The following is a 57671-nucleotide window of genomic DNA, read 5'->3' as shown; positions in this document are numbered from 1 at the left end:
TCCAGGCCTGCGTGACCTGCTGCCCGGCCGCGTAGGACCAGGTCAGCGTCCACCCGTTGATCGGGTCGCCGAGGTTCTTGACGGTGACGTTCGCGCCGAACCCGCCGGACCACTGCGAGGTCACCGAGTACTCGACCGAGCAGCCGGGCGCCGCCGCGGCCTGCGCGGACAGCGCGACCGTCGTCCCGGCCAGGGCCAACCCGATGACGGCGATGACGGACAGGTGAGTGCGAAGTCGGGTGGGATGCCGCATCCCGGACTCCTCTCCGTTGAGGTGGTGCGTTGTGCGAAAAGGGGCTGTTAGCGCTAACAACTGCGCGACCGGGACGACACAGACCCAGGACCGCCGGGTCGCGGTGGCCGTGGGCTCAGACGACGGCGCACTCCTGCCCGTTGAGGGTGAACGAGGTCGGTTCGCCGGTGTTGCCGGTGTGGTTGGCCTGGAAGCCGATGCTCACGTAGCCGTTGACGGGGGCGATGGTGGCGTTGTGGGCGACGTTCTTGGCGGTCACCGGGCCGCTGGTCGGGGAGTAGGTGGCGTTCCAGCCGCTGGTGATGGTCTGTCCACTCGGGAGCGTGAACGCGAGGCTCCAGCCGTTGACCGCCAGGCTGCCGGTGTTGGTGATGGTGATCGTCGTGGTGAGGCCGGTGTTCCAGGCGCTCACCGAGTACGCGACCCGGCAGCCCGTCCTGGTCGGCGGCGCCGTGGTGGTGGTGGTCGGCGACGTGCCGCTGTCGAGGCCGAAGAAGCGGATCACCTGTGCGGCGTCGACGGGCAGGTTGTGCGTGATGCCCTGCATGCTGATGGCCTCGACCTGCGCCATGCCGCCGGTGCTGCCGTAGCGGGTGCGGGTGTAGCCGGACTGCGGGGTGTCGGTGAACGTCGGCGTCTGGCTCAGGCCGTGCACGTTGGTCCACTGCTTGACCTGCTCGCCGAAGTTCGGGTAGCGCAGGGTGTCGTCGTTGGTGCCGTGCCAGATCTGCATCCGCGGTCGCGGCCCGGTGTAGCCGGGGTAGGCGGCGCGGACCAGGTCGCCCCACTCCTGCGGCGACTTGATGAGTTGGCCGCCGGAGCACTGGCTGTTCCACTCCGAGCCGTTGGTGGTGGCGAAGCAGGCGAACGGCACACCGGCGAACGAGGCGCCCGCTTTGAACACGTCCGGGTAGTCGCCGAGCAGGACGTTGGTCATCATCGCCCCGGACGAGGTGCCGGTGGCGAAGATGCGGCCCGCGTCGGCGTTGTGGCGCTGCTTCACGTAGTCGACCATCGCCATGATCCCGACCGGGTCGCTGCCGCCGCCGCGCCGCAGCGCCGCCGGCGAGGACACGTCCCAGCACTTGCTGCTGCGGGTCACCGACGGGTAGATCACGATGTAGCCGTACCGGTCGGCCAGCGACGCGTACTGGGTGCCGGAGTGGAACGCCGGACCCGAGCCGCCGCAGTAGTGGATCGCCACCAGGATCGGCGGCTTGGCCGCGACGCGGTCCGGCACGTACAGGTGCATGCGCAGGTTGGTGGGGTTGGTGCCGAAGTTCGTCACTTCGGTCAGGCTCGCCGCCGGTGCCGGTGCCGCGAACGTCAACGCCGCCGCGATCGCCATCACGACGGTCGCCGCGGCTGCGCCCAGCGTTCTGCTGTTCAGTCTCACGGGTGTCAGTCCTCCGGAACGAGGCATGGATGTGGTCGGCATCGGGGGACTCCCCGTGCCCTACTCGTGTTCCGGCGCTGAAACATTTAGGAGTATTGAGCGAAACAGTTCGGAAGACAAGGTCCAGAGGGACGCATGCCGTCTCAATAACGCCCCGTGACGCCCGAGGGCGTCAGGCTTGCGCGGGCGGTGCCGTGCTGCCGCGCACGACGAGGGTGGTGGCGAGTTCGATCCGGTTGTGGGTGGGGGAGTTCCCGGCGGCGAGGGTCAGGAGCATCCGGGCGGCCGTCGCGCCCATCTCGGCGAGCGGCTGCCGCACGGAGGTCATCGGCGGTGAGCACCAGCGGGTGTTGTCGATGTCGTCGAAGCCGACCACGCTGAGGTCCTGCGGGATGCGCAGGCCCAGCCGCCAGGCCGCCGCGTAGACGCCCAGCGCCTGGAGGTCGTTGCCGCACAGCACCGCGGTCGGCCGGTCCGGCAGGCTCAACAGCTCGACGCCGGCGTCCAGGCCGTGCTCGAAGCTGAACTCCACGGTGCGCACCAGCCGGTCGTCGAGCCGCGTGCCGGCGGCGTCCATCGCGGCCCGGCAGCCCTCCAACCGGGCTCGGGCGCTCAGGGATTCGGGAGGTCCGCCGATCACCGCGATCTTCCGGTGGCCGAGGTCGAGCAGGTGTCGGGCGGCCGTGATCCCGCCGCTCCAGTTCGTCGCGCCGACCGAAGGCGTGGCGTGCAGCGGTTCCCCGGACGGGTCCAGCGCCACCAGCGGGATCGCGCTGGCGGCCAGCAGCGCGTGCTGCTCCGGGGTGAACGCCGAGCACACCGCGATCACGCCGACCGGGTGCCGGGCCAGCAGCTGCTCGGCCCAGGTCCGGCCCGGCGCATGCTCCACCACCTCGGTGAACGCGACGGCCAGCTCGTGCCGGCGCGCCACCGGCTCCACGCCGCGCATGATCTCGATCGCCATGTGGCGTTCCAGCCCGTAGAACACGACTTCGAGGATGGCCGCGGGCGCGATGGCCTCCGGGCGGCGGTACCCGTGCTCGCGCAGCAGCGCCTCGACCCGTTGCCGGGTCTCCAGCGCCACGCCCGCCCGGCCGTTCAGGACCTTCGACACGGTCGGCTTGGACACCCCGGCGAGCTGTGCGATGGTCGCGACCGTCAGCTCTCCCCGTCGACGCCCCCGCCGCCGGCCGTCCGCGATGTCCGTCACGGTCCGCAGTCTACGGAAGCCGTCCGGCCGAATCGATCATGACCGCTCGGCACGTGGTTGTGCGCCGTTCGGCGTACCGAGGATCGCCGTTTCGTCGAAATAATTCGCCATTGTCAGCGAAACTTCTCGTACCGCCGCCCGGGTGAAGCATTCACCCGAGGAGGGGACTTGCGGGTAAACGTGTCAGGGGTTGGCCCGCATAGGGTATCTCGATGAAACTTGCGGCCAGGCCTTCGATATGGTCCGCGGTGCACGCCACGTATGCCGTGCTGGGGAAGGAGACGTCCGGTTGATCGGGCATCCCGACGAGCACGACTTGCGCCGGTGGGGGACCGCCGACGTGGACGCGCTGCGCGACGACCTCGACCAGGCCCTCCAGCCGGAGCCGGTGCCGAGTGCGTCCGACGTGTCGCAGTCCTCCCGGCCGCCCTCGGACGCCGAGCTGATCGAGGCCGTGCGCGGCGGGGCGATCCAGGCGTACGGGCTGTTGTTCGAGCGCCACGTCCGGGCCGCCCGGAACCTGGCGCGCCACCTGTCCAGGTCGAGCGCCGAGGCCGAGGACCTGGTCTCGGACGCGTTCGCCAAGGTCCTCGACACGCTGCGGGCCGGCGGCGGGCCGGACTCGGCGTTCCGCGCCTACCTGCTGACCGCGTTGCGGCACACCGCGTACGACAAGACGCGGAAGGACAAGAGGCTCAAGCTGGCCGACGACGTGGAGGCGGTGTCGGGGGTCGAGAAGGTCACCACCGTGCCCTTCCACGACCCGGCCGTGGCGACGCTGGAGCGGTCGCTGGCCAGCCGGGCGTTCGCCAGCCTGCCCGAACGGTGGCAGACGGTGTTGTGGCAGACCGAGATCGAGGGCCAGTCGGCCGCCGAGTTGGCGCCGCTGCTCGGGCTGACCGCCAACGGCGCGTCGGCGTTGGCCTACCGGGCGCGCGAAGGCCTCAAGACGGCCTACCTCCAGGCGCACCTGGCGAACAACCCCACGGACCGCTGCCGCGCCACCGTCGCCAAGCTGGGCGCGTGGACCCGCGGCGGCCTCACCCGGCGGGAGACGGCGCACGTCGAGGTGCACCTGGACGAGTGCGTCAGCTGCCGTGCGTTGGCCGCCGAACTGGCCGATGTCAACGGCACGCTGCGCGCGGTCATCGCGCCGCTGGTGCTGGGCACGAGCGTCACCGGCTACCTGGCCACGACCGCCGCCGGATCGGCGAAGGCGGGCACGGCCGTCGCGGGTGCGGTGGGCGCGGGTGCGGTGGGCGCGGGTGCGGCGACGAACTCCGTCACGGCCACATCGCAGTGGCTCGGCGTCGCGGCGTCGACCACGGCAGTGGTGGTCGCCGTCGTGTGGGGTCTGAACACCGAACAGCAGGCGGTCGTGCCGACGGTCGACGCCCAGCCGCCCACGGTGCGGCTCGACCAGCAGGCGCCCGGGTCGACTTCGGAGACGCAGTCCACGTCCACCACGCCGTCCGGCACGACGTCGTCGACCACCACGGGACCCGCGAACGACCCCTCCGAACCGGTTCCGACGGGAGCGCCCACGACCAGCGGCCCCGACGAGCCCCCGGTCGAGCCGCTGGTGCCCGACGAATTCGCCATGGGCACCGGCGGGCCGCCCGTCGACATGCCCGTCACCGTCCGCAACACCGGCTCGACCCCCGTTCCGACGCCGACACTCGTGCTGTCCCTGCCCGAAGGCGTCCAGGTGGTCGGCGCCGGCAACAACCTGCGGGGCGAGCCGCTGGTGTCGTTAGACGGCGAGCAGGACGAGACCGTCGGGTGCGATGCGGGCAAGGGCACGGTGACGTGCACGGCCAAGCAGGAGCTGGCGCCCGGCGGCACGGTGACGTTCGTCTTCCGGCTCCTCGCCGGCCCGAAAGCCGTCAGCGGCACGATCACCGGCACCATCACGGCCGGTTCCGGGCAACCCGTGGCGGTGGAAATCCCCCTCGTCGTCACGCCGAAGAAGTAGGCCGGCGTTCGTCACCTAGTCCGGGAGCCAGATCTCCTCCATGTGGGCCGTGGCGTTCTTGGTGTGGCGGACACGGAAGTGGGACATCTCGAGGGCCGCGCGGCCCCACGGGCTGTACGGCCACAGCAGGACACGGCCGAAGTGCTCCAAGGGAATGGCCGAGGGTTCCTCGTCCAGGTGGATGTATTCCTCGGCCAGGGCTTCACGACTGATGCCGACGGCGCGCGCGATGTCGTGGACGGAGCCGCGGAACTCGAAGTGGCCGTCCGTGGCGGGCCACCCCTCGGAGTACAGCTCCAGCCCACCGGGCAGGTGGATGGCGGTCTCGACGTGAGTCTCCCCGGCGTTCACGCTCGCGTCCCCGATGATCCGGGCCTCGGGGTGGCGCTCGGCCAGCGCGCTGGTCACGTCCAGCAGCGGGCACACGAGGCCGCGGTCGGCGAGGGCGTAGTCGGAGATGGCGATCACGTTGCCCCAACAGCCGACCCTGACCAACTCCAGGTCGGCTCGTGTCGCCGCGGACTCGGGGGAGGCGTCGGTGAGGGGAAGTTCTTCCAGGATGGCCTCGACGGTGGGGAAGGACTCGGCGAAGGCTCGGGCGCGTACCGGGTCGTGCGGGGCGAAATTCGCGGCGCTGGCGGGAGTGGGGCGGGAATAGGGCTGGAAAGGGGGAAAGACGAGGGTGATGGTGCCCTCGCCGTAGCCGTCGACCTCCTGGTCCGGCGGCGTCTCCCAGAAACCGTTGTCGATCATGCCCGTCACCGTAACGGCGCCCTCCGACACCACCGGTCCACTGTGGCTCGACAGCACGGGTTAATCCCGCTGTAGCCTGGGAAACCGGGGGACGGGTCACATTCCGGACGGAAGGGGTCGACGTGCCGGGACTTCGGCGATCGGCACTGATCGGGGCGCTGCTGGTGGCGCTCGGAGCGTGCACCGGAGGGCCGACCGGGACTCCCGCGACGACGTCCACGACGTCCAGCGCACCGCCGGTCGAACGCGTGTACGTGTCGTTGGGCGACTCGTACGCGACCGGCTACCGACCGGCGGAGGCCGGCACACCGGCGGGCGCCACCCGCGACGGCTTCGCCTACCTCGTCGCCGGGCAGTCGGACCTGCGGTTGATCAACCTGGCGTGCAGCGGCGCCACGTCCGCGCAGATGCGCGGCGCCCCCGGCTGCGCCCCCGGCAACCGTGCCCCCGACGCACCGGACCCGGCCGGCCGCACGCAACTCGACGCGGCCGTGCAGGCGCTGCGCGAGCACCAGGGGCGAGTGGGCCTGGTGACGGTGGTGATCGGCGGCAACGACCTGGCGCCGTGCGCACAGGCGCAGGACGCGTTGGCGTGCGCGTCCCGTGCCGTGGCCGACGTCCGGGCGAACCTGGCCGCCACCCTGCCCGCCCTGCGCGAAGCCGCAGGCGATGCCCCGATCGTGGGATTGACTTACCCGGACGTGTTCCTCGGCGCGTGGGTGTCCCCGGTGTTCCCGGACGGTCAGAGCCTCGCGCGCCTGTCGGTGCCGCTGTTCCGGGACTTCTTCAACACCGCCCTCAAAGCCGAGTACGACAAGATCGGGGCGACGTTCGTCGACGTCACCGCCACCACCGGGGGCTACGGCCCGTTGACCGAGGTGACCCAAGATCCCACGTACGGCCCGATCCCGACACCCGTGGCGAAGGTGTGCGCGCTGACGTACTTCTGCGGCCAGACCGACGTCCACCCCACGGCCGCCGGCCACGAGGCGATCGCCTCCGCCGTCCTGACGGCCACGGGCCGCTGATCCCAGGCGTCCGCACCACGGGATGACGAGGATCCGACCTCCCATGCCCAAGCGCGTGATCAGAAGTGCGCTGCGGCGGTTCGTGCGCTGTCCGGCGTGACCTTGACGTGGGTCCGACAATGGGGTGAACCGGGGAGGTCGCGATGACGCAGCCCACGTTCCCACTCGGCACCAGCAGGCCGCCGCTCGCGCTGGACGACCTCCCGGAGCCCGAAGAGGTCTTCAACGTCCGCAGGCTCGGGCCGCGCCAGGTGGTGCAGTTCGTCATCGGGCCGAGCCTGATCGCGTTGGGCATCTCCATCGGCAGCGGCGAGTGGCTGTTGGGGCCGCAGGCGGTCGGGCAGTACGGGTTCATCGGTGTCGGCTGGGTCATCCTCGTTTCGGCCGTGCTGCAGACCTTCTACAACGTGGAGATCTCCCGGTACGTCGTGGCGACCGGCGAGGTGCCAGTAGTGGGCTGGGGCCGGGTGCCGCCGGGGTGGAAGTTCTGGGTGCCGTTCTCGCTGCTGATCTTCTACTTCGCGTTCGTCTTCGGCGGCTGGGCGGCCGGCGCGGGCCAAGGGCTGTTCGCGCTCATCACCGGCAGGGTGCACCAACCGGGCGAGGTCGAGTGGGTGCGGCTGCTGGCGATCGCGCTGCTCCTCGTGGTCTTCCTGATCACCCTGACCGCCCGCAAGATCTCCCGCGCGCTGGAGCTGTCGAACTGGGTCATGGTCGGCTCACTGCTCGTAGTGCTGCTGGTGGTCGACCTCGTGGTGGTGCCGTTCGACGTGTGGTGGGAGGCGATCCGCAGCCTGGTCACACCCTCCGCACCGCCCGCCGGGATCACCGCGACCCAACTGGGAGCGTTGGCCGGGTTCACCGCGCTGGCGTCGGGCCTGAACTGGTACGCCATGAACCACTACCGCGACAAGGGCTACGGCATGGGCCACCGCGTCGGGTTCCTGTCCGGTTTGCGCGGCGGACGGCAGGAAGTGCGGCCGGTCGGCGTGACGTTCCGCGACACACCGGAGAACGCGAGCCGTTGGCGGCGCTGGTACCGGTTGCTGCTGGTCGACCTGTGGCTGGTGTTCTTCGGTGGTGCGATGGTCGGCATCCTGCTGCCGACGATCCTGATGGCGCACGTGGTGGCGACGTCCGGCCAGAAGCCGACGGCGGCCAACGTGCCCACGTTCGCCGCCGAGCAGTTGGGCGCGCAGTACGGCAGCGGCATGTTCTACCTGATGCTGGTGGTCGGGGTGCTGATCCTGTTCTCCACCCAGCTCGGGATCTTCGAGGCACTGGTCCGCAATTTCACCGACGCCGTGCACGCCACCAGCCCGAAGCTGCGCAAGCGAATCGAAGGCGACCCACGCCGGTTCTACTACCCGTTCATGCTCCTGGTGCTGGCGATCATCGCCGGAGCACTGCACCTGGCGCTGCCCGTGGAGCTGGTCCAGATCTCGGCCAACATGTCGAACCTGGGCGCGCTCATCTTCCCGTTCGCGCTGATGTACCTGAACTCGAAGCTACCCCGCCCGGCCCGCCCCCGCCCGTGGCACTACGTGCTGCTGGTGCTGAACGTCCTGTTCTTCGGGTTCTTCTTCGTCAACTTCGCCTACGAGTTCATCACCGGCACCGCCCTGATCCGCTTCTGACGCACCGCGCCCCACCGCAATCCGCCGCCAGCCGGCATGGCCACCAATCCCACCCGACCCACACCGACCCGGCGGTGGCCGACGAGGCTCGATTTGACATGGGTTCGGGTGCCATAGGCTGGTCGGAGCCGGCAGGCTTGGCGGGCGCTCTTCCCTGCCATGCCTGCCGGCTGCGGCCTGCCTCCGGTGCCCGTAAGGGCCCCATGTCAAATCGAGCCGGACCCAACCCGTGGCGTGCACCAAACCCAAGTCGCACACCACAACCCCAACAGATCACCCGATCACGGGACGGGCGCCGCAGCAGCTCGGGCCACGGCCTCGTTCCGGTCCACCGGAAGCATCACCCCCGCCCGCACGGCTCGATCCGCAGCCGCCGTAAAGCGGGCCACGTAGGTGGCGTGGTCCGGGTACAGAGCCGCGATGCGGGCCGGCGTGAACGGAGTGGTCCGCCCCAACAGCATGCACGCGGCGGCGACGTTGCCACCGCTGTTGTTGGGCCCGTACGTCGCCACCGGCACGTCGAGGTCCGGCAGTCGCACGCCGCCGAGCGCGTTGTTGTCCTGGTCGCGCACGACGATGACGCCGAACAACACCCGGATCGGCTCGGCGGTCGGCGGAGCCGCACCACCCCGTGCCCACCGGATCAGGTGATCGTAGGCGGCGTTCTGCGCGTAGCGGAACGTCATCGAGTTGATCGGGTCGTCGCACACGGTCGGTGCCCCGTCGTTGACCGCCTTGTCCCGGGCGTTGGCCGCGTTGTACAGGTCGACGCCGTACTTGTCGGCGTGAGCCGTGCCCGCCACCTCCCACGTGCGGACGCGCGCGGTGTCCTGGCGCACCGAGGACGAGGCGACGATGTCCGTCTCAGCCTGGAGCGTGAAGACAGGAACCGACAGGTCCTCGCGGATCCGGGTGGTGATCGTGAGCGCTGAGTCGGAGTTGATCGGGGCCGCACCGCCCGCCCGGCCGTGCAGCATGATCCCGTCGTAGACGCCGTGCGACGGCTGGATCGCGTTCGCGTACGTCGTCAGCCGGAACGCCGACTGGGAGTGCCCGGTGGCCAGCACGGTCCTCGGGGTCTGTCCGCCGAGCAGCGCGGGCGTGGTCCGGATCGCTTGTGCCGCTTGGGACATGATGTCGTAGGACGCCGAGTCGTCGGGGATCGACACCCCCGCGTACCGCGCGGGGTCGATTTTCGTCAACGTCTGCGCGCCCACCTGCTGGACGGTGAGGCCGACGTAGACGATGCCCTGCCGCGCGAAGTACTCGTAGGACTGGGAGAAGTCCACCGGGATGTCGACACCGAAGCTCACGTTCAGCCACTCGACCACGACGGTTCCGCTGAACGCGGCCATGTTGTTCGGGCGGACCACCACCATCCTGGTGGTGTAGTCGACCCCGGTCCCGTCCACGACCGCGCGCCACCGGCCGTTGTCGGTCCAGAGCCCTTCCGCCCGGTAGGTACTGGCGGTGCCGGACAGCATGTACTCCTGCTCGAGGTAGCCGCGCGCGGCGAGGTCGAGCACGCCGTGGGAGCCGCTGGCCGGGAATCCCCGGCCCGCCGTGGACGGGATCTCACGCACCTGCGGGGTCGGGACGGCGGCGGTCGGTGCCGAGGAGGCGGTCGGCACCGGGAGCACGAGTGCGGCGACCGTCGACACCGCCGCTGCCACGACAGCGGCGGATCGTCGGAATATCTGGGTCATCGTCTGCCTTCTCTCAAAGGTTTTCCGGAGTGCTCACGACACGGGGCCGGAGACGCCCGTAGACGCCCCGCAGACGGCCCCGGCCCCGCGCGTGGTCGGACCGGTCGGCTTGCTCGGATCGGTCGGCTTGCTCAGACCGGGCAGGTGTGGCGGTATTCGTTGATGTTCGAGTCCGGCGACGGGGGCGGGCACAGGAATTGGCTGTAGCGGGTGTCGTCGTCCAGGAACCGCTTCAGCCACGACACCGCGTACTTGGTGACGGTCGGCGTGTAGGAATTGGTGGTGAAGTGGTTGCCGTTGTTCAGCTCCAGGTACGCCTTCTCCGCCGACCGCAGGCCCTGGTAGAAGGGCTCCGAGTGACTGCCGGGCGAGGCGACGCTGTCACCCTCGGCGCCGATGACGAGTGTCGCGGCCTGCACCTGCGGGAAGTTCTTGGTGTTGTGCCACGCCGCCAGCGGGATCGCCGCCCGCAGCGACGGGCGCTCGTTCGCCGCCTCCAGCGTGCCGCCGCCGCCCATCGAGTGGCCCATCACGCCGAGCCGGTTGCGGTCGACCCGGTCGCGCACCGACGACGAGTTCACCAGGTAGTCCAGCGCAGCGAGCAGCTGGTCGGCGCGGGCGTCGGGGAAGTCGAGCCCGCCCTCGGCCTCCAGGGTGAACACCACGAACCCGTGTGAGGACAACGTGGTGCCGTACCACGACATGGTGGACTCACTCTCGGTGAATCCGGGGATGACCGCCACCGCGCTGAACGTGCCCTCGCTGGTGGTGGTGGGGTAGTAGATGGTGCCCCGGTTGAAGCCCGTACCCGACGAGACGGTCGTTCGGGAGGTGGCGTACGGGCCGCGTTGGGCCTGCACGGACTGCGATGTCGGATCCGGCCCGTGTTGTACGAACGCGGTGGGATCGGCCGACGCCTGCGGTGAGATGAACAACGCGGTCGCGGTGACGACCGCGGCGGCCATCGAGAATGGCCGCGAGAATTTCTTGAGACGCACGGGAATCAAACTCCTTCGACACTGAAAGATGGACTCCGTGAATTGGGCACTAGCGGTTCGGTGTGGTGCCGTGAATAGCCTCGGATAAAACCTGCTGTCAGTTGACAACATTGGTCCGCGCGGTTGTCGCGCTATTGACTGCTTTGTCCCGGGAAACCGCGTCGCAGCCTGTCCGCGCGCAACGAGAGTTGGATTCGCAGCCGGAACTGCGGGTCGTCCAGCCGGTCGCCGAGGATCAGGTCGAGCTGCCGCAGCCGGTACCGGGCGGTCTGCGCGTGGATGCCGAGCGCCGTGGCCACCTCGGTCGCGGTGCGGTGCCTGGACGCCAGGAGGGCCTCCAGCGTCTCCGTGAGCCGGGCCGCCTTGCCGCGCGGCAGCCCGGCGAACAGGTCCGCCGCCTGGCCTGCCAGGTGCGCGACCGAGACGCTGTCGTGGCACCGCTGCACGAGCAGTTCCGCGTCGAGAGGAGCGTCCGGGGCCCACGGGCCGCGGGGCACGTCCTGCCACCGTGCACCAGGCGTTGTCCCGTTCCCAATCCCGTTCCCGTTCCCGTTCCCATTGCCGTTCACGTTGCCGTTCCGGGAGGTGCGCATGGCTGCTCCTCAGGGCGTTCCGGCGTTGGCGTCCCGGCGACCGCAGTCGGGCGGGACGGCGGAACCGGGATCGAGGGCGTTGAGCACGAGACGGGTCGCCACCGCGCTGTAGGTGATGTCGACGTGGTCAGCGCGCTCGTGCGGGCAGACGTCCTGCAGCAACGTGTTGCGCACGTTGGGCCCGGCGGGCAGGAAACTCGACCGGTAGGGCGACACCACGATGTCCCTGTTCGTGATGATCACCGTGTAGTCGATCTCCGGGTACGTCATGCCGCCGGAATTCAGTTCGGCCATGAACCGAGAGCCCCTCTCCAACTCGACACAGGCCGGGCAACCGACGCCGAGCGCCCATGAGGTGAGCGGAATCGCGGTGATCAGGGTGAGCAGGCCGTGCACCGTCGTGCCGCGATTCGCGGGCGCCAGCCCTATGAGGGCGTCGACCTTCTCGCGACCACCCAGGTACTTGAGGTGGTACCGGGCCACCACACCACCCTGCGAGTGCCCGACGACGTCCACTTTGGACGCACCGGTCGCGGCCAGCACCCGGTCGACGAACACGGCGAACTGCCGCGCCGTCTCCGCGATCGGCCCGACGGCCTGCACCGGACTGCCGGGCCGGCCACCGACGTTCGGCGCGAACACGCAATAACCCTCGCCACGGAGCACCGGCGCCATCCGTGCCCACTCGTAGTAGGCGTTGGACCCGGTGCCGAGAACCAGCACGACCGGCCGGGGGTGACGCGGTGTGGTCCGGCAGGCCCAATCGTTGGCACCCGCCGGAGACGCCGTCGGATGCCACCACGAGTAGAACTGGGCTATGCGGATATCGGACTGCGGCGGCCCGGCCGGCGGGTCCGAGTCAGCGCTGGCGTAGCCGGGAGACGCGGCCTGACCAGCGAGCACGCCGACGACGAGCACGACGGCGGCCAGGCGCGACCGGACCGGGGTCATTGCGCCTCTCCCGGCCGAGGCACGGGTGTGTCGGCGAGCAGCGCGTTCAGGTGCGCGGCCAGTACTTCCACGTTCGGCGGGTCGATCATGGAGAGGTGGTCCCCCGGCACGGGGACGATGTCCAGCCGGTCCACGGTGTCCGACCACCCGAGGTCGTCGTCGTCCAACGTCCGCAGGTAGCGCGGGTCCAGCACGGTCGTCAGCGTTTCCCGCACGGTCGCCCGGTAGAACACCACCGAGCCGGGGAAGTGCTTGGGCTGGAAGCGCTCCGCCGTCCTGGCGTCCAAATAGGACGTCCGCTGGTGGTGCAGGGCGCCGGCGCTCATCCGCACGCCCGCCTCCGCCACGGCGGCGATGACCGCATCGATCTGACCGTGGTCGTCCAGGCCTGCCAGCTCCTCCCACGGCAGCTGCACCGTGACACCGTGCGTCCGCTGGATGTGCTCGACGTACCGGCCGAACCGGTGCCGGAGGACCTCGGTGGGCGGCACGTCGGGCGACGGCAGCGGCCGGACGGAGTCGATCATCACGACGACGTCCACCCGCTCGCCGGCCGCGTGGAGCTGACAGGCGATCTCGTGCGCCAGGCAACCGCCGAACGACCACCCGCCCAGCCGGTACGGCCCGGTCGGCTGGATCTCCCGGATCAGCTCGACGTACCGCGCCGCCTTGGCGGTCAGATCGGCCACGTCGTCCAGCCGCTCGTAGCCGTAACAGGGCTGGTCGTCGCCCAGGAGTTCGACCAACGGCTGGTAGACGCTCGTCGGCCCGCCCGCCGGGTGGAACAGGTGCAGCGGCGGGCGCCCACCCGACCAGCGCAGCACCCGGACCGGACCGTCGACCCCCTCGAACGCCGACCGCAGCTCGTCGGCCATGCCCTCCACGGTCGGCACCGCCATCAGCCGCCCGGTCGGCGCGTCCGCACCCAACCGCCGCCTGATCGCCGCGAGCAGCACCTCCGCGCGCTCCGCGTCACCACCGACGGCGAAGAAGTCCTCGGTGACGTCGATCCGCGAGCGGCCGAGCACCTCGGCCCACAACCCGGCCAGCCACCGCTCGGTCGGATCACGCGGCGCGACGAATCCGGTCTCCACCGGACCCGGCGAAGCGACGTCGTCGACCACGCCCAACTCCGTCGTGACGTGCCGCGCCACGTCATCGAGGGTTGCTCCCCGCAGTAGCAGCGGCATCGGCAGCTGCACGCCCAGGTCGTGCTCGACGGCGTTGCGGGCACGCATCGCCATCAGCGAGTCCAAGCCCAGGTCGGCCAGCGCGACGGTGGTGCTCAACTGGTCGTCGGCATAGCCCATGACCCGCCCGACCACCGTCCGCAACCTGCGCCGCACCAACACCGCCGCGTCCGGCACGTCCCGCAGCGCGTCCGGCCCCGGCCACTCGTCGTCCACTGTCGACGGTGTGGCCAGCACGGCGGAGAAGAACGGCCGCCTGCCCAACTCGGGGAACAGGTCGACAGCGGCCTGCCGGTCCATCCGGATGACACCCGTGTCCGGCCGGTCGGCGAGCAGGATCGCCTCCAGCGCCTGGATCCCCTCCGCCGGCGAGATCGGCCGCAACAGCGGGTTGTCCGAGTCACGAGCGAGACCGACCTGACCCCACGCCCCGAAGTCGATGGTCGTCGCGACCAGCCCTTGCGACCGCCGCCACGCGGTGAACGCGTCGAGCCAGGCGTTGGCCGCGGCGTAGGGAGTCTGGCCCGGTGACCCGAGCATGGCCGCGGCGGACGAGAAGTTCACCCACCAGTCCAGGTCGAGGCCGTCGGTCGCCTCGTGCAGCCGCCACGCGCCACGAGCCTTCGGCGCGAACGCCGCCCGCACGCTGTCCGCGTCCACCCGCTCGACCGGCACGTCCACCAGGGCACCCGCCGCGTGGACCACACCGCGCAGCCGCCGTTCCCCGGCCACGGCCGCCGCCACCACGCGTTCGGCCACACCCGGCTCGGCGATGTCACCGGTCACCACGACCACCTCGGTGCCGGTGGCCTGGATCTTCGCCAGCTCAGCCGCACTGTCGGCGGTCGCCCCGCGCCGGCCGTTGAGCACGACCCGGGTCGCGCCCAGCCCGGCCAACCACTGCGCCACCACCAGACCGAGCCCACCCAGACCACCGGTGATCAGGTAGGAGCCGGGCAGGACGACCGCTCCGGTCACGGGCGCGGAGATCGCGGTGGGCCGCAGCCGGGCCACGTGCCGGTCACGTCCGCGCCACCCCACCTCGTCGTCGGCCTGGTCGGCACGCAGTTCGGCCAGCAACGCCTCGGCGTCACCCGTCCGAGGCAGGTCGACCAGGGACGCGCGCAACCGGGGGTGTTCGAAGGCGAGCACGCGCACCAACGCCCGCAACGCGGCCTGACCGGGCGATCCCGGCTCACCGGACCCCACTGCCGACGCCTCACGGGTCGCGATCCACAGCCGCGGCGGGTCCTGCCTCGCGGCCAACTCGGCGGCGACCCGTGCCGCCACGACCACCTCCCGTTCGGCCGCCTCGACCATCCCCGGCCCGCCGATCGCGCCAGGCATGAGCACGACTCCTTGCACGGGTTGGTCGACACCGCGCAAGGAGCCGGCGACTCGCACCCGATCGCCTGCCGCGTCCGCTAGTGCGGCGAACCGCGCCACGAACGGGTCGTCGGGTTGGTCGGTGAGCAGAAGCCAGTCGTGGCTACCGGAAGACGACGGCGGCAGCGCCAGGCGTTCCCACTGCATCTCGAAGGCGAGCCCGGACAACGGCACGGGCACCGCCGCCCCGTCCACCACCCGCACCCGGACGTCGGTCGCCTCCACCAGGAGCACGTCGGCGTCGTCGTAGAGCCACACCGAGCCGACCAGTTCGTCGTCCCGGTCGTCCACCACGACAACCGCGGCCTCGCACCGCACACCCTGACGTGGGTCGCCGTGCACCCGGACCGAACCGATGCCCACCGGCAGGTAGGTGCGTCCGGCCCGCACGCCGAGCGGTTCGAACGCGGCGGCGGCCAGGACTTGGAGGCACGAGTCGAACAACGTCACCGGCAGGTGCGCCGAACGTTCCTCCTCCGTCACAGCGATCGCGCCAACCGCGAGACCATCACCGGCGACCACCGACCGGACACCCCGGAACGCCGGCCCGTAGTGCAACCCGCTCTCCGCCACCCGGTCGTACAGGGCCAACTCCGCCAGTCCGTCACACACGACCGGCGCACGCACCGCACCGGGCGAGGCCGGCACGACGGTCGCCGTGGCGTGCCGGGCCCACCGCCCACCGGCGGACTTGGAGTGGATCTCGACCCGCACACCGCCGCGCCGGTCGTCCTCGGCGACAGTGCTGAGGGCGACCTGGTCGTCCAGCGCGAGCAGCCCTTCGAACACGACATCGCTGACGGCCAGATCCCGCGCGGGCACCGCCAACACCTCGACCGCGGCGGCCAGGGCGATCTCGGTGTACGCCGCGCCGGGCAGCACCGGCACGTCGTGCACGCAGTGGTCGGACAACCACGGCAACGCCTTGAGCCCCACGTCGGCGTGCCACACGTGGGTGAGCCCACCCGGAACCTCGGCGTGGGCGCCGAGCAGTGGATGCCCCGTCGTGCCGACAGCCGTCGGAGTCGGCGCGAGCCAGTGCCGCACGTGCTGCCACGGCACCACCGGTACATCGGTGACCGCCGCGTCGGGCAGGGGAGCCGACCCGTCCACCGCGAGCAACGCCCGGTTCGCGTGGAACGTCGTCGTGTCGTCCTGGTCCCGCCGCAACGACCCGCACAGCAGCAGGTCCGCCAGACCCGCATCCCGCGCCGTCTCCTCGACCGAGGCCAACGCGATCGGGTGCGGCGAGACCTCCAGGAACCCGTCGTGACCGTCCCCGACGGCGGCGGCCACGGCCTGGGTGAAGCGGACCGGCCGGCGCATGTGGTGCGCCCAGTACTCGGCGTCGAAGGACGGCGGCTCTTCGGTGACCGTGCTGTAGCACGGGACTCCGCCGTCCTGTCGCCGCACGGACCGCAGCTCCGCCCGCAGTTCGGCGAGCACCTGGTCGACGGCGGCGGTGTGCGCACTGGTGCGCAGCGGCAGCACGGTCGCCAGGCGGCCCTGCGACTCGGCCCGCCGGATCAGGGTCTCGATTTGCGGGCGCGGTCCGGCCACCGTGTTGCGCCGGGGCGCGGCGTGGACCGCGATCGCGAGGTCGGGCAGGTCGTGCGTGAACGCGTCGATCTCGTTGGTGGTCAGTTCGACCGCCGCCATCGCACCCGAGTCCGCCGCGTCGATCCGGCCCATCAGTCGGGCGCGGGTGGCGGCCACCCGCACGCCGTCGGTCAGGCTCAGTGCCCCACCGACCACCACCGCGGCCACCTCGCCGGACGACTGCCCGATGACGGCTGCCGGCCGCACGCCGTAGGACCGCCACAGCGCGGCCAGGCCGACCTGCACACCGAACAACGCGATCTGACCCTGCTCGAAGTCCATCGCGTCGGGCGGGTCGACGAGGAGTCCCCGCAGGGACACGTCGGTGTGCTCGCGCAGCAGGTCGTCCACCTCGTCCACTGCGGCGGCGAACGCGGGCTCGTCGGCCAGCAGCCCGCGCGCCATGCCCGGTCTGCCGGAACCGAAACCGGAGAACACCCACACCAGCTTCCGGTCCGTGGCGCGCCGAACCGGTTGTGGGGGGACCACGCCCGGTGTGCGCTGCCCCATGGCCATGGCGCGCAGCCGGTCGGTGACCTCGGCGCGGTCACGGCCGACGACCGCGGCCCGCACGCGGTCGGCCCCACGTCGGCGGGCCAGGGTCGCCGCCACAGCGCCGAGAGGGGTGTCGTTGTCCCGCAACCAGTCCGCGACCACCTCGGCGTGCCGCCTGACCCGGTCGTCGGACATCCCGGACAGCACCACGGCGTGGACGGCGTCGTCGTCCGGCGTGGCACCTTCGAGCGCGGCGGCCTCCTCCAGCACCACGTGCGCATTGGTGCCGCCGAACCCGAACGACGAGACACCGGCCGTGACCCGACCTGCGTACCGGGGCCAGTCGACGGGTTCGGTGACCACGCGCAGCCCGGTGAAGTCGATGTGCGGGTTGGGTTCGGTGAAGTGCAGGCTGGGCGGGATCTCGCCGTGCCGGATGGCCAGCACGGTCTTGACCAGGCCGACCAGACCGGCGGCCGACTCGGTGTGCCCGATGTTGGACTTGACCGATCCGATCAGCAGCGGGCGGTCCGGGTCGCGGTCACGGCCCAGCACCTCGCCGAGCGCGCCCGCCTCGATCGGGTCGCCGAGCAGCGTGCCCGTGCCGTGCGCCTCGACGTAGTCCACCTGCGCCGGGTCCACGCCCGCGTCGCGGTAGGCCCGCCGGACGAGTTCGGCCTGGGCACGCGGGTTGGGCGCCATCAGACCGTTGGAGCGGCCGTCGGAGTTCACCGCGCTGCCCCGGATCACGGCCAGCACGCGGTCGCCGTCGCGTCGTGCGTCGGACAACCGCTTGAGCACCACGGCGGCGCAGCCCTCGGCGCGGGCGATACCGTCGGCCGAGGCGTCGAACGGCTTGCAGCGGCCGTCCGCCGACAACAGCCCGGCCCGGTGGAAGCCCACCGTGAGCGCGGGCGTCAGCAGCAGGTTCACCCCGGCCACCAACGCGGTGTCGCTCTCACCCGAACGCAGGCTCTGGCACGCCTGGTGAACCGCCACCAGCGACGACGAGCACGCGGTGTCCACCGCCATGCTGGGTCCGCGCAGGTCCAGCAGGTACGACACCCGGTTGGCCGCGATGCTCAGCGCGCCGCCGGTTGCGGTCCACGGGCTCATCCGGGCCGGGTCGACGGCGGACGCCGCGCCGTACTCGCCGGCCGAGATGCCGACGAACACGCCGGTTGCCGTGCCGCGCAACGAGTCCGCCGGGACGGCCGCGTGCTGTAGCGACTCCTGGACCACCTCCAGCACCAGCCGCTGCTGGGGGTCCATGCTCGCCGCCTCGTGCGGCGCGATGCCGAAGAACTCGGCGTCGAAACCCGTGATGTCGTCGAGGAAACCGCCCCACCGGGGCGCGCCGTCGGGCATCGCGTCCCAGCGTTCGAGCGGTGCCGCGCGCACCGCGTCGCGTCCGTCGCGCAGCAGGGACCAGAACTCGTCCGGGCCGTGCACACCGCCGGGGAGTCGGCAGCCCAGACCGATGACGGCGATCGCCTCGTCGGTGGCCGTGCGACCGGGCTCGGGTTCACCCCGTGCACCGCCCTCGGTCCGGTCGGACAGGTGGCGCGCGAGTTGGGCGACGGTCGGGTGTTGCCACAGCGCGCTGACCGGCAGGTCGAGGCCGGTGACCTCGCCGAGCGCGCCGGCCAGCACCACGGCGTCGCGGGACGACAGCCCCAGTTCGACGAGCGGGCGGTCGACGTCGAGGTCCTCGGGCGGGAGGCCGACGGTCTCGGCGATGTTGGCTGCCAACCAGTCTCTGAGGCCGGCTTCGGTCGACGGGGTGTGACCGCTCATGGGCACCTTCGGGGCGGTGAGCAGGGACGGGTGGAACGCGCGGGCAACGCGGGCGGCGGACACGGCCCGGCGGCTGGTGCGGCGTCCCACGAACCTGGTTCGCAGAACGGCGAATGTAACACTTGGAGCTTCTGTAATGAACGGAAACCTGATGATTGCGGCCCGCGCTCCTGTACGGCAATAGGCCGTTTGGGTGTGTAATCCCCTGTATCGGTCACTCAAAGCGCTCGTTGACACACTCTGAGGCGTAAATGTAGCGTCCTCGCGTTGTTACACATGAACGGTTTGTTCCGTTATGCGACGTGACGTGGCTTAGCTGCACGTCGCGTTCCGCCGCTCGCACTCCGCTTCTCACCTCATCGAGGAGGTTCGGATGACTGTCGCGATGTCACCCGGCCGGGTACCGGCGTCCGAAGTCGGCCGGGGCACGGTCACGGAGGCGGTCCTGCGCTGGGCGCGGGAGAAGCCCGACCGGCCGGCCTTCACCTTCGTGGACTACTCGGAGGACAACCGCGGTCGCGCCACCACGCTCACCTGGTCCGAAGTGGACAGTCGGGCCCGCGCCATCGCATCCGGCCTGCGCGCCCGCGCCGAACCCGGTGACCGCGCCGTTCTGCTGCTGCCGCAAGGACTCCACTACGTGACGGCGTTCTTCGGGTGCCTCTACGCCGGGGTGCTCGCGGTGCCGCTCTTCCCGGTCGACGGCGCCGGGCACCGCGATCGGATCGTCGGCGTGCTGGGCGACTGCGCGCCGAAGGCCCTGCTCACCACAACGGCACTGCTCGCGGCGACCCGGGAGGAGCTGGCCGGGCCGTTCGACGTCCTGGCGGTCGAGGACCTGGAGGCGCTGCCACCGACCGGAACCATCGCCGCGACGCAGGCCGACCAGCCCGCGTACCTCCAGTACACGTCGGGCTCCACCCGGCAACCCGCCGGTGTCGTCGTGACGCACCGGAACCTGATGGTCAACGCCCGGCAGGCCTTGCGCGCCTACGGCGTGGTGGACGAGGTGAGCCCGGTCAGCTGGCTGCCGCTGTTCCACGACATGGGTCTGGTGCTGGGCATGGGCTCGCCACTGGTGTTCGGGTCGGAAACCGTGTTCATGGACCCGCTCGCGTTCCTGTACAGCCCGATCCGCTGGCTCGAAGCGATGAGTGGCCGGCAGTCGGTGCTCAGCGCGGCGCCGAACTTCGCCTACGACCTGTGCGTGCGCCGCGTGCCCGAGGCCAAGCGGTCCACGCTGGACCTGACCGGCGTGCTCACGCTGGCCAACGGCAGTGAGCCGGTGCGCGCCGGCACCGTGGCCCGGTTCCAGGAGGCCTTCGCGCCGCACGGCCTGGGTGCGGACGTCCAGCGCCCGTCCTACGGCCTGGCAGAGGCCACCGTCTACGTCACCGCCGCCCGGCAGGCGCCGGTGACCACGGCCTTCGACCGGGCCGCGCTCGCCGCGGGCCGCGCCGTCGCCCCTGTCGACGGGCAGCCGAGCACCACACTGGTCGGCCACGGGGCACCCGTCGACCAGCACGTCCTGATCGTGGACTCGGCCACCGACGAGCCGCTGCCAGACGGACGGGTCGGCGAGATCCGGGTGTCCGGCCCCAACGTCTCACCCGGCTACTGGTCCGGCGGCGAACGGGACGTCGGCGTGTTCGGCACGACCGTCACCGACCCGCCGGCCGGGCTGCCGCGCGACGGCTGGCTGCGCACCGGCGACCTGGGCGTGCGGCACGAGGGGCAGTTCTACGTGGTCAGCCGGATCAAGGACACGATCATCATCGACGGCCGCAACCACTACCCGCAGGACATCGAGGCCACCGTGGAGTCGGTCGACTCCGCCCTGCGGGACGGCCACGTCGCTGCCTTCGCCGTCGACCGCGGCGACCAGGAGGTGCTGGTCGTCGTCGCGGAACGCAGCCCGCGCACCCCACGAGAGGACATCGACCTCGCACGGCTCGCCGCTCTGGTGCGGGCCGAGGTGTCCACGCACCACGACCTGCGCGTGCACGACGTCGTGCTGGCCGAACCGGGCACGGTGCCGCGCACGTCGAGCGGCAAGCTGTCCCGCTCCCTGTGCCGTGAGAGGTACCTCGAAGGCAGCTTCGCCGTGACCGCGTGACCGCGTGACCCGGCCTCGACCCCGTCAGGAGCCCGCAATGTCCCTCAGATCACCCCTCGCCGTGGCCGCCGCGTTGGTGGTGTCGGTCATCGTGCCCGCACCGCCCGCCGTCGCGGTCGTGGCCGACGACGGCGCGACCGTGGTGAAGCAGACCCGCCTGGACGACCGAACCTACGACCTCACCGTCAACTCGCCCGCCATCGGCGGCAACGTCCCCGTGCGGCTGCTGACGCCGCCCGGCTGGTCGCCGACCGCGACCCGCACCTGGCCGGTGCTGTTCCTGCTCCAGGGGTGCGGCGACGACTACACCTCGTGGACCAGGGAAACCGATGTCGAGCAGCTGAGCGCGTCCAGCGACGTGCTGATCGTCATGCCCGACGGCGGCCGGGCAGGCTGGTACTCGGACTGGTGGAACGGCGGTCGCGGCGGCACGCCCGCGTGGGAGACGTTCCACATGACCGAACTGGTCCAGCTGCTCGAACGCGGCTACCGCGCCGGCAGCAGCAGGGCGATCGCCGGTCTGTCCGCCGGCGGCACGGGCGCGTTCAAGTACGCGGCCAAGCGACCGGGGTACTTCAAGGCGGCGGCGTCGTACAGCGGCGTGCTGTCCACCCAGTTCGTCGGTGTGCCGGCGTACGTGACGGCGACCGTGCTGCGCGAAGGCCTGTCCGCGAGCGCGCTGTGGGGCGACGACCGCTTCCAGGAGCAGGTCTGGCGGGCGAACAACCCGAAGGAACTCGCCGCCGGGCTGCGCGGGACGTCGTTGTACATGTCCTACGGCAACGGGTTCACCGGCCCGCTCGACCCAGGTTTCGACTACGACGCCAATGAGCGGATCGTCGGCGCCACCTCGCCCGACTTCGTGCTCAGGATGCGCCTGCTGAACATCCCGATCACCGTCAACGCGTACGGCGACGGCACCCACACCTGGCCGTACTGGCAGCGCGAACTGCGCCGCTCCTGGCCGCAGTTGATGACCGCGCTCGGCCTGCCCGGCTGACGTGGACCCCGGCGTGGATCCCGGTGGTGTGGACGCCGGTGGTGTGGCCGGGGGAGCGGACCCGGTGGCGCGGCGACCGTTGCCGACGGTGCTCGTCGCCGGGTTCGCCGGGTTCGTCACCGCGCTGGACAACAGCATCCTGATGGTGGCGTTGCCGACGATCGGCGCGGACCTGCGGCTGTCCACGACGGGCCTGCAGTGGGTCGTGGTGAGCTACATGCTCGTCTTCGCCGGTCTGCTGATCACGGCGGGCGCGCTGGGCGACCGGTTCGGCCCACGGCGGGTGCTGCTGATCGGCCTGGCCGCGTTCGCCGTCACCTCACTGGGGTGTGGCACCGCCGGGTCGGGTGTGGCGTTGGCGCTGTGGCGGGCGGGGCAGGGCGCCGCGGCGGCGCTGCTCGTGCCGACCGGACTCGCGTTGCTGCGCACCGACCTGCACCCGCGACACCGTCCACTCGGCATCGCGGTGTGGACGGCGGCGCTGGCTGCCGCGCTGGCGATCGGTCCGGCGTTGGGCGGTGCGTTGTCCCAGTTCGCGCACTGGCGGTGGATCTTCCTGGGCGCGGTGCCGTGCTGCCTGGTCACGCTCGTGCTGGCGGCCGTGACGCTGCGGCCGGGCGGACCGGGCACACCGGGTGGACCGGGCGCGAGGACGCGGCTGACCGTGCTCGGGACCACGGCCCTGTCGGTGGCGATGTTCGCCTTCATGGCCCTCCTGCTCGACACCGGCCCGCCCGTGCTCGTCGTGGTGGCGGTGGCGGCGTCGCTGGTGTTCGTCGTCCACGAGAGGCGGACCGCGCACCCGCTGCTGCCGCGTGCCGTGATCGGGCGGCGGGTGTTCGTGGTCGGCGCACTGGCCCAGGCGTTGTGGAGCATCGCGATCACCGGGCTGCTGTTCGTCAGCCCGCCGTACCTGGAACGGGTCCTCGGGCTCACGCCGGCGGGCAGCGGCCTGTTCTTCGTGCCGATCGCGCTGGCGGTGGTGGTGGGCACGCCGGTCGTGGCCCCGCTGGTGCGGCGGATCGGCTCGTGGCACGTCGCGGGCCTCGGACTGGCACTGGTCGCGGTGGCGCTGTTCGCCATCGTCGGACTCGCGGACCGCGCGCACGCCGGGGGACTGCTCGCCTGCCTGGCGTTGGCCGGGTTCGGCTCGGCGCTCACCACCCCGTTGACCACGGCGGTGCTGGACTCGGTGGAGGACCGGTTCGCCGGGGTGGCCTCCGGAGCCGTCACCGCCGCCCGCGAGCTGGCGGGCGCGCTGGGCGTCGCCGCCGTCGGCAGCACGTACGCCGTCACCGCCGCTGCCTCCGACGGAGAACCGAAGTCAATCGCCGACGGTTACGCGGCCGGTGTGCTGGTAGCCGCGCTCGCGGTGGCCGTGGCGTTCCTGCTCGCGCTGTCCGCCGGCGCGGGCAAGATCACCCGACGGCCCTCGCGCCGGGCTGTGCGACCATGACATCCATGTCTCCTGTGGGCGGGTCGGACGCCCGCGGTCCGACGAAGCTGCAGCAGGACCTCGCCGCGCTGAAGAAGCGCACCCGACCCACGCCCGTGGACGCCCTCCGCCAGGCCAAGCGCAACTTCCTGCGCCAACAGCGCATCGACATGAGCGTGCTGGCCGAGCAGCTGGAGATCAGCCGCGTCACCCTCTACCGGTGGGTCGGCTCGCGCGACCAGCTGCTGGTCGAGGTGACGTGGTCGCTGACGGAGTTCGTGATCGGCGAGCTGAACCGGGAGGTCCGGGAGACGGGCTCGGAACGGGTGGTCCGGATCGCCACGGGGTTCCTCGAGCAGGTCCTCGACAACCCCGGCATGAAGCACTGGATCGCCACCGAGGGTGAACTGGCGATGCGCCTGCTGACCAGGCACGACACCGGCTTCCAGCCCCGCCTGATCGAGGCGTTCCGGCAGATCCTCCAGGAGGAGACCGATGCCGGCCGGATGGCCCTGCCCGCCGACCTGCACGAGGTCGCGTACGTCATCGTCCGGATCATCGAGTCGTACACGTACCTCAACATCATCGCCGGCCAGGAACCGAACATCGAGAAAGCCGAGGGCGTCCTGCGCCTGCTCCTGCGCTGACGCCGACCGCCTCGGCCGACTGCCTCAGCCGGGCGCCTTCGCCAGGTAGACGGTGCTGGTGGCGTCGCGTTGTTGCAGTGCGTTGTGGAAGCGGACGACCTCGGCACGGGCCTGGGCGAAGTGGTCGGCGAGCGCCGCGGTGTACTCGTCGTCCGGCGGTTCGTTGGACCAGAGGGCGAAGACGCCGCCGGTGTGGAGGCGGTCGGCCAGCCGTCGGAGGCCTTCGGCCTGGTAGAAGTCGGCGTTGTCCGGGTGCAGCAGGTGGCGCGGCGAGTGGTCGATGTCGACGATGATCGCGTGGAACCGGCGGCCGGGTTCGTCCGGGTCGAGCCCTTCGGCGGAGCGCGAGAGTGCGAAGAAGTCGCCGTGGAGCAGTCGGCAGCGCGGGTCGGCGGCCAACGCCTGACCGCCCGGCAGCAGCCCCTGGCGGTGCCATTCGATGACCTCGCCGAGCGCGTCGATGACGAGCATCGACCGCACGTTCGGGTTCTCCAGCACGGTCCGCGCGGTGTAGCCGAGGCCCAGGCCGCCCACGACCACGTCCAGCGGCGCCGGCATGTCCGCCAGGGCCAGGTGCGCCATCTCCACCTCGGAGACGGTGAACAGGCTCGACATCAGGAACTCGTCGTTGAGCTTGATCTCGTGCACCTCCCGGTCGAAGACCGGGTCCCAGCGGCGGCGCAGGACGAGTTCACCCAGAGGCGTCTGACGCCAGTCGAGTTCCTGGAAACGCGCGCTCATCGGGTTACCTCCGGGTCGGTCCTCGGCTGTCGTGGTCGGCTACCACAGTGGACCGCGGGCACGCGGCGAGCGCAGGACGAGCGCACATGATCGCAGCAGGACGGCCGCGACGGGGGCGCACCCCGTCGCGGCCGTCCCACACCGGTCGGCTAGCGGCCGGCGTCGCCGCGCACGTGCCCCTCGGTCTCGGTCTTCGGGTCCTCCTGGACGAGCGCGGCGCCTTCGACGTCGAGGGCGGGCAGCCACCGCAGCCACTTGGGCAGCCACCAGGCCCGTTCGCCGAGCAGGGCCAACGCCGCCGGCACCAGGACCATGCGGACCACGAACGCGTCCGCGAGGATGCCGATGGCCAGGGCGAAGGCGATGGACTTCATCGCGAGCTGGCCCGCCGGGACGAACCCGGCGAAGACCGAGAACATGATCAGTGCCGCGGCGACGACGACCGGGGCGGCCTGGCGGAAGCCGGTCAGGATGGCGTCACGGGGCGCGGCGCCCCGGTGGTGGGCCTCGTGCATGCGGGAGACCAGGAAGATCTGGTAGTCCATGGCGAGGCCGAACAGGATGCCGATCACCAGGATCGAGGTGAGGCTGATCAGCGGTCCGGTGGTGTCGAGGTTGATCGCGTCGGCCAGCCAGCCCCACTGGAACACCGCGACGGTCGCGCCGAGCGAGGCCCCCACGGTCAGCAGGAAGCCGAGCACGCCGACCAGCGGCACCAGCAGCGACCGGAACACCAGCACGAGCAGGATCAGCGCCAGACCCACGACCAGCACGAGGTAGATCGGCAGCGCCTCGTCGAGGGCCACGGCCACGTCGACGCTGACCGCCGTGGCGCCGGTGACGGACGCGGTGACGCCGTCGAGACCGGCCAGGTAGTCGCGCATGTCGGTGACGAGCCGCTCGGTGGCCTCACTGGTGGGACCGGACTCGGGGATGACGGTGAGCAGGGCCGCGGTGCCGTCGGCGTCGGGGATGGCGCGGGCCACGAAGGCGACGTCGCCGAGCGCGCCGATCGGCCCCGAGGCCTCGGTGGCGGTCCGGACGGCGTTGTCGCCCTCGAACAGGACGATCAGCGGCCCGTTGAAGCCGGGGCCGAAGCCGTCGGTGAGCAGCTGCTCGGCCCGTTCCTGGGTGCTGTCCGCCTCGGGTGACTGGACCAGGGTGGTCTGCATGGACGCGAACGGCACCGCGACGACACCCAGGGCGATGATCGACAGCAGCAGCGCCGCCACCCGGCGCCGGGTGATCGTGCCGATCCAGCCCGCGTAGAAGCCCCGCTCCGGCGTGCCGGTCGCCTCGGTCGTCTCGGCCGGGTCCGCCGGGGCGGTGCGCTGCTTGCGCGGAAGGGCGCGGCGGCCGAGGAAACCGAGCACGGCGGGCACCAGCGTGACGGCGACGAGGACGGCCACCACGATGGTCACGGCCGCGGCGACACCCATCTGCGTCAGGAACGGGATGCCGACCACGATCAGCCCCACCAGGGCGATGACCACGGTGATGCCCGCGGTCACCACCGCCGACCCGGCGGTGCCCACGGCGATGCCGATGGCGGCCGGAACGTCCGCGCCGCGCCGCAGTTCCTGCCGGTAGCGGTTGATGATGAACAGGGCGTAGTCGATGCCGACGGCCAGGCCCAACATGCCGGCCAGCGCCGTGGTGGTGGACTGCAGTTCCATGAACCCGGTGGCGATGGTGATGCCCAGGACGCCGATGCCCACGCCGACGGCAGCGGTCAGCAGGTTCATCCCGGCCGTGACCAGCGACCCGTAGGTCAGCGCGAGGATCAACAGGGCGATGACGACGCCGAGCGCCTCGGTCACGCCGCCGATGTGCGGTGGCGTCTGGGTGGCCTCGCCCGTCACCTCGGCGGTCAACCCGCCCGCTCGGACGTTGTCGACGGCGCTGAGCAGCGCGGTCTGCTGCTCGGCGGTCACCTCACCCACGGCGGCGTTGTAGGTCACCGTGCTGTAGGCGGTGTTCTGCCCGGCGTTGACCGTCGGTGCGGCCGGGTCCAGCGGGTTGCTCGCCGAGGACACACCGGGCAGGGCGCCGAGTTCGGCCACCATCTTCCCGACGGCCTGGGCGTTCTCCGGCGTGGTCAGCGTCTGCCCCTCGGGGGCCCGCACCACCACGCGTGCGGTCGCACCACTACCGCCGAACTCCGACTGGATCTTCTCCAGCGCGGTGGAGGACTCCTGACCGGGGATCGAGAAGCTGTTCGACGTGGTGCCGGACAGCGTCACGGCACCCACACCCGAGCCGACCAGGACGACCAGCCACAGCAGGACAACCGCCAACCGGCGCCGATAGGCGGCCAAGCCGAGTCTCTGCAACAGAAGTGCCATCGGGGATCAGGCCTCCACCTGGTGGGAACTTGACGAAGAGGCGTCGGGCCGGGAATGGCCGAGCGCGTCGAAACAGGTCGCGATGATGTGCGGCCGCCACGTGGTCTTCTCGCCCTTGCGGTTGGCGGCCAGGCTCAGCACGGCCATCGCGCTCAGCGCGCCGACGACGCGCACGAACCGTTCCGGGTCGGAGCCGTCCAGGTCGATGGCGAACATCTCCGCGACGAAAACGGTCTGTTCATCGAACTGTTCATTGAACGTGGTGGCGGCATCGGGCGTGGTGAACGAGCTGAACGCCAGCGCCACCCACCCCGGCCGGTCCAGCGCGAGGTCGGTCACCAGTTCCAGCGCACGCCGATCCCGTTCCCGACCGGGCGGCAGGTGTTCCAACTGCTCCAGCACCGACCTGCCCCGGTCACGACCCGCCACCCGAGCTGCCTCGTAGAGGGCTTCCTTGCTCGGGTAGTGGTGCAGCAGACCGGCCTTGGACAGGCCGACGGCGTCGGCCAGGGACTTCAGCGACGTCTGGTCGAACCCGTGCTGGGCGAAGAGCGCGGCCGCCCGGTCGAGGATCTCGTCGTCGACCTGCTGCCGGAACCGTCGTGCCATGCCGCCGACCGTACGTCCTTACCGACCGATCCGGTAGGTAAACCGACCGAATCGGTCTGTGGTGCCGCTCGCACGTCGGAACGCAGGGAGTAGGACGCGATTTGGTGCCGCGAACCCGCGAACCCGTGAAACCCGGTGAACCGCGGTGAAACCGGGATGAACCTCTCGGCACGCACCCTTGGCGTCGTCGTGGCCACCAGCGCCACAGCGATGAGAGGAGGGACGTGACCACCAGCCAGTCCCAGTCGGCCGGCCGGTCCCGGTCGGCAATCGTGGCATCCGGGCTGCGCAAGTCGTTCGGCGACCACGGGGTGCTCGACGGCATCGACCTGGACGTCGCGGAGGGAACGGTCTTCGCGCTGCTCGGCCCCAACGGCGCGGGCAAGACCACCGCGGTGCGGATCCTGTCCACGTTGATCAGCGCGGACGGCGGTGAGGTGCGGGTCGCGGGCTGCGACCTCGCCACCGACCCGGACGGGATCCGTGCCGCGATCGGCGTCACCGGCCAGTTCTCGGCGGTCGACAACCTGCTCACCGGCGAGGAGAACCTGGTCCTCATGGCCGACCTGCACCACCTGGGTCGAGCCGAGGGCCGGCGGCGGGCGGCCGAACTGCTGACGCGATTCGACCTCGACGAGGCGGCCGGGAAGACGGCCGCCACGTACTCCGGCGGCATGCGGCGCCGGCTCGACCTCGCGATGACCCTGGTCGGAGACCCGCGCGTCATCTTCCTCGACGAGCCGACCACCGGCCTCGACCCGCGCAGCCGGCGCACGGTGTGGCAGATCATCCGCCGACTCGTGGCCGACGGCGTCACGATCTTCCTGACCACGCAGTACCTGGACGAGGCAGACGAACTCGCCGACCGGATCGCCGTCCTCGACCACGGCAGGCTCGTCGCTGTGGGGACGGCGGAAGAGCTCAAACGCCGCGTCCCCGGCGGGCACGTCCGACTGCAGTTCGCCGACACCACCGGGCTGGACGCCGCCGCCCGCACCCTCGACGGGGCCTCGCGGGACGACGACGCGCTCGCGTTGCAGGTCCCCGGCGACGGCAGCGTCCGGTCACTGAGGGCGCTGCTCGACCGGCTCGACGAAGCCTCGATCGAGGTCGACGGACTGTCGGTGCACACGCCCGATCTCGATGACGTCTTCTTCGCCCTCACCGGCCGCCCCACCAAAGAAATCACCGAGGAAGAAGCGGTCCGATGAGCACCCTGACGCACGCCGTGACCGATTCGGCGACGATGCTGCGGCGCAACGTCCGGCACACGCTGCGCTATCCCGCGACGATGATCACCTCGTTGGGTGTGCCGGTCCTCCTGCTGTTGCTGTTCGTCGGCGTCTTCGGCGGCGCGTTGAACGCCGGCTTCGGGGACAGGTCACCCGGCGCCTACATCGACTACGTCGTGCCCGGCATCCTCCTGATGACCGTGGGGTACGGATCCGCGATGACGGCGATGGCCGTGAACAGGGACATGACCGAAGGGATCATCGCCCGGTTCCGCACGATGGCGATCTCCCGTGCGTCCGTGCTGACCGGACACGTCGTGGGTGCCACGGCCCGGACGCTGGTCAGCATCGTCCTGGTCATCGGGGTGGCGCTGCTGATGGGTTTCCGCCCGGCCGCCGATCCGGTCGGATGGCTCGCGGCGTTCGGCGTCGTCACGCTGCTCGTGCTCGCGCTGACCTGGCTCGCGGTGGCGGTCGGCCTGGCGGCCAAGACCGCCGAGGGCACGACCGGGTTCACCCTCCTCGTCCAGGTCCTGCCGTTCGTCAGCAGCGCGTTCGTCCCGCCGGACTCGATGTCGGGAGCGGTGCGCTGGTTCGCCGAGCACGAGCCGTTCACCCCGATCATCGACACGTTGCGGGGCCTGATGATGGGCACTCCGGTCGGCAACAGCGGCATCATCGCCGTCGCCTGGTGCGTGGGCCTCGCGTCGGCCGGCTACCTCTGGGCGCGAGCGCTGTTCAGGAGGGACCCGGTCCGGTGAGCTGATCACGCGTCCGCAGAGCCGTCAACGCGGCGGGTCGCAGCTCGTCGCGACCGAGGTCGGCGTACGACGACACCGCGTCGTCGTACGCCGACCTGTCGGCTTGCTCGGCGGTGTTCCCGGCTCGCGCGGCGGACATGGTCGGCTGGAATCCCCGCAGGTAACCGAAGCGCTCCGCCAGGGCGATCATCCGCACGCCCGACCTCGTGGCACGCGCGTCACCGGTGCGTTCACCCCGTTCCAGGTCCACCATCGCCACGGCCAGCAGGAGCGCGCCGCAGACCGGGAGGTCCACGAAGGATTCCGGTGAGCGCGCGAGGGAATCCGTGATCATCCGCGACAGCGCGTGCGGCAGCTCGCCGGCGATCTCCTCGACGAGGTGGAGCCGGCCGTGGTGCGCGTGGGCGATCACGGTCACGGCCCGGACCTCCAAGGCCCACAACGCCGGGCTGGGCAGACCGCCGCCGGAGACCGGGCTCCCGGTGTCCCTCAGCCGGTCGGCGGCCCGGCGCCACAAGCGCAGGCCCGCGTCGACGTCACCGCGAGCGAGCAGGATCTCCGCACGCACGCCGACGTCGAACATCAACGCGCCGGCCGCTTCGTCCCAGCCACCCCGCACGGCCTGCTCCAGCCAGTGCTCCGCCTCGTCGACGGCGCCGCACCCCAGGTTGGCCAGCACCAGTGCCCACCGCAACCGGGTCGCGCTGGCCCACGCCCCGAGTTCCTCCACCACCGACAGAGCCACGCCCAGGTGACGTCGTGCCTCGTCGGCCCGGTCGATCTGGAGGCACAGCTCGCCGATCCGGGAGTGGGCGAAGGCCCGCATCGACGGGATTCCCCGGTTCTCGAACGCCGCGAGCATCCGCCTGGCCGCCTTCAGCGCGCTGTCCAGGTCGTTGTCGCTCTCGAAGAAGTAGCCGGCCGCGGCGTTGGCCATGCCGGCCGTCAGCGGGTCGTCGCTGTCGCACAGCGCGTGCAGTGCCGAGAGGTCCGATCCGCCGGCCACCGCGCGCAGCACGATCCCGGTCGCCCTGATCAGGGTGTCCGGCGGGGCGGGCGGAAGCCGACGCAGCGCGACCAGGGCACGCACCGGGTGCGGCTCCTGCACGAGGAAGCCGCTCACCGCGCACAGCACCGCGGCCGTTCTGGTGGCCTCGACGAGAGCGGGCTCGGGCCGGAACCGCGACAGGACCGAAGCGGGCTCCCCGGCCAGCGTCGCCATGCGGGTGAGGTTCGACTCGGTGATCCACAGACCGCCCAGCACGGCGGACGTCGCCGCGACGATCGGGCCGTCGCCCCGGTCGAGTCCGTGGCGCAGTGCCTGCACGAAGTTGTCCTGTTCGGCCCTGATCCGCTCCACGGCGGAGACGAGTTCCGTGCCGAAGACCGACTCGTGGTGTGCCACCCCGAAGTCCCGTGCCCACGCGAGGAAACGGCCGCTCACCCGGTCGCTCTCACCGGCTTCCTCGCGACGTGCCGTGCTGAACTCACGCACGGTCTCCAACATCCGGAAGCGTGTGCCCGACGCCGTGTCGGTGACCTTGAGCAACGACTGGTCGACCAGCTGCTCCACGACCGGCAGGACGTCGTCGTGGCCGAGCAGGTGACGCGCGGCGTCGGCGGTGAATCCGCCGGGGAAGATCGACAGCGCCCGCATCGCGGCCTGCCCGGCGGGTTCGAGGAGGTTCCAGCTCCAGTCGATGACGGCGTGGAGCGTGCGGTGTCGCGGCGGTGCGTCCCGCGCGGCGCCGCGCAGCAAGGCGAACCGGTCGTCCAGGTGACGGGAGATCTCGGCGACGGACATGACCCGGACGCGCGCCGCCGCCAGTTCCACGGCGAGCGGCAGCCCGTCCAGGTGGCCGCACAACTCCGACACCGCGTCGGCGGGCAGGTCCACATCAGGGCGGGCCGCCCGCGCACGCCGGGTGAACAACTCGACCGCCGTCGGCAGGCTCAACTCCGGCAGCAGGTACACCGATTCCGACGTGAGGCCGAGCGGGGCGCGACTGGTGGTGAGCACGCGCAGGTCCTCGCTCGTCGACACCACGGCCCGCACCAGCTCGGCAACGCCGTCGACGACGTGCTCGCAGTTGTCCAGCACCAACAACGCGGGACCAGGACCGAGGGCGTTGACGATGCCGGTGAGGACGTCGGTCGGGATGGCGAGACGGCCGACCGGACCGCGCCCGGCCTCCCCGACGCCGAGTGCCGACGCGACCTCGCCGACCACGTCGTCATCACTCCCGACCCCGGCCAACGCGACCAGGTGCACGACACGTTGCTCCGCCCGGCGGCTCACGGCGTGCGCGAGACGGGTCTTGCCCAGGCCACCGGCGCCCACGATCGACGTGACCCGCGACGTGCGCAGCAGGTTCGCCACCGCCGCGATGTCGTCGTCGCGGCCGAGCAGCGGGTTGGGCTCGTGCGGCACACCGTGCCGGACCACCGGCACATCGCCTTGCAACAGCTGTCGATGCACGCCCTGGAGCGCGGAACCGGGATCGCTGCCCAGCTCGTCGCGCAACGCACGCCGGTATGCGTCGTACCTGGCCAGAGCTGCCGGCGTGCCCACCGTCGCCGCCTCGCAGCGCAGCAGCTCCACCAGGACCTCCTCGTCCCGTGGACGCTCCTGGACGAGTTCGGTGAGCGGCTCGACCGCCTCGGCACGGCGACCGAGCCGCGACAGGGCCAACGCGCGGGCACGCACCAGCGATCGATACGTCGACGCCCGTGCCGCACGCAACGCGGACAACGGGTCGGTGAGGCCGTCGTCTTCGCTCGCCGCACCCTCCCACAGCGCGAGACCGGCCTCGGCGTGCGCGAGCGCCGCCGCGTGGTCGCCGGTGCGGGAATGCCGCGCACTGGCCGACGCGCTGAGCAGCACGGCCGACGTGTCGACCTCGTCCTCGCGCAGGGCGAGGCGGTAACCCGTGGGCGTGCCGGCGATGACGTCGGAACCCAACTGCGCTCGGGCGTGGGAGACGAGGACCTGCAGTGCCTTGGCCGGGTGCTCGGGCCGTGCGTCCGGCCAGAGCGCTTCCACCAACCGAGCGGTGCCGCAGCCCACGCGCAGGTCATCGGCCAGGAGCGCGAGGAGGTTGCGCAGCTGGGGCCGGGTGATCTCCTGGTCGCGATAGGACACGCCCGACAGCAGAACCAGCACAACGGTCACCGGAGCAGGTTAGTCAGCCACCCCACGGGCCCTGTCGTGGTCGTGGCCCACGATCACGGTCCCGCCGTTGTCGCCGGTCCTCGACCAACTACGGCGAAAGGCCGAGCCCGCGCCTGCCGATGTCGTTGAGCTCGTGCGGCTGGAAGCGGTTCGGCCAGGTGCGTTCGTAGTGTTCCTCGGGGAAGTCGCTCGGGCTGGAACCGGTGCGGAAGGCTTCCCGGACGCTCGCGGCGTACCGCTCGTTGCGGGGGCACCAGGGCGCCGCCGGGATGTACATGACGTTGCCCCAGCCCTGTTGGTCCGCCACCGACGCCACGCTGTGGATCATGTCGCAGTGCCACCAGACGGAGTCCCCGGCTCGCACGTCCGGGATGCCGCTGAGCGCGTCGAGGAGCGGCGAGTGCCACTTGTGGTCGGCGGGGAAGACCTGGTTCACGGTCACGCCGCACATGTCGTCGTCGGGCACGTCGGCCAGCAGCGGGCGCAGCATCAGGTAGGCCATCGCGGCGGGGATCGGCACGGTGTGGAGAACGCCTTGGTCGTGCCGCATGTCCGACAGCGCGGTCCAGCCCTGGAACGTGCGGAAGGCCGAGCACATCGTGGTGCCGGGGTACTGCGGTCCGTCGGTGCGGTAGGCCGCGTCCCACGGGTCGTACCGCTCGACGCTGCCGTCGAACAGGTGGCGGAACGCCCGCTGGTACGCCTCGGTCATCCACAGGTCGAGCGTGCCGGGGTCCAGGTGGGTGCCGAGACCGGCGGAGTCGGCGCCCGGCGGCCGACGGCGGATCCGGTCCGGGTACAGCGAGTCCCGGCTCGGGTCGAACCACCGCACACCCTCGGACTCGTGCTTCCACATGCTGTTGAGGAACGTCTGCACCCGGGCCATCCGGTCGCTCTGCCGAGCCTGCATCTGGGCCGGTGACCAGTAGATGGGGTAGATCTCGGGCTTGGAGCCGACACTGCCGAAGAAATCGTCGCCGGGACCTCGGTAGGTGTCGAAGAAGTTGTTGCTCTCGACGTACTCGACGATGTCGCGGTCCCAACCCAGCGCCTGTTCCCGCTCGAAGTGCCCGCGCACGACGAGGCAGCCGCGCCGGCGCAGCAGCGCCCGCGCCTCGTCCGACACCGTGCCGGCCGCGATGTCCGAGTAGTCGATGACGGGCCAGATCCCCTCACCGCGCGCCCGTGCGGCGGTGATCTCGTCGACCTCGGCCTCGATCAGCCTCTCCACGACGGCGAAGACCTCCTCCACGGTGCGGCCCGAGGCGGCGATCCGGGCCCGCAGCGCGGCCTTGATCTGCCTGATCGCGTCCGGGAGGTCCGCCGGTGCGCGCTCCCAGTGCGGCAGTCCGGACAACGGCGCGGTGTCGAGCGCGGGTTGCGGTGACACGATGGCGCTCCTTCTAGTTAGCTGTCCTTACTTGAAGGCTTGGGGCGACTGTAGGGTGTCGCCGCCTTTCTGGGCAAGACTCCTGACTAGAATTGGCCGGTGGACCCCGCCAAGCCCTCGTTGGAGCTGCTGCGCTCGCTGACGGACGAGCACGTCCTGCGTGCGCTCATGCAGCACCGACGGCTGACCCGGGCTGAACTGGCCACCGAGACCGGCATCTCGAAGCCGACGGTGGGGGAGAGCGTGCGCCGGCTGACCGAGGCCGGTCTGGTGGTGGACACCGGCGAACGGACGCCGGGTGGTCGCGGCCGTGGCCGGGTCGGCTCGTACTACGCCTTGGCCGACGTGGGTGTCGCCCTGGCCGTCGCCATCGCGCCGGAAGGCATCGTCGCCGAGTGCGTCGACGCCCACGGTGACACGGTGTCGCGGGCGGAGGTGAAGATCGGCGAGCCGGCCCGGCCCGAGGAGGTCGCCGCCGCGCTCCGGACCGCCGTTACCACGGCCCGGCGTGGCACCGCCCGTCTCGCGGTCGTGAGCGCCGCCGACCCGGTGGACCGCGTCACCGGCCGGATGGTCCAGCTGCCCGACGCGCCGTTCCTGCTCGGCGAGCTCGACACCGTCGAGGTCCTGGCGCCCCACGTCGACGGACCGGTCACCGTGGACAACGACGTGAACTGGGCGGCGCGGGCCGAACGGGACGTCCACAAAGGACAGTGGGACGATTTCGCCTACGTCTTCCTCGGCGCGGGCATGGGCTGCGCGATCGTCAGCGACGGCGAGATCAGGCGCGGGCACGGCGGTCTCACCGGTGAGATCGCGCACCTCGTCACGGTGGGACCACGGGGTAAGGCGATCCGCCTCATCGAGGTGTTCGACGAACTCGGCCTGCGGCTGCCCGGGTCCACGGCGATCGACGTCGACCGCCTGCTGGCCGCCGTCACCGGGCCGAGGGCCGCGGCCACCCGGGACGCGCTGGGCAAGGCCGTCAGCGGGGTGCTCGCCGCGGTCGTCGCGCTCGCCGACCCGGAAACCATCGTCATCGGCGGACCGTGGGGTGGTCACCCCGTCGTCCTCGACACCATCGCCGAGGCATTCGCGGGCCTGCCCCGGCACGTGCTCGTCCGGGCCGCTGAACTAACCGTGGAACCGTCCCTGGCCGGCGCACGACTCGACGCGCTCAACCGCCTGCGCTCGGCCGTCATAGCCAGGTGAGGTGGGGAGCGAGCGAGGCTCGCTCCCCACCGGCCCGTGCCTACGACGTGGGGTTGGCGTGCAGCCAGTCGAGGACGTGCTGGGCGTGGCGGTCGGGTGGGAAGACCGGGTAGAAGACGTGCTCGACCCGGTGATCGCGGAGGACGAGCGTGATCCGCTTGTACAGACGGAGATCGCCGACGGTGAAGGTGGGCAGGGCGAGCTGCCGCGCGAGCAGCATGTCGCTGTCGGAGATCAGCGGGAACGGCAGGCGCAGCCTGGTGACGGCTTCGGCCTGGTAGTCCGTGTCCTGGCTGGACAGTCCGCAGACCTGCGCGCCGGCGGCGGCCAACTCCGCGTGGTGGTCCCGGAACCCGCAGGACTCGGGCGTGCAGCCCCGAGCACCGGGGATCTGGTCCCACCCGTCCGGCGACGGCACGCCGGGCCGTGCGGTCATCGGGTAGACGTACAGCACCGCGCGTGGCTGCCCGAGCGCGGCGAGGTCGACCTCGCGCCCGTCGGTGGTCGGCAGTGCCAGTGCGGGTACGGCACTGCCCGGCAGGTGGTCGGCGGCGCCGTCGTCGGATGGCACCGGCAGGCCGTCGGGTAGTTGTTCCGGGTTCACCGGGTGCCGCCGTTCAGGGTCCAGTCGGCGTTCGCGCCACACACGATCACGCAGGGATTGTCGCCCGGAACCTGTCCGGCCAGCCAAGCGGCGAACGCGGTCGCGCCGGCGGGCTCCACCGCGAGCCGGAAGTCCTCCCACAACCGGTGGGTGGCGGCGATGATCTGTGCGTCGTCGACGAGCGCCAGTCGCAGGGACGTCGTCCGGAGTGTCGCGTACGGGACCTGCCCGATGCGGCTGGCGCCCAACGCGGACGCCGCGACCGAATCGACCGGGCTGTCGACCGGTTCACCGGCGGCGACCGCCGCGTGCAGGCCGGCGCACCCCTGTGGCTCCACACCGACGACTGCGCGGGCCCCGACCCCGAGGCTCACCCCGGCGATCAGCCCACCGCCGCCGACCGCCACCGCGACGGTGTCGCAGCCCGGCGCCTGCTCGGCGATTTCCAGACCCACGGTGCCCTGTCCGGCCACCACGTCCACGTCGTCGTAGGCGTGCAGGTAGCGCAGGCCGTTCTGCTCGGCGTAGGCGCGCGCGGCTTGTTCGGCTTCGGCGTACCGCCGACCGTGCCGGACCAGCGTCGCGCCGGTCGCGGCGATCCGCCGTTCCTTGTCCGGCGGCACCGTCCGGGGCACGTAGATGGTGGCTCGGACACCGAGCACCCGTGCCGCGGTGGCCACGCCCAGCCCGTGGTTGCCGCCGGACGCGGTCACCACCTGGTCGGTCTCCGGTCGGCTCAGCAGCGCGTTGAGCGCACCGCGGATCTTGAACGTGCCGGTGAGTTGCAGGTGCTCCAGCTTCAGCGTCACCCGGCGGCCGGCGACCTCGGCCTCCAGCACCGGCGTACGCCGGACGTGCGGTGCGATCCGCTCGCCGGCCCGCCTGACGTCGTCCACGGTCGGCAGTGCGGCCGCGATTTCCGCATGTTCAATCACGTCGCTCACTCTGCACGCCCGACGGCCGTAAGCTGAAGCGGAATCTGCTGGGGAGGGTTAAGGAACGCTAATGGCTCTGGACATCGAGCGGCTGCGGGTCCTGGTCGAGGTCGCCCACAGCGGCTCGATCGCCGCCGCGGCCAAGCGCATGGGCTTCACCGCCTCTGCCCTGTCCCAGCAGCTCGCCAAGTTGGAACGGGAGGTCGGCGAGCGCCTGGTCGACCGCGGCCCCGGCGGGGTGCGGCCGACACCGCTCGGTGAGGTGCTGGTCAGCCACGGCGAACGCGTCCTCGGCGCGGTCCACGAAGCCGAGGACGCCATCCGCGACGCCCGGCGGCTACCCCGCGAACACCTGTCCGTCGGCACGTTCGCGAGCGCGGGCCAGGCCCTGGTGCCCGCCGCGCTGGCCACGTTCCGCCGCGCCCACCCGCAGGTGCGCCTCTCCCTGCTGGACATCGAGCCGCCCGACGGGTACGGGCTCGTCACCTCCGGGAACCTCGACCTGCTGATCACGCATCGCTACCCCGACGTGCCACCGGCCTCCGCCGCCGGCGTGCACCGCGCCCGCCTGATGACCGACCCGCTGCGGCTGGTGCTGCCCGCCGGTCACCGCCACGCCGCCGCCGGCAGGCTGCCGCTGGCCGCGCTCACCGCCGACGAGTGGATCTCCGGCGCACCCGGCGTGCCCAACCGGATCACGCTGGACGGGGCCGCCCGGCGGGCCGGCGTCGAGCTGCACGTGGCGTACGAGACCCGGGACTACGCGGTCACCCTCGCCCTGGTCGGCGCCGGTTTGGGCGTCGCCCTCGTGCCGGACACCACACTGCGCTCCGCCGAACACGGCGCCTACCTCGTCCGCGACCTCGACCAGCCGATGGCCCGGGAGATCTGCCTCGTGCACCGGCCGCGACCACGCACCCCGATCTCGGACATGGTCACGTACCTGCACGACGCGGCATCTCTGTGACACGCAACGACTTTCATGACGCCCGCCGTCGGTTTGCCGCGCGGTAGGCCGACGGGGAGGTTTCGTAGTGGTCGAGGAAGGCCTGGCGCAGGGTTTCGGTCGAGCCGAAACCGCACCGGCGCGCGACCGCGGTGAGCGGCAGTTCCGTGGTGGCCAGCAGGTTGGCGGCGGCCTCGGTCCGCACCGCGCGCACGTACCGGCTCGGCGTCGTGCCGAGGTGGGTGTCGAACAGCCTGGTCAGCTGTCGGGTGCTCAGACCCGCCCGGCCGGCCAGCGCCGCCGCGCCGAGATCGGCGTCCAGCCGGCTCACGATGTGGCTGATCAGGTCCCTCACCACGCCGTGGTCGGGCAGCGGCGCGGTGAGGAACATGCTCACCTGCGCCTGGTTCCCGGGGCGTTGCAGATAGGTGACCAGCGTCCTGGCGACTTCACGGGCGAGCGACGCCCCTTCGTCCTCCTCGACGAACGCCAGGGTGAGGTCCAGAGCGCTCGTCACGCCCGCGGACGTGTAGACGTTGCCGTCCTTGACGAACAGCGGCGCGGGATCGACCGTCACGTCGGGGTAGCGGGCGGCGAGCCGGGCCGCGTACCTCCAGTGCGTGGTGGCCCGCCTGCCCGCCAGCAGCCCGGCCGCGGCCAGGACGGTGGCGCCGGTGCACACCGAGGCGACCCGTCGGCTCACGCCGGCCAGCCTGCGCAGGTGCGTGGTCAACCGGCGGTCGGCCGACGCCGCCTCGTGGCCGATGCCGCCCGCGACGATCAACGTGTCCAGCGGCCCGTCGACCTGGTCGAGCCGTAGCCCGGCGACCACGGTCAGGCCGGACTCGCAGCGCACGCCGCGACCGTCGAGGCTGGCCAGGGCGATCTCGTACGGGCGCCGCGCGCCGAGGCGGTTCGCCGCGTCGAGGACGTCCGACGGGCAGGCGATGTCGAGCAGCTCGGCGTCCGGGTAGCCCACGATCACCACTCGTCTCGGTGGCTCCCGCATGATCGCGAGGCTAGCAGCGCGCCTGGCGGGATGACGTGGTTCGCAGGATTCCGGACACGACGCCCACAGCGTGACCGGGCGCCCGGTTGATTGGCGACCATGACCGACACGATCGCGTTCGTGCTCTACCCCGGTATCACCGCACTCGACCTCGTCGGGCCGCTCCAGGTGCTCTCCGCCCTCGGCCAGGCCGGGCTCGGGCACGAGGTCGTGGTGGTGGCCGACCGGCTGGAGCCGATGGGGACCGACACCCCGTTGGCGCTCACCGCGAGCCACACGTTCGCCGACGTCCCCTCGCCGCACGCGCTGGTCGTGCCCGGTGGCGACGTGGCCACGATCCGGGCGATGACCGACGAGCGGCTGTTGGCGTAAGTGGTCCGCGCGACTGGTGGGCCGCGCATGACGGCCACGCCGGCCCGGGCGCCGACCCGCCACTACCGGCTGCTCGCCGGGCTGTACGTGGGCCAGTGGCTGGCGCCGAGCTTCCTGCGCAGCGGTGCGGTGCTGCTGGTCTACGACCTGGCGGGGTGGACGGCCGCGGTGCTCACGCTCGCCGTGGCGACCGCGGTACCGGCGGTGCAGGTGGCACGCCTCCGCGAGCCTCGTGCCTCGGACGACGGCGGTCAGATCGGTGCGCAGGCCGGTGTGGCCGCGCTGGATCCCGGTCTCGCCGATGGGTCTCGCGCTCGTCCGGCAGGACGGGGCGGTCGGCCGCGGCAGGCCACGGCCGGGTTCGGTGTGCTGGTGAACGTGTTCCGCCGGCCCGGCGTGGCCAGGTGGGCGTTGGTGGTGATGCCGCTGACGTGGGCGGGCATCGGCGGGTACTTCGCGTTGCTCGGGGTGTCGATCGCACTTCTCGGTGTCGGTGTGGTGGCGACGGCGCTGTTGTTCGGCTCAGCCGTCCCGAGTGGCCGGGCCGCGGCAGTCGATTGAGGACGGATAAAGTGGCCGATCACATCCCCGATCAGGTTGCGGCGGGCCACGGTGAGCAGACTGGTCGGCGTGCGGCGAACGCGTGGGTGGCGGCATCCCGCCCGGCTCGTCGTCCTGGCGTTCCTCGCCGCCACGGTGTTGCTGATGTTGCCCGTGGCGACCGGGACCGGCCGGCCCGCCGGGGTGTTGACGTGCTGATCGTCGCCGGCCGCACCGCCGAAGTGGAACGCGTCGCGGACCTCGCCTGACCTGACCGGCCAGTCCACCTCCCGGTGGTGTGCTCCCGGGTTGCGGACGTCAAGGGCTCGACGGTGCCTTGAGTGCGAGTTCGGCCAGGAAGTCCCGGCCTTTCTCGGCGTTGCGGGGTTCGCAGAGCACGTCGTAGCGGCCGGCGACCAGCTGGGTGGTCGAGGCGAAGCCACGCCGGCCCCTCACCGAGGCGTAGCTCGCGGCGGCGAACGCCGTGCCGAAGCTGACGCCGGTGACCAGGCCGGTCAGGATCGCCAGCGGCAGCGGTGCGGTGCCGAGCAGGCCGAGCAGCAGGCCGACGAACAGTCCGAACCAGATGCCGGACGCCGCCCCGCCGGCCAGGACGCGGCCCCAGGTCAGCCGGGCGGTGACCCGTTCGACGACCATCGGCCCGACGCCGACGATCGTGACGTCGTGCACGGGGAAGTCCTTGTCCGCCAGGTAGTCCACGGCGCGTTGGGCCTCGGTGTAGGTGGCGTAGGAGCCGATGGGCCATCCCGTGGGCGGGGTCGGCACGTTTGTCGGCCCGCCGGGCAGGAGCGGGTTGGTGTTCATGGGGTCTCACCTCCAAGTGGTTGCGCGAACTCGTGCCGACACGCCCTGACCGCGAGCCCCGGCCTGCCGGTCGGGGCAGGCCGGGGCTCGCGCGTCGGTCACCCGAACGGTGAGGGGGTCACTTGCCGCTGATGGCGATGCGCCGCGGCTTGGCCGCCTCGCTCTTGGGCACCCGGACGGACAGCACGCCGTCGGCCAGGTTCGCCTCGACCTTGTCGGCGTCCACGTCGTGCGGCAGCGTCACCCGGTAGGAGAACTGGCCGGTGCGGCGCGTGCGGCTCCGGAACAGGCCCTGCCGCTCCTTCTCCTTGAGCTCACCGGTGATGGCCAGCTCACTGCCGATGAGGTCGATGTTGATGTCCTCGCGCTTGACGCCGGGCAGCTCCACCTCGACCAGGTACGCGTCATCGGTCTCGGCGACATCGGCCAACGGCGACCACGCCCGAACGCCCTCGTCCAGTCGTCCGGTCACCGAGTCCATCCAGCGGCCCATCTCGCGGTAGAGGTCCTCGAACTCCCGGAACGGGTCCCACCGGCCGGGCGGACCGGACGATCGCACGGCTGGCAGTGTCATGACTCCACCTCCTGGAACGATCAACCAACGCCATCGCGTGCGAGTCGCGCGTCGCGACGCGCGCTCGACCTGTATGACGAACTTGCGCCGCCAATTGTTCCCCTACTTGAGTAGGGTCGGCTCAACTTTGTGAACGCTCACATCCGGCCCACGCCTGACAATACTCCATTCGGGTTAACTTCTTCACGGTTGGAACAGGTCCCCGGAACGGCACGTTGAGGGTGGTGCCAGTTGTGAGGACGTGATCACGTGAGGGAAGGAGGAGAACGGCCATGCTGATGCGGACCGATCCGTTCCAGCTACTGGACCGGCTGACGCAGCAGTGGTTCCGCAACGACCTGTCGGGGTCGAGGGCCATGCCGATGGACGCCTACCGCAGCGGCGACGAGTTCGTGGTGCAGTTCGACCTGCCCGGCGTGAGCACCGAGTCCATCGACGTCGACGTGCAGGACAACGTGCTCACGGTGAAGGCGCAGCGCAGGCAGACCGCCGACGACAAGGTCGAGACCGTGCTCAACGAGCGCCCGACCGGGAGCTTCAGTCGGCAACTGTTCCTGGGTGACAACCTCGACACCGATGACATCAAGGCCGACTACGCGGCCGGTGTGCTGACCCTGCGCATCCCGGTGGCCGAGCGAGCGAAGCCGCGCAAGATCGCCATCAACGCGGGCGCGGAGGAACGCCGGGCGATCAAGACCTGATCCGGCAACCGCCGCGCGGGAGTGTCCGGCGCCCACCTCGACGCCGTGTCGACGACACGGCCATCACCGCCCACGTGTCGGCGCCCGTGGCGGGTTCGGGCCGTCCGGCGTCTTGACGACGCACTGGCGCGGGTGGGGCCGGACCGGGGCCGGCGGTCGTGTCCGGTTTCCGGCCGGAGACGGCCGCCGGCCCTCGTGTGTCGATGCGGTGGGGCACGGGTGGAGCACCTGATCGAGCCGGCCCTGATCGAGCGCAGGGGAATCGAGCGCAGGGGAGGTTGTGATGGCCAAGGCAGTCGGTATCGACCTGGGGACCACCAACTCGGTGATCGCCATCACCGAAGGCGGCAAGCCGACCGTGATCCCCAACAGCGAGGGCGCGCGCACGACCCCGTCAGTGGTCGCGTTCACCGACCAGGGTGAACGGCTGGTGGGTCAGCTCGCGCGGCGTCAGGCGATCCTGAACTCGAAGGCCACGATCGCGTCGGCCAAGCGGTTCATCGGTCGCCGTTTCGAGGAAGTGAGCAACGAGAAGGACACCGTGTCCTACGACGTGGTGTCCGGGCCGCAGGGGGCGGCGCGGTTCCGGATCCGGGACCGGGAGCACGCACCGGAGGAGATCTCCGCGGCGGTGCTGCGCAAGCTGGTCGACGACGCGTCGAAGTTCCTGGGCGAGAAGGTGACCGAGGCCGTGGTCACGGTGCCCGCCTACTTCAACGACGCCCAGCGGCAGGCCACCAAGGACGCCGGGAAGATCGCCGGGCTGAACGTGCTGCGGATCATCAACGAGCCCACCGCGGCGGCACTCGCCTACGGGTTGGACAAGAAGAAGAACGAGACCGTCCTGGTGTTCGACCTGGGCGGCGGCACGTTCGACGTGAGCCTGCTCGACGTCGGTGACGGCGTCGTGGAGGTCCGTGCCACGGCCGGCGACACCCACCTGGGCGGTGACGACTTCGACCGGCGGATCGTCGAGCACCTGGCCGACGAGTTCCGCAAGGACTACGGCATCGACCTGCGCAAGGACCCGCAGGCGTTGCAGCGGCTGTTCGAGGCGGCGGAGAAGGCCAAGGTCGAGCTGTCGTCGGTCACCCAGACGACGATCAACCTGCCGTTCATCACCGCGGACGCGGGCGGCCCGAAGCACCTGAACACGACGTTGATGCGCTCGACGTTCGAGCAGCTCACCGCGGACCTGGTGGAGCGGTGCATGGGCCCGGTGAAGCAGGCGATGGCCGACGCCAAGGTGACCGCGAACGACATCGACGAGGTCATCCTGGTGGGCGGTTCCACCCGGATCCCGGCGGTGCAGAGCCTGGTGCGGCGGTTGACCGGCGGCAAGGACCCGAACATGACGGTCAACCCGGACGAGGTCGTGGCGCTGGGCGCGGCGCTGCAGGCGGCGGTGATCAAGGGCGAGGTGTCCGACGTCCTGCTGCTGGACGTCACGCCGCTGTCGCTGGGCGTGGAGACCCTCGGTGGCGTGATGACGAAGGTGATCGAGCGCAACACCACGATCCCCGCGCGGCGCAGCGAGGTGTTCTCCACCGCGGAGGACAACCAGGGCGCCGTCGACGTGGTGGTGCTCCAGGGCGAGCGCGAACGTGCGGCGGACAACCGGGTGCTCGGGCGGTTCCGGTTGGAGAACATCCGTCCGGCGCGGCGCGGTGAGCCGCAGATCGACGTGACGTTCGACATCGACGCCAACGGCATCCTCAACGTGTCCGCCAAGGACAAGGACACCGGCGCCGAGCAGCGCATCACCATCAGCGAGAGCTCCAACCTCGACCAGAGCGAGGTGGAGCGGATGGTCGCCGACGCGGAGCGGCACCGGGGCGAGGACGCCCGGATCCGCGAGCGGGTCGATGCCCGCAACACGCTGGACTCGGCCGCCTACCAGGTGGAGAAGCGCCTCGGTGAACTCGGCGACGCCGCACCGGCACACGAACGGGCGCGGGCCGAGATGCTGCTCGCCGACGCCCGCCAGGCGATCAAGGACGACAGCGTCGGGCTGGACCGGCTGCGGGAGCTGACCTCCGAGCTCCAGCAGCTCTACTACGGCCTCGACAGCGCGGGCGCGGCGTCGACCGGTGGGGCGTCCACCGGCGGCGAGGCCGGCGCCGGACGGGCCGGCGGCGACGACGTCATCGACGCCGAGTTCACGAGTGGCTGACGGAGGTTGCCATGGCCCAACAGGAAGGTTTCACACCCGGCCGCGGTGATCCGCAGCCGCCCTCGGACCAGGCCCGGCGCACCGCACCCTCCACCGCCGAGGTGGGGGGTGCGGACCGGGTGGCCGAGTTCGAGGCCGAGGTGGCGCGGCTGGAGGGCCGCTGGCGGCGTACCGCGGCGGAGTTGGACAACCTGCGCAAGCGGGTCGCCCGTGAGGCCGAGCGGCAGCGGTGGGAGGAGCGCAGCCGGGTCGCGGCGGCCTGGCTGCCCGTGGTGGACAACCTGGAGCTGGCGTTGCAGCACGCCGACGCCGATCCGACCTCGATCGTGCAAGGCGTGCGGGCGGTCCGGGACCAGGCGCTGACGGTGCTGGCCGGGTTGGGCTTCCCCCGGCGGGACGACGTGGGCGCGACGTTCGACCCGGCCAGGCACGAGGCCGTCTCCGCCACCGCGGACACCGAGGCCGAACCGGGCACGGTCGTGGCCGTGCTGCGGCCCGGCTACGGCGAGGACGAACGGCAGCTGCGTGCCGCGGCGGTCGTCGTGGCGGCACGACCCGAGCACGGCGGGCCCGCGGGCGACGGGTCGTCCGACGGGGAGAACGGGGGGTGATCCGCGGTGGCCGGTCGCGACTTCTACGAGGCACTCGGGGTGTCCCGTGATGCCGGCCAGGACGAGATCCAGCGCGCCTACCGCAAGCTCGCCCGCCGCTACCACCCCGACATGAACTCCGACCCGGGCGCGGAGGCGCGGTTCCGGGAGATCTCCGAGGCCTACCAGGTCTTGTCCGACCCCGAGCTGCGGCGCCGCTACGACACGTTCGGGCCGGACTTCCGGCAGGTCCCCGAGGGCGTCGACCCGGAGACGTGGCGCCGGGCAGGCGCGCGTGCCCGACGCGGCGCACCCACCGGGGCGGGACCGTTCGGCGACCAGGTCTGGGTCAGCACCGGACCGGGCTTCGAGACGGATTTCGACACGGGTTTCGGCTCACCGTTCGGCTTCGGCGTCGAGGACCTGTTCGGCGGGATGTTCGGCCAGGGCCCGCGCCGCACGGCCAGGCAGCCGGTGCGCGGCGCGGACCAGGAGGCCGAGCTGGAGCTGACCGTCGAGGAGGCCTACCGGGGCGGGCAGCGCTCGATCACCTTGTCCGGGCCGGACGGGCCGCGCACGCTCCAGGTCAACATCCCACGCGGCGTCACGGACGGTCAGCGGATCCGGCTGGCCGGCCAGGGCGGGCGCGGTGGCGGCGGCGCCGCGCCGGGCGACCTGTTCCTGGTGGTGCGGCTCGCACCGCACGACCGCTACCGGGTCGAGGGCCGTGACCTGCTGGTGGAGCTGCCGCTGGCGCCGTGGGAGGCGGCACTGGGCACCACCGTCGCGGTGGACACGCCGGGTGGTCAGGCCAAGGTCAAGGTGCCACCGGGGACGTCGAGCGGACGGCGGTTGCGGTTGCGCGGTCAGGGCCTGCCCGACCCGCGCGGTACGGCCGGTGACCTGTTCGCCGAGGCGCGGATCGTGGTGCCGGCCACGCTCAGCGAGACCGAGCGGCGGCTGTTCGCCGAACTGGCCGCCACCTCCGCGTTCGACCCGCGCACCACCACTTCGGCGAGGAGTCGGACATGACCTACGCCCTGATCCGCTACCACCACGACCAGCTCGGGTGGCTGGACCTGGAGTCGTTCGCCCACGCCGCGGGCGCCCATCCGGAACTGGTCACCCGCCTGGTCGCCCTCGGCCTGCTCGAACCCGACCGCGACCGGGCCGGTGCGTTGTGGTTCGGCCCGGCGCACCTGGTCCGGTTGGCCCGCATCCAACGGCTGCGCGCGGACTTCTCGGTCAACTACGCCGCCCTCGGCCTGGTCCTCGACCTGCTCGACCGGGTGGCCGACCTGGAACGCGCGGTGCGCCTCGGGTGACGACACCGGCGGCGAGGAACTCGAGATCGTTCGTGGAGGTTGATCGTGGACACCGAGCGTCTGACCCAGAAGTCCCAACAGGCTTTGCACGACGCGCAGACCAAGGCGTTGCGGTTCGGGCACACCGAGACCGACGGGGAACACCTGCTGCTCGCCCTGCTGGACGACCCCGAAGGGCTCGCGCCACGCCTGCTCGACCAGGCCGGTGTGGTTCCGGACGCGCTGCGCACGGCGTTGGAGGCGGAGCTCGGCCGTCGGCCGCGGGTCTCCGGTCCGGGCGCCGCGCCGGGCCAGGTGTTCCTCACCCGCCGCCTGGCCGACCTGCTGGACACCGCCGATCGGGAAGCCAAGCGCCTCAAGGACGAGTACGTCTCGGTCGAACACCTGGTGATCGCGCTGATCGAGGAAGGCTCGACCACGGCCGCGGGCAGGCTGCTGCACGAGCACGGCCTCACCCGTGACCGGTTCCTCCAGGTGTTGACCGCGATCCGCGGCCACCAGCGGGTCACCTCCGCCATGCCCGAGGTCGCCTACGAGGCGTTGGAGAAGTACGGCCGCGATCTGGTCGCCGACGCCGCCGCGGGCAAGCTGGACCCCGTCATCGGCCGTGACGGCGAGATCCGCCGGGTGGTCCAGATCCTGTCCCGCAAGACCAAGAACAACCCGGTGCTGATCGGTGATCCCGGTGTCGGCAAGACCGCGATCGTGGAAGGACTCGCGCAGCGCATCCACCGCGGCGACGTGCCGGAGGGGCTGCGCGACAAGACCGTCTTCGCGCTCGACATGGGATCGCTGGTCGCCAGCGCGAAGTACCGGGGTGAGTTCGAGGAGCGGCTGAAGGCCGTGCTGAACGAGGTGAAGGCGGCCGAGGGCCGGATCCTGCTGTTCGTGGACGAACTGCACACCGTGGTCGGCGCGGGCGCGGCCGAGGGCGCCGTGGACGCGGGCAACATGCTCAAGCCCATGCTGGCCCGCGGTGAGCTGCACATGATCGGCGCCACCACCGTGGACGAGTACCGCAAGCACGTCGAGAAGGACGCCGCGCTGGAACGGCGTTTCCAGCCGGTGCTGATCGACGAGCCGGACGAGGCCGACGCCGTCTCGATCCTGCGCGGCCTGCGGGAACGGCTGGAGATCTTCCACGGCGTGAAGATCCAGGACAGCGCGTTGGTCGCGGCGGTCGTGCTGAGCCACCGCTACATCTCCGACCGGTTCCTGCCGGACAAGGCGATCGACCTGGTGGACGAGGCCTGCGCGATGCTGCGCACCGAGATCGACTCCATGCCCGCCGAGCTGGACGAACTCACCCGGCGGGTGATGCGGCTGGAGATCGAGGAGGCCGCGTTGGCCAAGGAGACCGACGAGGTGAGCCGGACCAGGCTGGCCGAGTTGCGCAAGGAACTGGCCGATCTGCACGCCGAGGCCGACGCCATGCGCGCGCAGTGGGAGGCCGAGCGGTCCGCGCTGCACAAGGTGCAGGCGCTGCGGCAGGAGATCGAGCAGGTCCGGCTGCAGGCCGAGCGGGCCGAACGGGACTACGACCTCAACCGCGCCGCCGAACTGCGCCACGGCAGGCTGCCGGAACTGGAACGCCGGCTCGACGCCGAGGAGCAGCACCTGACGTCCAAGCAGGGTGGCCGGCGGCTGCTGCGCGAGGTGGTCACCGCCGACGAGATCGCGGCCATCGTGTCCCGCTGGACGGGCATCCCGGTGGCCCGGCTCCAGGAAGGCGAACGGGACAAGCTGCTGCGCCTGGACGACATCCTGCACGAGCGCGTGGTCGGCCAGGACGAAGCCGTGACGCTGGTCGCCGACGCCATCATCCGCGCCCGCTCCGGCATCAAGGACCCGCGCCGGCCGATCGGGTCGTTCGTCTTCCTCGGCCCCACCGGCGTCGGGAAGACCGAGCTGGCCAAGACGCTGGCGGCGGCGTTGTTCGACACCGAGGACAACATGGTCCGCCTCGACATGAGCGAGTACCAGGAACGCCACACCGTCAGCCGACTGGTCGGCGCACCGCCCGGCTACGTCGGGTTCGAGGAAGGCGGTCAGCTCACCGAGGCCGTGCGCCGCAAGCCGTACTCCGTGGTCCTGTTCGACGAGATCGAGAAGGCGCACGCGGACGTGTTCAACACGCTGCTCCAGGTCCTGGACGACGGGCGGCTGACCGATGCCCAGGGCCGCACGGTCGACTTCCGCAGCACCGTGGTCATCATGACCTCGAACATCGGATCCGAGTACCTGCTGGAAGGGGCGACCTCGGCGGGCGAGATCAAGCCCGAGGCGCGGGAGCGGGTGATGGCGGCGCTGCGCGGCCACTTCCGCCCCGAGTTCCTCAACCGGGTGGACGACATCGTGCTGTTCAAGCCGTTGACCGAGGCGGAGATCGAACGCATCGTGGAGTTGATGGCGCAGGAGCTGCGGGGTCGGCTCACCGAACGCCGGATGACCCTCGACCTCACCGACGAAGCACGGCACTTCATCGCCCGACAGGGGTTCGACCCGGTGTACGGGGCCCGCCCGCTGCGCCGGTACCTCGCCCGCGAGGTGGAGACCCGCATCGGCCGTGCCCTGCTCGGCGGCGACGTCCACGACGGCGCGACCATCCACCTCGGACTCGCCGACGGAACGCTGGCCGTCACCTACGACGATCCGGACCGCGGTCCGGGTGCGGATGCTCCTGACAGCACACCGACCTTTGCCGGCGCATGACGCATCACCACTGGAAGGAGCTGAACGACGATGCGTCGCTACTACAACGGACTGAAGACCGCGCTGCTGCTCGGTCTGCTCACGGCACTCATCCTCACCACCGGCTACTGGCTCGGCGGCGGTCCCGGACTCGTCCTCGCCACGGTGCTGTCCCTGGCGGTGAACGGGGCCGCCTACTTCTGGTCGGACAAGCTCGCGCTGCGGGCCATGGCCGCCCGACCGGTCACCGAAGTCCAAGCACCGCAGCTGTACGCGATGGTGCGCGAACTGGCCACCGCCGCCGGCCGGCCCATGCCGCGGCTGTACATCAGCCCGATCGCGCAGCCCAACGCCTTCGCCACCGGCCGCAACCCGGTCAACGCCGCGGTCTGCGTCACCGAGGGCATCCTGCGCCTGCTCACCCCACGCGAGCTGCGTGCGGTGCTCGGCCACGAACTGTCCCACGTGTACCACCGCGACATCCTCATCTCCAGCGTCGCCGCCGCGCTCGCCGGCATCATCACCTCGCTGGCCAACCTCGCGCTGTTCCTGCCGCTCGGGTCCGGTGACGACGAGGAGGCGCCCAACCCGTTGGCCGCGCTGCTCATGCTCATCCTCGGGCCGCTGGCCGCCGGCCTGATCCAGCTGGCCATCGGCCGCAGCCGCGAGTACCAGGCCGACGCCGACGGAGCACACCTGTCCGGCGACCCGTTCGCCCTGGCGAGCGCCCTGGACAAGATCGAGCACGGCGTCCGGCGCCTGCCGTTGCCCGCCGACGCGCCGCACGCGTCCCGGGCGCACCTCATGATCGCCAACCCGCTCACCGCCGGCGGCATGGCCGCGCTGTTCCGCACCCACCCGCCGACAGCCGACCGGATCCGCCGCCTGCGGCACTTGGCCGCCGACCGCCGCACCCACCTGCCGCGTCGTGTCCACAGCACACCGTTCCCCGACGTGACGGTGCCGACCCCGAGGTACTTCCGACGGCCATGACCAGGAAACGGAGGATCAGCGCGGCGGTGGCGGCGGCGGTCATCGCGCTGTCGGCGTGCACCGCGGAAGACGCCACCGCACCAACCGGAGGCGAACCGGTCGTCACCGCCCCGACCCCGGCCGGGGCGGACGCCGGTTTCGCCGACGTGGTCGAACGGATCGGGCCGAGCGTGGTCACCGTCCAGGCCGGTGAAGGCCTGGGCAACAGGTGACGATCACGCTGGCCCGCGGTGACGCAGACCAGCAGATCACCCTGACCATCGGCTCCCGAACCAGCTGAAGCCCGCCCGCCGGCGGCCCCGCTGGTGCGGAGCCGCCGGTGCGGTCGCCGCTCAACGACCGCCGAGGGCCGTGCGCCGTTCCATGACCCACGTCGCGATCTGCGTGCGCGAGGTGAACCCGAGCTTGGACAGGATGTGGTCCACGTGGGATTCGGCGGTGCGCTGGGAGATGACCAGCGCGGCGGCGATCTCGCGGTTCGTCCGTCCTGCCGCGATGAGGTCGGCGATCTCGGCCTCACGGCGGGTGAGCACGTCCGAGGTGGCCGCGGCGGCGGCGGTCTCGCGGCGTCGTTGTTCCGGCAGCGCCAGCGCCACCGCTTCCTCTGGCGAGCACGCGGCACCGGCGTTGTAGTGCCGGGCGAAGAGCTCGGGACCCAGCTGTGCGCGTACGTGAGTCTCGACCTCGTCGTGGGCGAACCGGTGCATCGGGTCGTGCGCGATGTTGGCGCCGCTGTGCCTCACCACCGACATCGCCGCGCCCAGCAGCGTCGCGGCCCGCTCCCACCGGTGGTTGGCCGCCTCGCACCAGGCGATGACCTCGACGCAGAGGGCCAGGCCGGTCTGGTCGTCGACCGGCTGCCGCAGCCGGATGCTCTCGTACAGCAGCGGCAGGGCGTCGTCGGTGTCGCCGCGCCGCCAGAGGAGCACGCCCTGGAGCCACAGCGCGTAGGACCTGGACCAGTCGGCCCCGTGCTGTTCGCAGAACGCGAGGCACCGCCGCACGCGTTCCTCGGCCTGCTCGTCGTCGCGGTGCAGGCTGATCAGGGCCAGCTGGAACATGCAGTCGAACGCGCAGTGGAAGTGACCGGGGCCCGCCCGCAGGTGCCATTCGAGAGCCTTCTCGAACAGCCGCTCGGACTCGTCGACGTCACCGTGCATGAACGCGGCCAGGCCCTGGCACTGCCAGATCTTCGGGTAGAAGATGTTGGTCCGGTCCAGCTGTTCGGCCAGCGCGCGGCACTCGGCGAGCATGCGCTCCGGCGCGCCCTCCTCACCGAGCAGGATCGCGAGGAAGCTGCGCACCCACAACGCCTTGGCGCGCACCGCGCTCGGCTCCTGGTCGGCCGCCAGCGCCCGGTCCAACCAGGTCAGGCCCTCGCGCAGGTACCCGGACGAGATCCAGTGGTAGGTCGGGCCCGCGACTTCCAGCGCGGTGCACCCCTCGTCCGCGTTGAGGCAGAACTCGATGGCGGACCGCAGGTTGGCGTGGTCGGCGCGCAACCGCAGCAGCCAGTCGACCTGCTGCGCGCCGAAGCACTCCGCCTCGTACCGCATCGACAGCCGCCGGTAGTGGTCGCGGTGGCGTTGGCGGACCTCGTGCTCGCGCCCGGACTCCGCCAGCTTCGCCAGGCCGTAGGACTGGATGGTCTCCAGCATCCGGAAGCGCGTGCGGTCGTCCTGCAGGTGCGTGAGGCGGTCGATGACGGACTTGTCCAGCAACGCGGCGACCAGGCTGACCACGTCCTCGCGCGGCACCTCGTCGTCGACGCACACGGCCTCGACCGCGTCGAGGTCGAATCCCCCGGTGAACACCGACAGCCGCGTCCACAGCGCGCGTTCCTGCGGGGAGCACAGCGAGAAGCTCCAGTCCACGGCGGCCTGGAGGGTCCGCTGGTTCGGACGTGAGCCGCGCCGTCCGCCCGACAGCAGCCGGAACCGGTCCGACAGCTGGGCGAGGATCTGCTCGGGCGTCAAGGCGGCCACCCACACCGCGGCCAGCTCGATCGCGAGCGGCAGCCCGTCCAGCTTCCGGCAGATGGCGACCACGGTGTCGCGGTTGGCGTCGGTCAGCTCGAAGCCGGGTGCGGTGGCACGTGCGCGCTCGACGAACAGCTGCACGGCTTCTTGGCGGCTCCCGCCCTCCGGTGTGACCGGGAGCGGGTCCACGTTCATGAGCTGCTCGCCGTCGACACCGAGCCGCTGCCTGCTGGTGTTGAGGACCTTCACCGAGGGCGCGACCGGCAGGATGGTGTCGAGCAGGTACGCGCAGGCGTCGGGCAGGTGCTCGCAGTTGTCCAGCACGAGCAGGAGCTGTTTGTCGGACAGGTGCTCGGCCAGGCGGGCGGTGGGGGAGGGGGACTCGTCGCGCAGCCCGACGGTCCCGGCGACGGTGCGCGGGAGCATCCCCGCGTCGGTGAGGTGTGCGAGTTCGACCAGCCACACGCCGTCGTGGAAGGCGCGGCGGAGGGAGGCGGCGATCTGCAGCGCGAGCCGCGTCTTGCCCACTCCTCCGGTGCCGGTCAAGGTGAGCACCCGGCTCGCGGACAACAGGCCCTTGGCCGCCGCGATCTCCTGGTGCCGCCCGATGAAGCTGGTCAAGGGCGCAGGGAGGTTGCCGAGCTGTCGTGTTCGATTATTGATGACGGTCATGGTGACGAACCTTCTCGGAACCGCATGGTGGTCCCGTCACGTTCAGTATGCGCTCCTGCTCGTGCCCTTGGTATCGTCGAACGGTTGCGAATGCGAATACACCGGGGCGTGGCCGGCCGTCCTCACGGCCGCCGAGCAGGTTGCGGTGACCGTCCCGAGTCGACGGTCTACACACCGTGCAACATTGTCTGCCATGACATTGCACTGCGCCGTGCTCGACGACTACCAGGGCGCCGCCCCGACCCACGCGGACTGGACGCCTCTCGCGGGACGGGTGGAAGTGCGCGTGCTGCGCGAACACCTGGCGGACCGGGACGAGCTCGTCGTCGCGATCGCGGACTGCGAGGTCGTCGTGGCCATGCGGGAGCGGACACCCTTCGACGCGGAACTCCTGCGCCGCCTGCCCCGGTTGCGGCTGCTGGTGACGACGGGCATGCGCAACGCGTCCATCGACCTCGCCGCAGCGGCTGCCGCGGGGGTGACCGTCTGCGGCACGGCCAGCAGTTCCACCCCGCCGGTGGAACTGACGTGGGCGCTGATCCTGGGGCTGGCCCGGCACCTGACGGTCGAGCACCGGGCACTGCGCGAGGGAGGCCCGTGGCAGTCCACAGTGGGCCACGACCTGCACGGCCGGACACTGGGGCTGCTCGGGCTCGGCAAGATCGGCAGCCGGGTGGCCCGCGTCGCCACGGCGTTCGACATGCGGGTGCTCGCCTGGAGCCCGCACCTCACCGCCGAACGCGCGGCCGCCGCGGGGCGGAACTGGCCGACAGCAAGGAGGACCTGCTGCGACGCGGTGACTTCGTGTCGATCCACCTTGTGCTCTCCGAGCGCACGCGTGGCCTGCTCGGGGAAGCGGAACTGCGCGCCATGCGGCCCCACGCCTACCTGGTCAACACCTCCCGCGCGGGGCTCGTCGACCGGACGGCTCTGCTCCGCGCCCTGAGGGAGGGCTGGATCGCCGGGGCCGGCCTCGACGTCTTCGACACCGAGCCGCTGCCCGCCGACGACCCCCTCCGCTCGCTGCCGAACGTGCTCGCCACACCGCACCTCGGCTACGTCACCGAGCAGAACTACCGCACGTACTACGGCGACGTCGTGGAGGACATCGCCGCCTTCGTCGACGGCGACCCGATTCGGCAGCTGCGAGCCGGTTGAGGTCGCATCCCCAGGTCGTCTCCCTCCATCAGGTCCCTCGATCAGGTTTATTCGTTTGCCGTGGTGAGTCCACTCCATTACTATAATGTGCGCGTTTATTTGAGCGCACGATCTCCGAATTTGATGGAGGATTCGAGACATGCGGCGACTCGTTGGTGTTGTCCGGCCCAGTGCCACTTCCCACACCTTCGAGGACCTTCATGGCGACTCAAACCCTCAACCTGGGCATCCTCGCGCACGTCGACGCGGGTAAGACCAGCCTCACCGAGCGGCTGCTGTTCGACAACGGCGCCATTCCGACGCTCGGCAGCGTCGACGGCGGCAACACCCAGACCGACGCCGGTGAACTGGAGCGGCAGCGGGGCATCACCATCCGCTCCGCCGTGGCGTCCTTCGCGCTCGGGGACCTGCAGGTCAACCTGGTGGACACGCCGGGGCACCCGGACTTCATCGCCGAGGTGGAGCGCGCGCTCTCCGTGCTCGACGGCGCCGTCCTGGTGATCTCGGCGGTCGAGGGCGTCCAGGCCCAGACCAGGGTGCTCATGCGGTCCCTCAAGCGCCTGCGCCTGCCCACGCTGATCTTCGTCAACAAGATCGACCGGATGGGCGCCCGCTACGACGACCTGCTGGCCGACATCCGCAGGAGGCTCACGCCCGCCGTCGTCCCGGTGGTGCGGGTCGACGGGCTCGGCACGCGTGGAGCGGCCGTGGCCCTCCGGTCGTTCGCCGACGCGACCTTCTCCACCGAGGTGGCCGAACTCCTCGCGGACAACGACGAGGAACTGCTGAGCCGATTCGTCTACGACACCATGCCCGCGCACGAGGGAATTCGCGAACAACTCGGGGAGCTGACGTCCGAAGGATTGGTGCACCCCGTCTTCTTCGGATCCGCGATGTCGGGCGCGGGCACCGGTGAACTCACCGAGGGCATTCGGGAATTCCTCGTGCGCCGCGGCCACCCGTCGTCCGACGACGGCACCCGCGGCACGGTCTTCGCCATCGAACGCACCGGCAAGGGGGAGAAGGTCGCGTATCTGCGGCTGTTCTCCGGAAAGCTGCACGAACGGCAGCGGGTGACGTTCCACCGGCGTGACGCCGGGGCCACCGAGGAGTACAGCGGGCGCATCGCCGGACTGGAGGTCGTCGGCGCGGGCGACAAGGGCGGCGGCGTGCGGTCCCGGCCCGGACCGCTCACCGCCGGCAACATCGGCAAGCTGCGCGGCCTGCCCCGGGTGCGCGTCGGCGACCGGGTAGGAGAGGAGGACGCGTCGCGACCGCGGGCGCACTTCTCCCCGCCGATCCTGGAGTCGCTCGTCCGGCCCGAGCAGCCGGGCCGGGAAGTCGAACTCCACGCCGCGCTGACCCGGCTCGCCGACGAGGACCCGCTCATCCGGACCCGCACGGTCGCCGGCGGCGCCACGTCGGTGCTGCTCTACGGAGCGGTGCAGAAAGAGGTGATCGCGGAACGGCTCAAGCGCGAGTTCGGTGTCGAGGCGGTCTTCGAACAGGTCCAGCCGGTGTACTTCGAACGACCGGCCGGCCGGGGCGAGGCGGTCCACGAGTTCGCGCCGCGCGGCCCCAACGAGTTCTGGCAGACGCTCGGCGTGCGCATCGAGCCCGCACCGCGCGGCACGGGGAACACCTTCACCCGCGAGGTGGAGTCGGGCGCGCTGCCCAGGGCCTACCACCGCGCGATCGAGGACGCCGCCGTGGCGACGCTCCAGCAGGGCCTGTACGGCTGGGAGGTGACCGACTGCGCGGTGACCATCACCCACATCGGCTACGAGCCGCCGATGACCGTGGCCGCGGCCTTCCGCAACCTGACACCCCTGATCCTGATGCGGGCGTTCAAGGCGGCGGGCAGCGCCGTCTACGAACCCAGCTACACCATCGAGGTGGAGGTGCCGGACGACGCCCTGAGCGGCGTGATCGGTTTCCTCGTGTCGCTGGGAGCCGACCTCGGGCAGGCGGCGGAGTCCGGATCGGGCTGGGTCGTGCCGGCCGAGATCGCCGCCAGATCGCTGCGGGACCTCGCCATCGCCCTGCCCGGCCTCACCCACGGCGAGGGGACGATCTGGTACGAACCCGGCAGCGACCGCCGGGTCCGCGGCACACCTCCCACCCGTGAGCGGTTCGACGGCAACCCGCTCGACCACGACGAGTACATGCGTTATCTGTCCAACAGGAACCTGGCGGCGAAGACGATGTCCTAATTGGACTTCGGTCGGACGTGGCTGCCGACGTGCGGTCAGGGCGGCGGTGGTTCGCCCGGCCGCACCAGGCCGTTCTGGTAGGCGATGACGACGAGTTGGGCGCGGTCGCGGACGCCGAGCTTGGTCATCGCGCGGTTGACGTGGGTCTTCACCGTCAGCGGTGAGAGGTGGAGGGATTCGGCGATCCGGTCGTTGGACAGACCGTGGGCGACGAGGACGACGACCTCGCGTTCGCGGTCCGTGAGGTGCTTGAGCGCGGTGGTGGTGGCCTGCGGTGGTGCGGCGGCCTCCGGTTGGTTGAGGACGTGGAGGACGAGCCCGCGGGTGGCTTTCGGCGAGAGCATCGCGTCGCCCGTGGCGACGACCCGCACGGCGTGGATCAGCTCGTCGGGACCGACGTTCTTGCCGAGGAACCCGCTGGCGCCGGCGCGCACGGCGAGCAGGACGTTCTCGTCGTTCTCGAACGTGGTCAGCACCAGGACCCGGACGCCTGCGAGGTCGTCGTCGGCGGCGATGCGGCGGGTGGCTTCGATGCCGTCGACCTCGGGCATGCGGATGTCCATGAGGATGACGTCGGCGCGGGTGGTGCGGGCCAGGAAGACGGCTTCGCGCCCGTTGACGGCCTCGCCGACGACTTCGATGTCCGGTTCGGAGTCGAGGATCATCTTGTAGCCGGCGCGGATGAGCGCCTGGTCGTCGGCGAGCAGCACGCGGATGGTCATGACACGGCCTTCAACGCCGGTGCGGGCAGTTCGGCGTGCACGGTGAACCGCCCGTTGGGGCCCACCTGGGCTTCTAGAGTGCCGCCCGCGGCGGCGGCGCGTTCTCTCATGCCGACGATGCCGTACCCGGATTGGGCGGGCGTGCGTTCCGCGGCGACGGTGTTGACGACGTCGATGGTGATGCCCTCGGGGGTGTAGGTGATGGTGAGGCCGGCCGTGCCGGTGCCGTACTTGTGGGCGTTGGTGAGCGCTTCCTGCATGATGCGGTACGCGGCGAGGTCCACCACGGCGGGCAGTTCCCTGGTCACGCCGATCTGCCTGCGTTCGACGGTGAGACCGGCGGCGGCCAGCGCGTCGACCATGTCGGCGAGGCGGGACAGCCCGCGCACCGGTTCGGTGGAGGAGTCGGGGTCGTCGTCGGACTGGCGCAGGACGCCGACGATCGAGGAGAGCTCGCTGAGCACCGTGTCGCAGGCGGTGCGGATGTGGGTGAGCGCACGGTTGGCCTGTTCCGGCTGCCGGTGCAGGACGTGGCTGGCGGCGCCGGCCTGCACGTTGATGACGGCGATGTGGTGGGCCACCACGTCGTGCAGTTCACGGGCGATGCGCAGCCGTTCCTGGATGACGCGGCGGCTGGCTTCCTCCTCGCGGGTCTGCTCGGCGCGGTGGGCGCGCTCCACGACCTCGGCGACCCAGGCGCGGCGGCTGCGCGCGGCGTCACCGACGGCGGTGGCCATGCCGATCCAGGCGACGATCCCGATGCTCTGGGGAGACCAAACGGACCCCGTGCTGCCGAATGCGTCCACCAGGTACATGACGACGGCGACCGCACCGGCGGTCGTCCACGCGACGCGGCGGCTGGTGCGCGAGGCCGTGGTGAAGGCTGCGATCACGACGGCGACGAGCAGGATGACCTGTCTGACGCCGGTGGTGGCGACGAGCACGGTCACGGCGGCGGCCGTGGCGACCAGCGTGTGCTGCGGCCACTTGCGCCGCAACGTGACCGCCAGCAGCACGACGAC

At 71.2% G+C, this 57671-nt stretch carries 44 protein-coding genes and 2 pseudogenes (2 of these 46 cut by a window edge); 24 read left to right on the top strand and 22 right to left on the bottom strand.

What is annotated here, in order from left to right:
* The 3 genes from FM051_RS26495 to FM051_RS26485 form a co-directional block, all read right to left on the bottom strand.
* Window positions 1-253, bottom strand: partial view of a glycoside hydrolase family 62 protein gene (locus FM051_RS26495; RefSeq protein ID WP_158847892.1) — the 5' end (the start) only. It extends 1202 nt beyond the left edge of the window; 253 of the gene's 1455 nt are visible here — the first part of the coding sequence; the start codon lies at window positions 251-253; its stop codon lies beyond the left edge, outside the window.
* Window positions 254-368: 115 nt separating this feature from the next.
* Window positions 369-1649, bottom strand: coding sequence for an extracellular catalytic domain type 1 short-chain-length polyhydroxyalkanoate depolymerase (locus tag FM051_RS26490; RefSeq protein ID WP_238412665.1), 1281 nt, complete (start codon window positions 1647-1649; stop codon window positions 369-371).
* Window positions 1650-1821: 172 nt separating this feature from the next.
* Window positions 1822-2859 carry a LacI family DNA-binding transcriptional regulator gene (locus FM051_RS26485; protein WP_238412664.1) on the bottom strand — a complete coding sequence of 346 codons (1038 nt, stop codon included), beginning with the start codon at window positions 2857-2859 and terminating at the stop codon, window positions 1822-1824.
* Between the two features lie 289 nt (window positions 2860-3148).
* Here FM051_RS26485 and FM051_RS26480 point away from each other — a divergent pair, with 289 nt between their 5' ends.
* Entirely contained in the window at window positions 3149-4834 is a 1686-nt protein-coding gene (locus FM051_RS26480; protein ID WP_158847891.1) for a sigma-70 family RNA polymerase sigma factor, read from the top strand.
* Window positions 4835-4849: 15 nt separating this feature from the next.
* On the opposite strand, the gene FM051_RS26475 is transcribed toward FM051_RS26480, so the two are convergent.
* Window positions 4850-5587 carry a DUF6333 family protein gene (locus tag FM051_RS26475; protein ID WP_158847889.1) on the bottom strand — a complete coding sequence of 246 codons (738 nt, stop codon included), beginning with the start codon at window positions 5585-5587 and terminating at the stop codon, window positions 4850-4852.
* A gap of 122 nt (window positions 5588-5709) precedes the next feature.
* Here FM051_RS26475 and FM051_RS26470 point away from each other — a divergent pair, with 122 nt between their 5' ends.
* The gene (locus FM051_RS26470; protein ID WP_158847887.1) at window positions 5710-6615 is read left to right on the top strand and encodes a GDSL-type esterase/lipase family protein; all 906 of its coding nucleotides are present in this window, start codon (window positions 5710-5712) and stop codon (window positions 6613-6615) included.
* Window positions 6616-6758: 143 nt separating this feature from the next.
* On the top strand, window positions 6759-8252 hold the full coding sequence (locus FM051_RS26465; RefSeq protein ID WP_158847885.1) for an Nramp family divalent metal transporter: 1494 nt from the start codon (window positions 6759-6761) through the stop codon (window positions 8250-8252).
* A 281-nt stretch (window positions 8253-8533) separates the two neighbouring features.
* Here FM051_RS26465 and FM051_RS26460 read toward each other — a convergent pair whose 3' ends face one another.
* The 5 genes from FM051_RS26460 to FM051_RS26440 form a co-directional block, all read right to left on the bottom strand.
* Window positions 8534-9958 carry an alpha/beta hydrolase domain-containing protein gene (locus FM051_RS26460; protein WP_238412663.1) on the bottom strand — a complete coding sequence of 475 codons (1425 nt, stop codon included), beginning with the start codon at window positions 9956-9958 and terminating at the stop codon, window positions 8534-8536.
* A 131-nt stretch (window positions 9959-10089) separates the two neighbouring features.
* Entirely contained in the window at window positions 10090-10956 is an 867-nt protein-coding gene (locus FM051_RS26455) for an alpha/beta hydrolase family protein (protein ID WP_238412662.1), read from the bottom strand.
* Between the two features lie 131 nt (window positions 10957-11087).
* Window positions 11088-11453 (bottom strand): helix-turn-helix domain-containing protein, encoded by a 366-nt coding sequence (locus tag FM051_RS26450; RefSeq protein ID WP_158847883.1) that lies wholly within the window; start codon window positions 11451-11453, stop codon window positions 11088-11090.
* 105 nt (window positions 11454-11558) lie between these two features.
* Window positions 11559-12500, bottom strand: coding sequence for an esterase/lipase family protein (locus tag FM051_RS26445; RefSeq protein WP_158847881.1), 942 nt, complete (start codon window positions 12498-12500; stop codon window positions 11559-11561).
* Entirely contained in the window at window positions 12497-18967 is a 6471-nt protein-coding gene (locus tag FM051_RS26440; protein ID WP_158847879.1) for a type I polyketide synthase, read from the bottom strand. The genes FM051_RS26445 and FM051_RS26440 overlap by 4 nt, the downstream gene beginning before the upstream one ends.
* Before the next feature lie 373 nt (window positions 18968-19340).
* On the opposite strand from FM051_RS26440, the gene FM051_RS26435 reads away from it, so the two are divergent.
* The 4 genes from FM051_RS26435 to FM051_RS26420 are packed head-to-tail and all read left to right on the top strand — an operon-like array spanning window position 19341 to window position 24165.
* Window positions 19341-21083 (top strand): fatty acyl-AMP ligase, encoded by a 1743-nt coding sequence (locus tag FM051_RS26435; protein ID WP_238412661.1) that lies wholly within the window; start codon window positions 19341-19343, stop codon window positions 21081-21083.
* Between the two features lie 37 nt (window positions 21084-21120).
* Complete coding sequence (locus tag FM051_RS26430) at window positions 21121-22083, top strand: alpha/beta hydrolase (protein WP_158847877.1); 963 nt, start codon at window positions 21121-21123, stop codon at window positions 22081-22083.
* A 13-nt stretch (window positions 22084-22096) separates the two neighbouring features.
* Window positions 22097-23539: an MFS transporter gene (locus tag FM051_RS26425; protein WP_158847875.1), complete on the top strand. Its 1443-nt coding sequence runs from the start codon at window positions 22097-22099 to the stop codon at window positions 23537-23539.
* A gap of 5 nt (window positions 23540-23544) precedes the next feature.
* Complete coding sequence (locus FM051_RS26420) at window positions 23545-24165, top strand: QsdR family transcriptional regulator (protein ID WP_158847873.1); 621 nt, start codon at window positions 23545-23547, stop codon at window positions 24163-24165.
* Between the two features lie 24 nt (window positions 24166-24189).
* Here the strand turns inward: FM051_RS26420 and FM051_RS26415 are convergent, their stop codons facing one another.
* The 3 genes from FM051_RS26415 to FM051_RS26405 all read right to left on the bottom strand — a co-directional run bounded on the left by FM051_RS26415 (window position 24190) and on the right by FM051_RS26405 (window position 27860).
* Window positions 24190-24906, bottom strand: coding sequence for a spermine/spermidine synthase domain-containing protein (locus FM051_RS26415; RefSeq protein ID WP_158847871.1), 717 nt, complete (start codon window positions 24904-24906; stop codon window positions 24190-24192).
* A 149-nt stretch (window positions 24907-25055) separates the two neighbouring features.
* Window positions 25056-27251, bottom strand: a complete 2196-nt coding sequence (locus tag FM051_RS26410; RefSeq protein WP_158847869.1) for an MMPL family transporter — start codon at window positions 27249-27251, stop codon at window positions 25056-25058.
* 6 nt (window positions 27252-27257) lie between these two features.
* Window positions 27258-27860, bottom strand: a complete 603-nt coding sequence (locus FM051_RS26405) for a TetR/AcrR family transcriptional regulator (RefSeq protein ID WP_158847867.1) — start codon at window positions 27858-27860, stop codon at window positions 27258-27260.
* 224 nt (window positions 27861-28084) lie between these two features.
* Here FM051_RS26405 and FM051_RS26400 point away from each other — a divergent pair, with 224 nt between their 5' ends.
* On the top strand, window positions 28085-29071 hold the full coding sequence (locus tag FM051_RS26400; protein ID WP_158847865.1) for an ATP-binding cassette domain-containing protein: 987 nt from the start codon (window positions 28085-28087) through the stop codon (window positions 29069-29071).
* On the top strand, window positions 29068-29853 hold the full coding sequence (locus FM051_RS26395) for an ABC transporter permease (RefSeq protein ID WP_202919033.1): 786 nt from the start codon (window positions 29068-29070) through the stop codon (window positions 29851-29853). The genes FM051_RS26400 and FM051_RS26395 overlap by 4 nt, the downstream gene beginning before the upstream one ends.
* On the opposite strand, the gene FM051_RS26390 is transcribed toward FM051_RS26395, so the two are convergent.
* Both FM051_RS26390 and FM051_RS26385 read right to left on the bottom strand, forming a co-directional pair.
* Window positions 29831-33025 carry an ATP-binding protein gene (locus FM051_RS26390; RefSeq protein ID WP_158847863.1) on the bottom strand — a complete coding sequence of 1065 codons (3195 nt, stop codon included), beginning with the start codon at window positions 33023-33025 and terminating at the stop codon, window positions 29831-29833. The genes FM051_RS26395 and FM051_RS26390 overlap by 23 nt on opposite strands.
* A gap of 88 nt (window positions 33026-33113) precedes the next feature.
* A complete protein-coding gene (locus FM051_RS26385; RefSeq protein WP_238412660.1) occupies window positions 33114-34415 on the bottom strand; it encodes a DUF1479 domain-containing protein in 1302 nt (433 codons plus the stop codon).
* A 99-nt stretch (window positions 34416-34514) separates the two neighbouring features.
* Between FM051_RS26385 and FM051_RS26380 the strand changes: the two genes are divergently transcribed.
* Window positions 34515-35627: an ROK family transcriptional regulator gene (locus FM051_RS26380; RefSeq protein WP_158847861.1), complete on the top strand. Its 1113-nt coding sequence runs from the start codon at window positions 34515-34517 to the stop codon at window positions 35625-35627.
* A 40-nt stretch (window positions 35628-35667) separates the two neighbouring features.
* On the opposite strand, the gene FM051_RS26375 is transcribed toward FM051_RS26380, so the two are convergent.
* Together FM051_RS26375 and FM051_RS26370 are read right to left on the bottom strand one after the other, a co-directional pair.
* A complete protein-coding gene (locus FM051_RS26375; protein ID WP_202919032.1) occupies window positions 35668-36231 on the bottom strand; it encodes a peroxiredoxin in 564 nt (187 codons plus the stop codon).
* Complete coding sequence (locus tag FM051_RS26370) at window positions 36228-37166, bottom strand: threonine/serine dehydratase (protein WP_238412659.1); 939 nt, start codon at window positions 37164-37166, stop codon at window positions 36228-36230. Before FM051_RS26370 ends, FM051_RS26375 begins: the two co-directional genes overlap by 4 nt.
* A 70-nt stretch (window positions 37167-37236) precedes the next feature.
* On the opposite strand from FM051_RS26370, the gene FM051_RS26365 reads away from it, so the two are divergent.
* Complete coding sequence (locus FM051_RS26365) at window positions 37237-38133, top strand: LysR family transcriptional regulator (RefSeq protein ID WP_158847858.1); 897 nt, start codon at window positions 37237-37239, stop codon at window positions 38131-38133.
* 13 nt (window positions 38134-38146) lie between these two features.
* Here the strand turns inward: FM051_RS26365 and FM051_RS26360 are convergent, their stop codons facing one another.
* Window positions 38147-39121: a GlxA family transcriptional regulator gene (locus FM051_RS26360; RefSeq protein ID WP_158847856.1), complete on the bottom strand. Its 975-nt coding sequence runs from the start codon at window positions 39119-39121 to the stop codon at window positions 38147-38149.
* A gap of 99 nt (window positions 39122-39220) precedes the next feature.
* Between FM051_RS26360 and FM051_RS26355 the strand changes: the two are divergent.
* The 3 genes and pseudogenes from FM051_RS26355 to FM051_RS53295 all read left to right on the top strand — a co-directional run.
* Window positions 39221-39490: pseudogene (locus FM051_RS26355) on the top strand (type 1 glutamine amidotransferase family protein); the annotation flags it as partial.
* A 30-nt stretch (window positions 39491-39520) separates the two neighbouring features.
* Window positions 39521-40054 carry a hypothetical protein gene (locus tag FM051_RS26350; RefSeq protein ID WP_158847852.1) on the top strand — a complete coding sequence of 178 codons (534 nt, stop codon included), beginning with the start codon at window positions 39521-39523 and terminating at the stop codon, window positions 40052-40054.
* A 69-nt stretch (window positions 40055-40123) separates the two neighbouring features.
* A complete protein-coding gene (locus FM051_RS53295; protein WP_274383724.1) occupies window positions 40124-40252 on the top strand; it encodes a hypothetical protein in 129 nt (42 codons plus the stop codon).
* A 99-nt stretch (window positions 40253-40351) separates the two neighbouring features.
* On the opposite strand, the gene FM051_RS26345 is transcribed toward FM051_RS53295, so the two are convergent.
* Together FM051_RS26345 and FM051_RS26340 are read right to left on the bottom strand one after the other, a co-directional pair.
* On the bottom strand, window positions 40352-40858 hold the full coding sequence (locus FM051_RS26345; RefSeq protein ID WP_158847850.1) for a YflT domain-containing protein: 507 nt from the start codon (window positions 40856-40858) through the stop codon (window positions 40352-40354).
* Window positions 40859-40976: 118 nt separating this feature from the next.
* Window positions 40977-41432, bottom strand: a complete 456-nt coding sequence (locus FM051_RS26340) for an Hsp20/alpha crystallin family protein (protein WP_158847848.1) — start codon at window positions 41430-41432, stop codon at window positions 40977-40979.
* Between the two features lie 272 nt (window positions 41433-41704).
* Between FM051_RS26340 and FM051_RS26335 the strand changes: the two genes are divergently transcribed.
* From FM051_RS26335 to FM051_RS26300, 8 genes are all read left to right on the top strand, one after another.
* Window positions 41705-42133, top strand: a complete 429-nt coding sequence (locus FM051_RS26335; RefSeq protein ID WP_158847846.1) for an Hsp20/alpha crystallin family protein — start codon at window positions 41705-41707, stop codon at window positions 42131-42133.
* 283 nt (window positions 42134-42416) lie between these two features.
* On the top strand, window positions 42417-44306 hold the full coding sequence (dnaK, locus tag FM051_RS26330; protein WP_158847844.1) for a molecular chaperone DnaK: 1890 nt from the start codon (window positions 42417-42419) through the stop codon (window positions 44304-44306).
* Window positions 44307-44317: 11 nt separating this feature from the next.
* Window positions 44318-44917 (top strand): nucleotide exchange factor GrpE, encoded by a 600-nt coding sequence (locus FM051_RS26325; RefSeq protein ID WP_158847842.1) that lies wholly within the window; start codon window positions 44318-44320, stop codon window positions 44915-44917.
* A gap of 6 nt (window positions 44918-44923) precedes the next feature.
* On the top strand, window positions 44924-45928 hold the full coding sequence (locus FM051_RS26320; RefSeq protein WP_158847840.1) for a DnaJ C-terminal domain-containing protein: 1005 nt from the start codon (window positions 44924-44926) through the stop codon (window positions 45926-45928).
* On the top strand, window positions 45925-46221 hold the full coding sequence (locus FM051_RS26315) for a chaperone modulator CbpM (RefSeq protein WP_158847838.1): 297 nt from the start codon (window positions 45925-45927) through the stop codon (window positions 46219-46221). Before FM051_RS26320 ends, FM051_RS26315 begins: the two co-directional genes overlap by 4 nt.
* A 45-nt stretch (window positions 46222-46266) precedes the next feature.
* Window positions 46267-48933 carry an ATP-dependent chaperone ClpB gene (clpB, locus tag FM051_RS26310; protein ID WP_158847836.1) on the top strand — a complete coding sequence of 889 codons (2667 nt, stop codon included), beginning with the start codon at window positions 46267-46269 and terminating at the stop codon, window positions 48931-48933.
* Between the two features lie 30 nt (window positions 48934-48963).
* Window positions 48964-49905: a zinc metalloprotease HtpX gene (htpX, locus tag FM051_RS26305; protein ID WP_158847834.1), complete on the top strand. Its 942-nt coding sequence runs from the start codon at window positions 48964-48966 to the stop codon at window positions 49903-49905.
* Window positions 49902-50117 (top strand): hypothetical protein, encoded by a 216-nt coding sequence (locus FM051_RS26300; protein ID WP_158847833.1) that lies wholly within the window; start codon window positions 49902-49904, stop codon window positions 50115-50117. Before htpX ends, FM051_RS26300 begins: the two co-directional genes overlap by 4 nt.
* Window positions 50118-50237: 120 nt before the next feature.
* Here the strand turns inward: FM051_RS26300 and FM051_RS26295 are convergent, their stop codons facing one another.
* Entirely contained in the window at window positions 50238-52505 is a 2268-nt protein-coding gene (locus FM051_RS26295) for an ATP-binding protein (RefSeq protein WP_158847831.1), read from the bottom strand.
* Between the two features lie 250 nt (window positions 52506-52755).
* Between FM051_RS26295 and FM051_RS26290 the strand changes: the two are divergent.
* Both FM051_RS26290 and FM051_RS26285 read left to right on the top strand, forming a co-directional pair.
* Window positions 52756-53714, top strand: a pseudogene (locus tag FM051_RS26290) (D-2-hydroxyacid dehydrogenase family protein).
* A gap of 200 nt (window positions 53715-53914) precedes the next feature.
* Entirely contained in the window at window positions 53915-55927 is a 2013-nt protein-coding gene (locus FM051_RS26285; protein WP_158847829.1) for an elongation factor G, read from the top strand.
* A 35-nt stretch (window positions 55928-55962) separates the two neighbouring features.
* Here the strand turns inward: FM051_RS26285 and FM051_RS26280 are convergent, their stop codons facing one another.
* Both FM051_RS26280 and FM051_RS26275 read right to left on the bottom strand, forming a co-directional pair.
* On the bottom strand, window positions 55963-56649 hold the full coding sequence (locus tag FM051_RS26280; RefSeq protein ID WP_158847827.1) for a response regulator transcription factor: 687 nt from the start codon (window positions 56647-56649) through the stop codon (window positions 55963-55965).
* Window positions 56646-57671 carry the 3' portion of a sensor histidine kinase gene (locus FM051_RS26275; protein WP_158847825.1) on the bottom strand. It continues 168 nt past the right edge of the window, so only the last 1026 of its 1194 coding nucleotides appear in the window; its start codon lies off the right edge, out of view; the stop codon is at window positions 56646-56648. The genes FM051_RS26280 and FM051_RS26275 overlap by 4 nt, the downstream gene beginning before the upstream one ends.

The organism is Saccharothrix deserti (assembly GCF_009769385.1).
Classification (GTDB): Bacteria; Actinomycetota; Actinomycetes; order Mycobacteriales; family Pseudonocardiaceae; genus Actinosynnema; species Actinosynnema deserti.
The sequence above is the reverse complement of the archived record's forward strand: the minus strand, read 5'-3'. Positions and strand labels throughout refer to the sequence as shown.

Bases quoted from the DNA above. Each gene is read 5' to 3' on its own strand.
- FM051_RS26405 (WP_158847867.1), bottom strand. From the start codon at position 27,860: ATGGCACGACGGTTCCGGCAGCAGGTCGACGACGAGATCCTCGACCGG.
- htpX (WP_158847834.1), top strand. From the start codon at position 48,964: ATGCGTCGCTACTACAACGGACTGAAGACCGCGCTGCTGCTCGGTCTG.
- FM051_RS26420 (WP_158847873.1), top strand. From the start codon at position 23,545: ATGTCTCCTGTGGGCGGGTCGGACGCCCGCGGTCCGACGAAGCTGCAG.
- FM051_RS26335 (WP_158847846.1), top strand. From the start codon at position 41,705: ATGCTGATGCGGACCGATCCGTTCCAGCTACTGGACCGGCTGACGCAG.
- FM051_RS26345 (WP_158847850.1), bottom strand. From the start codon at position 40,858: ATGAACACCAACCCGCTCCTGCCCGGCGGGCCGACAAACGTGCCGACC.
- FM051_RS26465 (WP_158847885.1), top strand. From the start codon at position 6,759: ATGACGCAGCCCACGTTCCCACTCGGCACCAGCAGGCCGCCGCTCGCG.
- FM051_RS26440 (WP_158847879.1), bottom strand. From the start codon at position 18,967: ATGAGCGGTCACACCCCGTCGACCGAAGCCGGCCTCAGAGACTGGTTG.
- FM051_RS26435 (WP_238412661.1), top strand. From the start codon at position 19,341: ATGACTGTCGCGATGTCACCCGGCCGGGTACCGGCGTCCGAAGTCGGC.
- FM051_RS26415 (WP_158847871.1), bottom strand. From the start codon at position 24,906: ATGAGCGCGCGTTTCCAGGAACTCGACTGGCGTCAGACGCCTCTGGGT.
- FM051_RS26410 (WP_158847869.1), bottom strand. From the start codon at position 27,251: ATGGCACTTCTGTTGCAGAGACTCGGCTTGGCCGCCTATCGGCGCCGG.
- FM051_RS26460 (WP_238412663.1), bottom strand. From the start codon at position 9,958: ATGACCCAGATATTCCGACGATCCGCCGCTGTCGTGGCAGCGGCGGTG.
- FM051_RS26430 (WP_158847877.1), top strand. From the start codon at position 21,121: ATGTCCCTCAGATCACCCCTCGCCGTGGCCGCCGCGTTGGTGGTGTCG.
- FM051_RS26350 (WP_158847852.1), top strand. From the start codon at position 39,521: ATGACGGCCACGCCGGCCCGGGCGCCGACCCGCCACTACCGGCTGCTC.
- FM051_RS26360 (WP_158847856.1), bottom strand. From the start codon at position 39,121: ATGCGGGAGCCACCGAGACGAGTGGTGATCGTGGGCTACCCGGACGCC.
- FM051_RS26475 (WP_158847889.1), bottom strand. From the start codon at position 5,587: ATGATCGACAACGGTTTCTGGGAGACGCCGCCGGACCAGGAGGTCGAC.
- FM051_RS26280 (WP_158847827.1), bottom strand. From the start codon at position 56,649: ATGACCATCCGCGTGCTGCTCGCCGACGACCAGGCGCTCATCCGCGCC.
- FM051_RS26395 (WP_202919033.1), top strand. From the start codon at position 29,068: ATGAGCACCCTGACGCACGCCGTGACCGATTCGGCGACGATGCTGCGG.
- FM051_RS26340 (WP_158847848.1), bottom strand. From the start codon at position 41,432: ATGACACTGCCAGCCGTGCGATCGTCCGGTCCGCCCGGCCGGTGGGAC.
- FM051_RS26300 (WP_158847833.1), top strand. From the start codon at position 49,902: ATGACCAGGAAACGGAGGATCAGCGCGGCGGTGGCGGCGGCGGTCATC.
- FM051_RS26315 (WP_158847838.1), top strand. From the start codon at position 45,925: ATGACCTACGCCCTGATCCGCTACCACCACGACCAGCTCGGGTGGCTG.
- dnaK (WP_158847844.1), top strand. From the start codon at position 42,417: ATGGCCAAGGCAGTCGGTATCGACCTGGGGACCACCAACTCGGTGATC.
- FM051_RS26325 (WP_158847842.1), top strand. From the start codon at position 44,318: ATGGCCCAACAGGAAGGTTTCACACCCGGCCGCGGTGATCCGCAGCCG.
- FM051_RS26365 (WP_158847858.1), top strand. From the start codon at position 37,237: ATGGCTCTGGACATCGAGCGGCTGCGGGTCCTGGTCGAGGTCGCCCAC.
- FM051_RS26285 (WP_158847829.1), top strand. From the start codon at position 53,915: ATGGCGACTCAAACCCTCAACCTGGGCATCCTCGCGCACGTCGACGCG.
- FM051_RS26445 (WP_158847881.1), bottom strand. From the start codon at position 12,500: ATGACCCCGGTCCGGTCGCGCCTGGCCGCCGTCGTGCTCGTCGTCGGC.